The 57671-nt window shown below is 72.3% G+C and carries 48 protein-coding genes (2 of these 48 running past the window's edge); 15 read left to right on the forward strand and 33 right to left on the reverse strand.

Features of this window, described 5'->3' with window-relative positions; genetic code table 11:
- Positions 1–649, reverse strand: the 5' portion of a protein-coding gene (locus OG753_RS17840; protein ID WP_327262757.1) for a stage II sporulation protein M. Its footprint begins 359 nt before the window's first position; 649 of the gene's 1008 nt are visible here — the first part of the coding sequence; it begins with the start codon at positions 647–649; its stop codon lies off the left edge, out of view.
- 112 nt (positions 650–761) lie between these two features.
- Here OG753_RS17840 and OG753_RS17845 point away from each other — a divergent pair, with 112 nt between their 5' ends.
- A complete protein-coding gene (locus OG753_RS17845) occupies positions 762–1706 on the forward strand; it encodes an RDD family protein (protein WP_405789149.1) in 945 nt (314 codons plus the stop codon).
- A 4-nt stretch (positions 1707–1710) separates the two neighbouring features.
- Here OG753_RS17845 and OG753_RS17850 read toward each other — a convergent pair whose 3' ends face one another.
- Positions 1711–2331 carry a hypothetical protein gene (locus OG753_RS17850; RefSeq protein ID WP_405789151.1) on the reverse strand — a complete coding sequence of 207 codons (621 nt, stop codon included), beginning with the start codon at positions 2329–2331 and terminating at the stop codon, positions 1711–1713.
- Between the two features lie 121 nt (positions 2332–2452).
- On the reverse strand, positions 2453–3889 hold the full coding sequence (gene ahcY / locus OG753_RS17855; RefSeq protein ID WP_327262760.1) for an adenosylhomocysteinase: 1437 nt from the start codon (positions 3887–3889) through the stop codon (positions 2453–2455).
- Between the two features lie 388 nt (positions 3890–4277).
- Here ahcY and lepB point away from each other — a divergent pair, with 388 nt between their 5' ends.
- Positions 4278–4967, forward strand: coding sequence for a signal peptidase I (gene lepB / locus OG753_RS17860; RefSeq protein ID WP_327262761.1), 690 nt, complete (start codon positions 4278–4280; stop codon positions 4965–4967).
- A gap of 71 nt (positions 4968–5038) precedes the next feature.
- On the opposite strand, the gene OG753_RS17865 is transcribed toward lepB, so the two are convergent.
- From OG753_RS17865 to OG753_RS17890, 6 genes are all read right to left on the reverse strand, one after another.
- Positions 5039–5962, reverse strand: a complete 924-nt coding sequence (locus tag OG753_RS17865) for a cation diffusion facilitator family transporter (RefSeq protein WP_327262762.1) — start codon at positions 5960–5962, stop codon at positions 5039–5041.
- A gap of 72 nt (positions 5963–6034) precedes the next feature.
- Positions 6035–7192: a mannose-6-phosphate isomerase, class I gene (manA, locus tag OG753_RS17870; protein ID WP_405789154.1), complete on the reverse strand. Its 1158-nt coding sequence runs from the start codon at positions 7190–7192 to the stop codon at positions 6035–6037.
- A 37-nt stretch (positions 7193–7229) separates the two neighbouring features.
- Complete coding sequence (locus OG753_RS17875) at positions 7230–8363, reverse strand: SIS domain-containing protein (RefSeq protein WP_327262764.1); 1134 nt, start codon at positions 8361–8363, stop codon at positions 7230–7232.
- Positions 8364–8446: 83 nt separating this feature from the next.
- On the reverse strand, positions 8447–8632 hold the full coding sequence (locus OG753_RS17880; protein WP_030015246.1) for a Trm112 family protein: 186 nt from the start codon (positions 8630–8632) through the stop codon (positions 8447–8449).
- A gap of 215 nt (positions 8633–8847) precedes the next feature.
- A complete protein-coding gene (locus OG753_RS17885) occupies positions 8848–10218 on the reverse strand; it encodes a phosphomannomutase/phosphoglucomutase (protein ID WP_405789156.1) in 1371 nt (456 codons plus the stop codon).
- 79 nt (positions 10219–10297) lie between these two features.
- The gene (locus tag OG753_RS17890; RefSeq protein ID WP_327262765.1) at positions 10298–10672 is read right to left on the reverse strand and encodes a DUF3499 domain-containing protein; all 375 of its coding nucleotides are present in this window, start codon (positions 10670–10672) and stop codon (positions 10298–10300) included.
- Between the two features lie 90 nt (positions 10673–10762).
- Here OG753_RS17890 and OG753_RS17895 point away from each other — a divergent pair, with 90 nt between their 5' ends.
- Complete coding sequence (locus tag OG753_RS17895; RefSeq protein ID WP_383195702.1) at positions 10763–11242, forward strand: metallopeptidase family protein; 480 nt, start codon at positions 10763–10765, stop codon at positions 11240–11242.
- A 48-nt stretch (positions 11243–11290) separates the two neighbouring features.
- Here OG753_RS17895 and OG753_RS17900 read toward each other — a convergent pair whose 3' ends face one another.
- The 3 genes from OG753_RS17900 to OG753_RS17910 all read right to left on the reverse strand — a co-directional run bounded on the left by OG753_RS17900 (position 11291) and on the right by OG753_RS17910 (position 16926).
- Positions 11291–12766: a DUF5719 family protein gene (locus OG753_RS17900; RefSeq protein WP_327262766.1), complete on the reverse strand. Its 1476-nt coding sequence runs from the start codon at positions 12764–12766 to the stop codon at positions 11291–11293.
- Positions 12763–16419: a glycosyltransferase family 2 protein gene (locus OG753_RS17905; RefSeq protein WP_405789158.1), complete on the reverse strand. Its 3657-nt coding sequence runs from the start codon at positions 16417–16419 to the stop codon at positions 12763–12765. Before OG753_RS17905 ends, OG753_RS17900 begins: the two co-directional genes overlap by 4 nt.
- Before the next feature lie 243 nt (positions 16420–16662).
- Entirely contained in the window at positions 16663–16926 is a 264-nt protein-coding gene (locus OG753_RS17910; protein WP_003983763.1) for a WhiB family transcriptional regulator, read from the reverse strand.
- A gap of 629 nt (positions 16927–17555) precedes the next feature.
- Here OG753_RS17910 and OG753_RS17915 point away from each other — a divergent pair.
- From OG753_RS17915 to OG753_RS17925, 3 genes are read left to right on the forward strand one after another with little or no spacing between them, the layout of a single operon-like run.
- A complete protein-coding gene (locus OG753_RS17915; RefSeq protein ID WP_327262768.1) occupies positions 17556–18086 on the forward strand; it encodes a cysteine dioxygenase family protein in 531 nt (176 codons plus the stop codon).
- Between the two features lie 29 nt (positions 18087–18115).
- The gene (gene cofD / locus OG753_RS17920; protein WP_327262769.1) at positions 18116–19075 is read left to right on the forward strand and encodes a 2-phospho-L-lactate transferase; all 960 of its coding nucleotides are present in this window, start codon (positions 18116–18118) and stop codon (positions 19073–19075) included.
- Positions 19072–20370, forward strand: a complete 1299-nt coding sequence (locus tag OG753_RS17925; RefSeq protein WP_405789161.1) for a coenzyme F420-0:L-glutamate ligase — start codon at positions 19072–19074, stop codon at positions 20368–20370. Before cofD ends, OG753_RS17925 begins: the two co-directional genes overlap by 4 nt.
- Before the next feature lie 299 nt (positions 20371–20669).
- On the opposite strand, the gene OG753_RS17930 is transcribed toward OG753_RS17925, so the two are convergent.
- Both OG753_RS17930 and OG753_RS17935 read right to left on the reverse strand, forming a co-directional pair.
- Positions 20670–21683: a DNA-3-methyladenine glycosylase 2 family protein gene (locus OG753_RS17930; protein ID WP_327262771.1), complete on the reverse strand. Its 1014-nt coding sequence runs from the start codon at positions 21681–21683 to the stop codon at positions 20670–20672.
- 185 nt (positions 21684–21868) lie between these two features.
- Positions 21869–23257: a peptidoglycan recognition protein gene (locus OG753_RS17935; RefSeq protein ID WP_405789163.1), complete on the reverse strand. Its 1389-nt coding sequence runs from the start codon at positions 23255–23257 to the stop codon at positions 21869–21871.
- 139 nt (positions 23258–23396) lie between these two features.
- On the opposite strand from OG753_RS17935, the gene OG753_RS17940 reads away from it, so the two are divergent.
- The 4 genes from OG753_RS17940 (at position 23397) to OG753_RS17955 (ending at position 29304) form a co-directional block, all read left to right on the forward strand.
- A complete protein-coding gene (locus tag OG753_RS17940; protein ID WP_405789165.1) occupies positions 23397–24146 on the forward strand; it encodes a TIGR03089 family protein in 750 nt (249 codons plus the stop codon).
- 184 nt (positions 24147–24330) lie between these two features.
- A complete protein-coding gene (locus tag OG753_RS17945) occupies positions 24331–25593 on the forward strand; it encodes an LCP family protein (RefSeq protein WP_405789167.1) in 1263 nt (420 codons plus the stop codon).
- A gap of 221 nt (positions 25594–25814) precedes the next feature.
- The gene (locus tag OG753_RS17950) at positions 25815–27551 is read left to right on the forward strand and encodes an LCP family protein (protein WP_327262775.1); all 1737 of its coding nucleotides are present in this window, start codon (positions 25815–25817) and stop codon (positions 27549–27551) included.
- Between the two features lie 73 nt (positions 27552–27624).
- Positions 27625–29304 carry an LCP family protein gene (locus OG753_RS17955; RefSeq protein WP_405792705.1) on the forward strand — a complete coding sequence of 560 codons (1680 nt, stop codon included), beginning with the start codon at positions 27625–27627 and terminating at the stop codon, positions 29302–29304.
- 76 nt (positions 29305–29380) lie between these two features.
- On the opposite strand, the gene OG753_RS17960 is transcribed toward OG753_RS17955, so the two are convergent.
- Positions 29381–30406 (reverse strand): glycosyltransferase family 2 protein, encoded by a 1026-nt coding sequence (locus OG753_RS17960; RefSeq protein ID WP_327262777.1) that lies wholly within the window; start codon positions 30404–30406, stop codon positions 29381–29383.
- A 175-nt stretch (positions 30407–30581) separates the two neighbouring features.
- Here OG753_RS17960 and OG753_RS17965 point away from each other — a divergent pair, with 175 nt between their 5' ends.
- On the forward strand, positions 30582–32096 hold the full coding sequence (locus OG753_RS17965; RefSeq protein ID WP_405789170.1) for an LCP family protein: 1515 nt from the start codon (positions 30582–30584) through the stop codon (positions 32094–32096).
- 6 nt (positions 32097–32102) lie between these two features.
- On the opposite strand, the gene OG753_RS17970 is transcribed toward OG753_RS17965, so the two are convergent.
- Positions 32103–32639: an acyl-CoA thioesterase gene (locus tag OG753_RS17970; protein ID WP_327262779.1), complete on the reverse strand. Its 537-nt coding sequence runs from the start codon at positions 32637–32639 to the stop codon at positions 32103–32105.
- Between the two features lie 106 nt (positions 32640–32745).
- Here OG753_RS17970 and OG753_RS17975 point away from each other — a divergent pair, with 106 nt between their 5' ends.
- A complete protein-coding gene (locus tag OG753_RS17975; RefSeq protein ID WP_327262780.1) occupies positions 32746–34065 on the forward strand; it encodes an LCP family protein in 1320 nt (439 codons plus the stop codon).
- Positions 34066–34149: 84 nt separating this feature from the next.
- Here the strand turns inward: OG753_RS17975 and OG753_RS17980 are convergent, their stop codons facing one another.
- The 3 genes from OG753_RS17980 to OG753_RS17990 form a co-directional block, all read right to left on the reverse strand.
- Positions 34150–35232, reverse strand: a complete 1083-nt coding sequence (locus OG753_RS17980) for a sugar phosphate nucleotidyltransferase (RefSeq protein ID WP_405789172.1) — start codon at positions 35230–35232, stop codon at positions 34150–34152.
- 162 nt (positions 35233–35394) lie between these two features.
- A complete protein-coding gene (locus OG753_RS17985; RefSeq protein ID WP_327262782.1) occupies positions 35395–36039 on the reverse strand; it encodes a hypothetical protein in 645 nt (214 codons plus the stop codon).
- Between the two features lie 122 nt (positions 36040–36161).
- Positions 36162–37334: an acyl-CoA dehydrogenase family protein gene (locus OG753_RS17990; RefSeq protein ID WP_266392091.1), complete on the reverse strand. Its 1173-nt coding sequence runs from the start codon at positions 37332–37334 to the stop codon at positions 36162–36164.
- 194 nt (positions 37335–37528) lie between these two features.
- Between OG753_RS17990 and OG753_RS17995 the strand changes: the two genes are divergently transcribed.
- Complete coding sequence (locus OG753_RS17995) at positions 37529–38872, forward strand: UDP-glucose/GDP-mannose dehydrogenase family protein (protein ID WP_327262783.1); 1344 nt, start codon at positions 37529–37531, stop codon at positions 38870–38872.
- A 100-nt stretch (positions 38873–38972) separates the two neighbouring features.
- On the opposite strand, the gene OG753_RS18000 is transcribed toward OG753_RS17995, so the two are convergent.
- The 4 genes from OG753_RS18000 to OG753_RS18015 all read right to left on the reverse strand — a co-directional run bounded on the left by OG753_RS18000 (position 38973) and on the right by OG753_RS18015 (position 43037).
- Positions 38973–40043, reverse strand: coding sequence for a membrane dipeptidase (locus OG753_RS18000; protein ID WP_327262784.1), 1071 nt, complete (start codon positions 40041–40043; stop codon positions 38973–38975).
- Between the two features lie 143 nt (positions 40044–40186).
- Positions 40187–41368, reverse strand: coding sequence for a dipeptidase (locus OG753_RS18005; RefSeq protein WP_327262785.1), 1182 nt, complete (start codon positions 41366–41368; stop codon positions 40187–40189).
- On the reverse strand, positions 41365–41901 hold the full coding sequence (purE, locus tag OG753_RS18010; RefSeq protein WP_327262786.1) for a 5-(carboxyamino)imidazole ribonucleotide mutase: 537 nt from the start codon (positions 41899–41901) through the stop codon (positions 41365–41367). Before purE ends, OG753_RS18005 begins: the two co-directional genes overlap by 4 nt.
- Complete coding sequence (locus OG753_RS18015) at positions 41898–43037, reverse strand: 5-(carboxyamino)imidazole ribonucleotide synthase (protein WP_327262787.1); 1140 nt, start codon at positions 43035–43037, stop codon at positions 41898–41900. Before OG753_RS18015 ends, purE begins: the two co-directional genes overlap by 4 nt.
- Positions 43038–43223: 186 nt before the next feature.
- On the opposite strand from OG753_RS18015, the gene OG753_RS18020 reads away from it, so the two are divergent.
- Positions 43224–43760: a GtrA family protein gene (locus OG753_RS18020; protein ID WP_327262788.1), complete on the forward strand. Its 537-nt coding sequence runs from the start codon at positions 43224–43226 to the stop codon at positions 43758–43760.
- Positions 43761–43776: 16 nt separating this feature from the next.
- On the opposite strand, the gene OG753_RS18025 is transcribed toward OG753_RS18020, so the two are convergent.
- Together OG753_RS18025 and OG753_RS18030 are read right to left on the reverse strand one after the other, a co-directional pair.
- Positions 43777–45042, reverse strand: coding sequence for an ATP-binding protein (locus OG753_RS18025; protein WP_405789173.1), 1266 nt, complete (start codon positions 45040–45042; stop codon positions 43777–43779).
- Between the two features lie 95 nt (positions 45043–45137).
- Complete coding sequence (locus OG753_RS18030) at positions 45138–45815, reverse strand: response regulator transcription factor (RefSeq protein ID WP_030659823.1); 678 nt, start codon at positions 45813–45815, stop codon at positions 45138–45140.
- Positions 45816–46312: 497 nt separating this feature from the next.
- Here OG753_RS18030 and OG753_RS18035 point away from each other — a divergent pair, with 497 nt between their 5' ends.
- Complete coding sequence (locus tag OG753_RS18035; protein WP_327262790.1) at positions 46313–47833, forward strand: oligopeptide:H+ symporter; 1521 nt, start codon at positions 46313–46315, stop codon at positions 47831–47833.
- 82 nt (positions 47834–47915) lie between these two features.
- Here the strand turns inward: OG753_RS18035 and OG753_RS18040 are convergent, their stop codons facing one another.
- The 8 genes from OG753_RS18040 to hutU all read right to left on the reverse strand — a co-directional run.
- Positions 47916–49229: a hypothetical protein gene (locus OG753_RS18040; RefSeq protein ID WP_405789174.1), complete on the reverse strand. Its 1314-nt coding sequence runs from the start codon at positions 49227–49229 to the stop codon at positions 47916–47918.
- Positions 49226–50326 (reverse strand): neocarzinostatin apoprotein domain-containing protein, encoded by a 1101-nt coding sequence (locus OG753_RS18045; protein WP_327262792.1) that lies wholly within the window; start codon positions 50324–50326, stop codon positions 49226–49228. The genes OG753_RS18040 and OG753_RS18045 overlap by 4 nt, the downstream gene beginning before the upstream one ends.
- A complete protein-coding gene (locus tag OG753_RS18050) occupies positions 50323–51366 on the reverse strand; it encodes a hypothetical protein (protein WP_405789176.1) in 1044 nt (347 codons plus the stop codon). Before OG753_RS18050 ends, OG753_RS18045 begins: the two co-directional genes overlap by 4 nt.
- A gap of 16 nt (positions 51367–51382) precedes the next feature.
- A complete protein-coding gene (locus tag OG753_RS18055; protein WP_405789177.1) occupies positions 51383–52084 on the reverse strand; it encodes an LPXTG cell wall anchor domain-containing protein in 702 nt (233 codons plus the stop codon).
- Between the two features lie 113 nt (positions 52085–52197).
- On the reverse strand, positions 52198–53376 hold the full coding sequence (hutI, locus tag OG753_RS18060; RefSeq protein WP_327262795.1) for an imidazolonepropionase: 1179 nt from the start codon (positions 53374–53376) through the stop codon (positions 52198–52200).
- A 192-nt stretch (positions 53377–53568) separates the two neighbouring features.
- Positions 53569–54909, reverse strand: a complete 1341-nt coding sequence (locus OG753_RS18065) for a formimidoylglutamate deiminase (RefSeq protein ID WP_405789178.1) — start codon at positions 54907–54909, stop codon at positions 53569–53571.
- Positions 54900–56090, reverse strand: coding sequence for an allantoate amidohydrolase (locus tag OG753_RS18070; RefSeq protein WP_327266800.1), 1191 nt, complete (start codon positions 56088–56090; stop codon positions 54900–54902). Before OG753_RS18070 ends, OG753_RS18065 begins: the two co-directional genes overlap by 10 nt.
- Before the next feature lie 11 nt (positions 56091–56101).
- On the reverse strand, positions 56102–57671 hold the 3' portion of the coding sequence (hutU, locus tag OG753_RS18075) for a urocanate hydratase (protein WP_327262797.1). It continues 95 nt past the right edge of the window; the window shows 1570 of its 1665 coding nt (coding positions 96–1665); its start codon lies off the right edge, out of view; its stop codon occupies positions 56102–56104.

Raw genomic sequence — 57671 nt, forward strand, 5'->3', positions numbered from 1 at the left:
GGATCAGGCCGAGGAAGACGTCGAGGCGGCCGGCGGAGGCCATCAGGCCGAGGCCCACTCCGAGGTTGGCCATGTTCAGGAAGAGGATCCAGAGCACCGGTATCCCCAGGAACGCGCCCATGACCAGGCAGATCGCGGCCGCCTGGGCGTTGTTCGTCCACACCTGTGCGGCGAAGGAGCCCGCGGGGTGGCTGGAGTAGTACGTCTCGTACTGGCCGCCGGGCTGCGTGAGCGCCTTCAGGTCGTCGGGGGCGGCGATGGCGCCCTGGACTTCCGGGTGCGTGGCGATCCACCAGCCGATGAGCACGCCGAGCGCCGTCGAGAGCAGGGCCGTCGGTATCCACCAGCGGCGGCTGCGGTAGACCGCGGCCGGGAAGCCCACCGTGAAGAAGAGGGCGACGTCGCGCCAGCCGGACCGGCGGGTGCCCGTCACCGTGGCGCGGGCGCGGGCGATCAGCTGGGTCAGCCGACCGGTGAGCATCGGGTCCGGGGCGCTGGACTGGATCTGGGAGAGGTGGGTGGAGGTGCGCTGGTAGAGCGCGACGAGTTCGTCGGCCTCCTCGCCCGTGAGCTTGCGCCCGCGGCCCAGGAGCTGCTCCAGACGGTCCCACTCCGCTCGGTGTGCGGTCACGAAGACATCGAGATCCATCCGGTTGCCGCTCCCCTGTCCCAGGTCCCCTGGCCACTGCCTATTCCTAGTGTGGTCAGCTTGGCAGACTGGATGCCGTTGGGGCGGGGCAGGTCACATGAGAGGTGCTGTGGTGAGCGATCTGGTGACGGGGGACGCTGTCGTCCTGGGATTGAGGCCCGCGCGACTGCCGAGCCGCGGGCTGGCGATCCTCCTGGACATGGCCGTGTACGTCACTGGATACGTGATCATCTCCATCGGGCTGACCATGGCGACCGCCTCGCTGGACGAGGCCGCCCAGGCCGCCGTGGGGGTGGCGGGCTTCCTGCTGTTCCTGGTGGGCATGCCGATCGCGGTGGAGACGCTCTCCCACGGACGTTCGCTCGGCAAGCTCGCCTGCGGGCTGCGGGTCGTGCGGGACGACGGCGGGCCGATCAGGTTCCGGCACGCTCTGGTGCGCGGGGCCCTGGGGTTCGTGGAGCTGCTGCTGACCTTCGGGTCGGTGGCGTGCATCGCCTCGCTGGCTTCGGAGCGGGGCCGGCGGCTCGGGGACCTGTTCGCGGGCACGCTCGTGGTCCGGGAGCGGGTGCCGGGGGCGCGGGTGATGCCGGTGCCCCCGCCGCCGCCGTGGCTGGCCGGGCGGTTCACCGGGCTGGACCTGTCGGCGGTGCCGGACGGGCTGTGGCTGGCGATTCGGCAGTACCTGACGCGGATGGACCAGCTGGATCCGCAAGTGGGTGCCGCGATGGCGGGCCGGCTCGCGGACGATCTGGTGGCGCGTACGGGGGCGCCGCCGCCGGCGGGGGTTCCGGCCGCCGCGTTCCTGATGGCCGTGGTGCACGAACGGCAGTCGCGTGACGCCGCCCGGGCCTTCCGGCCGGTCGCCGCTGCCGGGCCCGGTCCCGCACCCTTTTCCGCGCCCTTTGCCGCGCCCGGTTCGGGGTTCGCTCCCGCGCCGATGCCGACGACGATGCCCGTCGCCGCACCGGGGCCTGTCGTGGCGCAGCCGGTTGCCCGGGTGGCACCCGAGGCGCCCGTGGAGGCTCCGCGCGCCGGCGGGTTCGCGCCGCCCGCCTGAGGGATCACTGCTCCTCGAAGGCCGAGGGCGGCGTCTCCAGGTGTTCGAGTTCGATCCCGGGGGCCGAGAGGACCACGTCTCCGGCGATGTGGATGGTGTGGACCTCGCCGGTGTCCAGCGCGCTGACCCGGTACTCGTCCACCAGGAGCGGGCCGCTGTCCGTGGGGTGTTCCTCGCGGGCCAGCAGGGCCCAGGCCTGGTCGACCGTACGGGGCGCCAGGACCGGGTCGGTGAGGGCGAGGAGCCGGACGCGGGTGGCCGGGGCGCCCGGGGTCAGGCGCAGCAGGCGGGTCGTGGCCACGAGGAAGGCCGGGGAGGTGCCGGTGAAGCCGGGGGCTGCGATGTTGCCCTCGGTGGCCTCGGTGCCGGTGGGGTCGGTACGGACCCAGGTGACGCCGTCGATGGCGGCGCCCCGCACCTGCCAGCTCGCGGCGTTGACCTCCAGCCGGATGGGGCGGCCCAGTTCGTCGATCGCCAGGTCGACGGAGCCTCGGTGGTCGCCGCCCGGGCCGGTGAGCTGGGAGACGTAGCGCCAGCCCGAGGGCCCGGGGGCGCAGTGGAAGTGCTCCTCGCCGAGCGGTGTGTGGTCGTGCGGGTCGTGGAGCGAGTAGCGGCCGCGGGGCATGGTGCGCACTCTTCTTGGGGGTCGGGGGACGTGTCGGGGATACGGGGCAGGCCCCCGGCACGGGTGCCGGGGGCCTGCTTCACGTGCTGCTGCCGCTGATCAGAGGCTGATCAGGGGTTGATCAGTAGCGGTAGTGGTCCGGCTTGTACGGGCCCTCGACCTGGACGCCGATGTAGGCGGCCTGCTCCGGGCGGAGCGTGGTGAGGCGGACGCCCAGGGCGTCCAGGTGCAGACGCGCGACCTTCTCGTCCAGGTGCTTGGGGAGCACGTAGACCTCGGTCGGGTACTCCTCCGGCTTGGTGAAGAGCTCGATCTGGGCCAGGGTCTGGTCCGCGAAGGAGTTCGACATCACGAACGACGGGTGACCGGTCGCGTTGCCCAGGTTCAGCAGACGGCCCTCGGACAGCACGATCAGGACCTTGCCGTCGGGGAACTTCCAGGTGTGGACCTGCGGCTTGACCTCGTCCTTGACGATGCCCTCGATCTTCGCGAGACCGGCCATGTCGATCTCGTTGTCGAAGTGGCCGATGTTGCCCACGATCGCCTGGTGCTTCATCTTGGCCATGTCCGCGGCCATGATGATGTCCTTGTTGCCCGTGGTCGTGATGAAGATGTCGGCCGTCTCCACGACATCGTCGAGGGTGGCGACCTGGTATCCGTCCATCGCGGCCTGCAGCGCGCAGATCGGGTCGATCTCCGTGACGATGACACGCGCACCCTGACCGCGCAGGGACTCCGCGCAGCCCTTGCCGACGTCGCCGTAACCGAAGACGACCGCCACCTTGCCGCCGATGAGGACGTCGGTGGCACGGTTGATGCCGTCGATCAGCGAGTGCCGGCAACCGTACTTGTTGTCGAACTTCGACTTCGTCACGGCGTCGTTCACATTGATCGCCGGGAACAGCAGGCTGCCCTCGGACATCATCTCGTACAGACGGTGCACACCGGTGGTGGTCTCCTCGGTCACACCGCGGATCTCGGACGCGAGCTGCGTCCACTTCTGCGGGGACTCGCCGAGGGTGCGGTTGAGCAGGGTGAGGATGTACGCGTACTCCTCGGAGTCCGCCGTCGACGGGTCCGGGGCCGCGCCGGCCTTCTCGAACTCGACGCCCTTGTGAACGAGGAGGGTGGCGTCACCACCGTCGTCGAGGATCATGTTCGGGCCACCGGTGGGGGTGTTCGGCCAGGTCAGCGCCTGCTCCGTGCACCACCAGTACTCCTCCAGCGTCTCGCCCTTCCAGGCGAAGACGGGTACGCCCTGCGGGTTCTCCGGGGTGCCGTTCGGGCCCACCGCGATGGCGGCGGCCGCGTGGTCCTGGGTGGAGAAGATGTTGCAGGAGGCCCAGCGGACGTCGGCGCCGAGGGCGACGAGGGTCTCGATGAGCACGGCCGTCTGCACGGTCATGTGCAGCGAGCCGGTGATCCGGGCACCGGCCAGCGGCTGCGCCTGGGCGTACTCGGCACGGATCGACATCAGGCCCGGCATCTCGTGCTCGGCCAGGGTGATCTCCTTGCGGCCGAACGCGGCAAGGGACAGGTCTGCGACCTTGAAGTCCATGGGTGCTGCTCCTCATGGTTCGAGAGGTGGGTACGGCTGGGCCGTGCGCCGTCCTGGGGACGGGACACCGAGCACAGTCCGTCGGGGGTCCTCTCTCCCCTCGGCCGGTCGCAAGGACCGCCCGACCCGCCATCAGCAGCGACGTCTGACACTGAGCACGAATCTACACCGATCGGTGGAGTGAGCCCCAGTCAGACGAGGAAGAAGCTGTCAGGTTATGTCAGGTCCTCCCGTCGGCAGGCTCCGGTCCCTGAGGGCTTCTGGCGCACCTCTCGGGTGCGCATGGGTGCCGTCGGCCGCGTCGGTTCTCGGGCGACCCTGCTGGTCAGGGGCCCGGAGGGGTTCCGTACGCTGCCCCGCGCACACGCACGAATCGAAGGGGTGGCTGATGGAACGCAGGCCTGGGCGGAGACTGGGGATCTGGGCGGTGGTGCTGCTCGTCTTCGGGACGGTCGTGCTGGTGGGCACCAGCGTCTACGGAGCCGTCGCGGCGCCGGCGCGGGGCTTCGACATGAGGGTCGCGAGCTCCGACTCGATGCTCCCCACGCTCACGCGGGGCAAGCGGGTGTGGTTCGAGGCCGGTCCGGTCCCGGACGTCCGGCGCGGTGACGTCGTACTGATCACGCTGCCGTGGATCCCCGACGGACCCGCTCTGGAGCGGGTGGTGGCGGTCGGCGGGGACCGGATCTCCTACACGCCGGGCGAGCCGACGCTCCGGCTGGGCGGCGAGCCGCTGGACGAGCCGTACATCAAGGACCGCACGGTGCCGGCGGCGATCGGGTTCGACGTCACCGTTCCCGAGGGTCGTGTCTTCCTCATGGGTGACAACCGGAACAACTCCTTCGACTCCTCCTTCAACATCGACGGGGAGAGCAGGGGAACGGCCCCGGTCTCGGCCGTGCTGGGCAGGAGGATCGAGACGCCCGTCGCGTTCCTGGCGGCCGGAGCCCTCGCGCTGTGCGGGGTCCCGGCCTTCCTCGCCGGTGCGGGGTTCGGGATCGCGGCTCTGGTGGCTCGGCGGAGGAAGCCCGTGCCCGCCGGGCCCGTTTGGGGTGCCGTGCGCGTCGACGAGCCGTAAAGGCCGACGCATGCCGAAGGCCCCCGCGGGCTGCTGCCCGCGGGGGCCTTCGCATGTGTGTGGCCGCCCGGTTACTTGGCAGCCTCGGGGCGGTAGATGTCCGGCTCCAGGTAGATCACCCGGGCGATCGGGACCGCCTCGCGGATGCGGGCCTCGGCGGCGTTGATCGCGTCGGCCACCTCGGTCGCGGTGTCGTTGCCCTCGACCGCGATCTTGGCGGCGACGAGCAGCTCCTCGGGGCCCAGGTGCAGGGTGCGCATGTGGATCACGCGGGTGACGACGTCCCCGTCGACCACTGCGGCCTTGATCTTCTCCACGTCCTCGATCCCGGCGGCCTCACCGAGCAGCAGGGACTTGGTCTCCGCGGCCAGCACGATCGCGATGGCGATGAGCAGGACGCCGATGCACAGGGTGCCGATGCCGTCCCAGATCCCGTCGCCGGTCAGCAGGGCGAGGCCGACACCGCCGAGGGCCAGCACCAGGCCGACGAGCGCGCCGAGGTCCTCCAGGAGGACGACGGGCAGCTCGGGGGCCTTGGCCCGGCGGACGAACTGGGTCCAGGTCTGCTTGCCCCGGATCTCGTTCGACTCCTTGATCGCGGTGCGGAAGGAGAAGGACTCCGCGATGATCGCGAAGACGAGGACGCCGACCGGCCAGTACCAGTTCGTGATCTCGTGCGGGTCGTGGATCTTCTCGTAGCCCTCGTAGATGGCGAACATGCCACCGACGGTGAAGAGCACGATGGAGACGAGGAAGGCGTAGATGTAGCGCTCGCGCCCGTACCCGAAGGGGTGCTGCGGCGTCGCCTCGCGCTGGGCCTTCTTCCCGCCGAGGAGGAGCAGCCCCTGGTTCCCGGAGTCGGCCAGCGAGTGGACGCTTTCCGCGAGCATCGACGAGGAGCCGCTGAAGAGGAATGCCACGAATTTGGCTACAGCGATGGCGAGATTGGCGGCGAGTGCCGCCACGATCGCCTTGGTACCGCCCGACGCGCTCATGGGTGCAGGGTGTCCTTCCTAGCCACTGACTACCGGCCGCACATTGTTGCAGCCGGCGGGAGGGACGCTGCGTCAGACCACCACGGTGGCGCGGAAGACCGTCCCGGTTCCTGACAGTTCGACCTTTTCGCCCGCCGGTACGAAGACCGATTCGCCAGGAGTCAGGGGCAGTTCGCCCGCCTGCGGGGAACCCGCCGTGCAGAGCAGGATCTGCGGGGCCCCGTGCGGGAGCACCCGGGGGGCGCCGCCGGGCGCGAGGAGGAAGCGGGAGAGCCGGAATTCGTCGATGGGGGTCTCGTAGACCTCCTCGCCGTCGCCCTCCGGGCGCAGCAGGGTCGGGTCGCCGGGCTCGAACTTCGCGACCTTCAGCAGCTCGGGCACGTCCACGTGCTTCGGGGTGAGTCCGGCACGCAGCACGTTGTCCGAGTTGGCCAGCAACTCGACGCCGAGGCCGTCGATGTAGGCGTGCGGGACGCCGGCGCCGAGGAACATCGCCTCGCCGGGCTGGAGGCGGACGTGGTTGAGCAGCATGGCCGCGATGACTCCCGGGTCGCCCGGGAAGTGGTGGACCAGGGTCGCGTACGGGATGTAGGTGCCGCCGAGGCGCGTGACGGCCGCGGCGACCTCGCTCACGGTGTGGGCCATCTCGGCGCGGTCGGCGGTCAGAACGGCCGTCAGCATCTCGCGCAGGGCCGCCTCTTCGGGGTGCGCGCGCAGCAGGTCGACGTACGGCTTGAGGCTGTCCACCTGCAGGCCTTCGAGGAGGTCCGCGGCCTCCAGCGGCGGGCGGAAGCCGCACAGCCCGTCGAACGGGGTGAGCGCGCAGATCATTTCGGGCTTGTGGTTGGCGTCCTTGTAGTTGCGGTGGTCCGCGTCGATCGGGACCCCGCGGCGCTCCTCGTCCTCGAAGCCCGCCCTGGCCTGGTCCAGGTCGGGGTGGACCTGGAGGGAGAGCGGCGCGCCGGCGGCGAGGATCTTGAACAGGAAGGGCAGCCGGGGGCCGAACCTGGCGACGGTGGCAGCGCCCAGCTCGCCTTCGGGGTCGGCGGCGATGACCTCCGAGAGCGCCCTCTCGCCCGTTCCGCGGTCGAGGCGGGAGGGTGCGCCGGGGTGGGCTCCCATCCACATCTCGGCCTGGGGCTCACCGGTGGGTGCGACACCGAGGAGCGTGGGGATGGCCGTGGTGGATCCCCAGGCATAGGGGCGGATCGTGTTCGTCAGGCGGTCCATCGTCGTCTTCCTGGATAGAGCTGGGTACGTCTGTGACTCAGCTGTGTCCCCCGGAAGCCAACGCCAGGTAGGCGGTGGCGAAATCCGTGACGGCGAGGAGCTCGGCGAGCTGCTCCAGCTCGACGCCCTCCTCCGGTTCGAGCTCGCTGACGGCCGTGTCGTGGCTGTGGGCGAGCTCGCGGGCGGCGGGGGCGGCGGTCAGACCGCCGGCCGGACGGTCACGCAGCAGAACGATGCGGGCGCGAAGTGCCTGGGGCTCTTCGACCCGGTCACGGAAGAAGTCGTCGGGGTCGGCTCCGGCGGCGAAGGCCCCGGCGAGCAGGATGCCGTGGGCGGGCAGTGCCTCGGGAAGCACGGCGGCCAGTGCGGGGCGACCGGCGAGCTCGGCGAGGGTGGCGGCGAACCGGCGGCCCGCGGGGGCGGCGCCGGTGCCCTCGCTCCAGATGAGCGGGAGGGAGTCGGCCAGCTCGGCGGCGAGGGTCTTGGCCGGGTTGGAGTAGGTGGCGATGGCCGGCCCGCAGCGTTCGGCCGTCCGGTCGAGCCGGTCGGCGACGAGCTGGAGGGTGTCCGGGGCCGCGGTGATCAGGCCGACCCTGTCGAGGAGCAGCAGCAGGGGCGTCAGCAGGGCCCACAGGGCGCCGGGGCCGGCCGCGGCGGACTCGTCGTACTCCTGGTACGGGGCCTTGGCCATCGGTACGAGGAGCCCGTGCGCGCCGTCCACGGCCTCGCTCAGCGGTGAGCGTTCGGGGGCGACGGCGACGACGGTGCAGCCGCGCCGGTAGGCCTGCTCGGAGAGGACCGCGAGTCCGGGCTCGGTGCCGTCGGTGGTGGCGAGGAGCAGCAGGTCCACGGGGCCGGCCCAGCCGGGCAGGGCCCAGCGCAGTGCGCCGGACGCGTGGGCGACGCCGGTGGGCTCCAGCCGGATGACGGGCGCGGAGGCCCCGGCGAGGGCGCCGAGCAGGTCGGCGACGCCGGTGGCGGCGGTGCCGGGTCCGGCGATCAGGACGGAGCGCGGGCGGCCGTCGGGGCGCAGCTCGGCGAGGCCGGCATCGGTCGCGTGCCGGGCGGCGGTACGGACTCTGGCTCCGGCCTCGGCCGCACCGCGGAGCAGGCCCCGGCGGTCGATGCGGGCGAGATCGTCCGGTGCGTCGAGGAGCGACTCGTCGAGCATGGCGGCCTCCGGCGGTGTTGACGGATCCAGGGTGGCGGAATCGGTCTCAGCGTCTGCGTGCGCGGTGCGGGCGCGGCTGGGGGTCAGGCGGGGCGGCGGGCCTCGTCCACGAGGAGCACGGGGATGCCGTCGCGGACCGGGTACGCGAGGCCGCAGTCCTGGCCGGTGCAGATCAGCTCGGGGGCCGTCTCGTCGGCCGACTTGTCCTCGAGGGGCGAGTGGCAGGCGGGGCAGGCGAGGATCTGCAGGAGGCCGGCTTCGAGCGGCATGGGGCGGTTCCCTTCGGGCATGTGGGTGGGGCGAGGTCAGCGTACCGCCGAGTCACCGCCGGTGCGGTGTCGTGGGGGGCCCGGTGGGGCCGAGCCCCCGGGGAAGCCGGCTGCGCCGGGAACCCGGGCTCCGCCCGGAGCCGCGCCTCGATCGCCGGCGGGGCTGGAGTGGGCGGAGCCCGGGCCCTCGGGCCGGGCTCCGGGGCTGGATCGGGTCAGGCGCGGATGAGGGTGAGGACCTCGTCGCGGACCTTGGCCAGGGTGGCCTCGTCCCGCGCCTCCACGTTCAGCCGCAGCAGGGGCTCGGTGTTGGAGGCACGGACGTTGAACCACCAGTCCCCGCCCGTCACCGTCAGGCCGTCGAGCTCGTCGAGGGTGACACCTTCGATATCTCCGTAGGCGTCCTTCACCGCGGCCAGCCGGGCCTTCTGGTCGCCGACCGTCGAGTTGATCTCACCCGAACCCGCATACCGGTCGTAGGAAGCCACCAGCTCCGACAGCGGACCGTCCTGACCACCCAGCGCCGCCAGCACGTGCAACGCGGCCAGCATGCCCGTGTCCGCGTTCCAGAAATCCTTGAAGTAGTAGTGCGCCGAGTGCTCACCACCGAAGATCGCACCCGTCCTCGCCATCTCCTCCTTGATGAAGGAATGACCCACCCGCGTACGCACCGGCGTGCCGCCGTTCTCCCGCACCACCTCCGGCACCGACCAGGAGGTGATCAGGTTGTGGATGACCGTCCCCGAGCCGCCGTTGCGGGCCAGCTCACGCGCCGCGACCAGCGCAGTGATCGCCGACGGAGACACCCCCACACCCCGCTCGTCCACGATGAAACAGCGGTCCGCGTCACCGTCGAACGCGATCCCCAGATCGGCGCCCTCCGCCAGCACACGGGCCTGGAGATCCACAATGTTCTTCGGATCCAGCGGATTCGCCTCGTGGTTCGGGAACGTCCCGTCCAGCTCGAAGTACATCGGCACCACATCCAGCGGCAGCCCCTCGAACACCGTCGGCACCGTGTGACCGCCCATGCCGTTGCCCGCGTCCACCACCACCTTCAGCGGCCGGACCGACGCCAGGTCCACCAGACCCTTCAGATGCGCGGCATACCCGGGAAGGGAATCCAGCTCCGTCACCGCGCCCGGGGCCGTGCCCTCGGCAACCACCGGAGCACCGTCCTGCGACCACTTCTCCACCAGCGACCGGATCTGCGACAGACCCGTGTCCTGACCCACCGGAGCAGCACCCGCACGACACAGCTTGATGCCGTTGTACTGCGCCGGATTGTGCGAAGCCGTGAACATCGCACCCGGCAGACCCAGCGAACCCGACGCGTAATACAGCTGATCCGTCGAACACAGCCCGATCAACGTCACATCCACACCACGCGCCGCCGCACCCCGCGCAAAAGCAGCCGACAGACCCGGCGACGACGGACGCATGTCATGACCGATCACGATCGCCACAGCACCCGTGACCTCCACGAACGCCCCACCGAACAACTCGGCCAGCGACTCGTCCCACTCGTCCGGCACAACGCCACGCACGTCATACGCCTTGACGATGTTCGAAAGATCTGCGGCCACTGCCTGCCCTCCTGAAGGTCCTGTGCGGTTCAGCAAAACCTACCCTGAACCGGGAGCGGCTCTTCAGGCCGTCGGAGCGTCAGGAATCGGGCGATCTCAGGACGCGCAGGTGTCCGCGGCGGGTCTCACCGGTGGACGGGCCACCCTTGCCGGGGCTGCCGGGCTCGGCGGTGCGCCCCGGGGGACGGGCTGCTTCGCGCACGGCGTTGGCGAGGGCTTCGAGGTCGTCGCCACTGGGGCGGGACGGCCCGGAGCCGTCGGACAGGCGCACGACGTCCCAGCCCCGTGGGGCGGTCAGGCGCTCCGAGTGCTCGGCGCACAGGTCGTAGCAGTGGGGTTCGGCGTAGGTGGCGAGCGGGCCGAGAACTGCGGTCGAATCGGCGTAGACGTACGTCAGTGTCGCGACGGCAGGGCGGCCGCACGCAGTGCGCGAACAGCGACGTACAAGGCTCACGACGTTGGACGGTACCGCACTCTTGACCGGGCCGCGACGACTCCACCGCCGCGCACTCCCCCGTGTCGTGCTCGGAGCTACCCTGCGGGGGTGACCGACAGCCCTCTTCCTCCCTGCCCTGCAGAGCCGCCCGCCGGGGCCCGGACCGAGCCGCGCCCGCGTCGGCGGGACCGCCACGGGCGCGGGATGCGCGGTCCGGTGGCGCCCCCTCAGGTGCCGCTGGCGGCAAGCCGGTCCGAGCTGTTCGGGGATCTCGTACGGGATTCCGTGGAGCGGCTGGAGCGGCGCTGGCCGCAGCTGGCCGAGGTGGAGTTCCTGATCGGGGACGTCCCCGGCCCGCCGGGCGGTGCGGACGGCGGCTGGAACGACGAGGCGGTGCCGCTGGGCGCGGTGTCGGAGTCGCGCGAGGGGCGGCCCGCCCGGATCGTGGTCTTCCGGCGGCCGGTGGAGATCCGTACCAAGACGCGGGACGAGAAGGCAATGCTGGTCCACGAGATCGTGGTCGAGCAGGTGGCGGATCTGCTGGGGCTCTCGCCGGAGACGGTGGACCCCCGGTACGGCCAGGACTGACCTGCCGCGTACCGGGGCGCCCGTCATCCCGTCAACGGGTCCGTCAGGTCACCGGGTCAGGACCGAGAGGTCCTGGGCGGCCCTGGGGACCGAGACCGTGGAGTGGTCGTCCGAGAATCCCTGGACGGTGAACATCGCGATGCCGTCGTCCGGCAGGGACAGGGTGCGGGCCGCGTGGACCGGGCCGCCCGAGAGGGTTTCGACGGTGAGGGCGTAGGCGCCCTTGCCGCCCGCCGGGGCCAGGGTCAGCGTCTGCGTGGTGCCCGCCTTGACGGTGACCTCCTTGGAGGCCGGCTCGCCGCCCCCGGTGCCCGGTGAGGCCGTCACCTTGACCTTCGCGTCGGCGCCCGGGGCCGTCAGGGCCAGCAGGGTCGTGTTCTCCTCGGGCCGGTTGTCGGCCACGGTCGCCCGTGTCCCGACCGGCGCGGTGGCGGTGATGAAGCCGAGCTCCTGCTTGGCCCCGCTGCCGCGGACCACCCGTACCGCCGCGACGACCGGGGCGGACTTCTTGGGGTCGGCCGGGGTCAGGACCAGCGAACCGGGCTCGCCGCGGGTCAGGTCCTTCAGGTCCATGACCGCCGTCATACCGGCCTTGACGTGCAGCTGCTCGTTGCCCGCCGGGCTGATCGAGCCGCCCGGTCCGGCGAGGCGCACCTTCAGGTCCGCGTCCTCCTCGCCCGGTGCGAGGACGACCAGGCGTACGGAGGCGGCGTCCGCCGGGATGCCCGGCAGTACCAGTGAGCCCGCCGGATCGGCGGAGGCCGGCAGCCAGTCGGCGCCCACGCCCTCCTCGCCGACCTGCACCGATGCGCCCACCCGGCCGGCGCGCGTGGTCACGTGGGCGGTGGCGTCCGCGAGCTGGGCACCGGGGACGAGGGAGGACAGCAGGACGGTCTTGGTCGACTTGGGGTCGACCCGGATGCTCTCGCTGGCGCCGGCGTCGGGCTTGGCCGGTCCGTCCGGGCCGAAGAGCTTGATGTCGACGATGGCCGCGGCGTCGTCGGGGTTGGTGAGGTGGACGTAGTCCTCGCGGCCCTTGGCCGTGCTGACCGCGGGGAACCAGAAGTCGGTGCCGGGCGCGGTGCAGCCGACACCGAGCACGCCGCGGGCCCGGCCGACGGAGACCTTGGTGGTCAGCTGCGTGGTCCAGCCGGGGGCGAGGACGCCGTCGGCGCTGCCGGTGAGGGCGGGTGCGTCGGCGCCGCTGGCGGTGGCCCCGACGGGCTTGCCGGGCTCCTTGGGCTCCAGCACCGGCTTGGCGTCCTTGGTCGCGCCGAGCAGCCGGGCCGAGCCCTTGCCCGCGGGGGCGCCGGGGGTGAAGGACGTGTACGTGGTCTCGGCGATGTCCGAGGAGCTGGGCCCCGGGCAGACCAACAGGGACCGTTCCACGGGCATCCGGGCGGCGGCCGGCCTGCCGTCGGAGGGCTTGCCGTCGGCGGCGGGTGCGGTGAGGGCGGCGACGCCGGTGAGGGCGGCCAGGGCCGCGGTCACCGCCGCCAGCGTCAGGGGTGCGCGCTGCTTCACTGCTGGGGGCTCCCGTCCGGACGCGGGTCGTGCGGTGCGTGGGGGTGGTGGGGGTCGTACGGCTGGTAGGGCTCGTACGGGTAGGGGTACTGCTGCTGGTCCGGGTCCTGGACCGGCTGCTGCGGGTACGGGGCCGCGTAGCCCTGCTGGCCCTGCTGGCCCTGCTGGCCCTGCTGGTCGTACTGGCCCTGCTGGTCGTACTGCGGGTACGGGTCGTACGCGGGCTGCTGCTGGTCGTACGCGTAGCCGCTCTGGTCGCCGTACGCCTGGTACGCGTAGGTGTCCTCGCCGTACACCGGCTGCGCGGGGATCTGCGCGTACGGGTCGGCGACCGCGGCCGTCTCCACCGGTACGGGGGCCGGCTCGGCCTCGGCGCGCAGGCGGCGGGCGCGGCGGCCCTCGCCGGCCTCGCCCGGGCCGGGCTGGGACGGGAGCAGCGCCTCGTCCTCCGGCAGGTCGTCGTCGAGCTGCGCCCGGCGGCCGGGCAGGGCCATCACCAGGAGGACCAGGGCGAGGAGGCCCTGGGTCCAGTACCAGGCGGTCTGCAGCAGGGAGTCCTCGTGGACGAGGTCGAGGCGGCCGCCGTCGGCGGGCAGTTCGAAGCCCTGGGCCCAGCCGTCCAGGGTCTTCGGCTTGAGGGGCTTGCCGTCGAGGGTGGCCCGCCAGCCGGCGTCGGCCCGGTCGGCGATGCGCAGGACGCGGTCCGCGTCACCGGCGGGGATCTTGCTGTGGGCCTCGACGGGTCCGGCGGCGACGGGGATCGGTGCCTCGCCCTGCTTGCCGGAGACGATGACGGCGCGGGGCAGCCAGGGCTCGACGCCCCACAGGGCGGTGCCGTCCTGCTGGTGGCGACGGCTCAGGCCCGGGGTGGCGTCGAGGACGCGGCGGATCTCGTCGGGGCCGCCGGGGCGGAACATGACGAAGCGGATGGCGTAGGCGCTGAGCTGGCTGGACTGGTCGGCGCCGGAGCCGGCGACGAGGTTGGAGACGACCTTGTCGAGGCGGGCGTCGCCGCCGGTGCGGGCGGTGATCTCCGCGTCGCCGATGCGGCCGCCGGAGCCGCGGACGAGGCTGTAGGAGACGCTGGCGGGCGGGTCCAGGTCGAGGATCAGGGTGCGGGTCTGATTGTCGTCACCGCCCGCGTCGGCGACGAAGGCGGGGACCTGTACCGGGTCGCGGCGCTGCAGCGGGCCGTCGGCGCCCGCGAGCATCCAGGTGGCGGCGGCGAACAGCGGGCCGACGGCGGCGGTCAGGGCGATGAGGGCGGCCAGCGGCTGGCGCCAGCCGAAGCTGCGGGCGGCGACGCGTTCCCTGGCTCCGTCGGCGCCGAGCGCGGCGGCCGCGAGCAGGGCGAGTCCGTACACGAGGGTGGCGGGGCCGGCCCAGCCGGTGCGGTTGACGAGGACGGCCAGGAGCAGCCCGGCGAGGGCGGCGGCCCAGGCGGTGCGGACGGCGAAGGCGCGGTCGGTGCGCAGCAGGGCGGCCAGGGCGGCGAGGACGATGCCGATGAGCAGCAGTCCGGCGCCGGTGCCGGGGCCGCCGGGGCTGATGGCAAGCAGGCCGAGGGCGTCGGCGGAGCCGGCTCCGTAGGGCAGTCCGGCCTCGTCCAGCAGGCGGCCGGGGTGCGTGAGCAGGCCCAGCGACCAGGGGGCGAGCACGATCAGCGGGACGGCGAGGGCGGCGAGCAGCCGCAGGCCGTACGCCTTCCAGTGCGCGCGGCGCAGGACCAGCGCGGCGGTCCCGAGGACGGCGGCGAGCGGCCACACGACGGGGGTGAAGGCTGTGGTGAGGGTGAGCAGCAGCGTGTACGTCCACACCGCGCGCCGGCCGCCCCGCCGGTCGGCGGCTTCCGCGCCGTCGCCGAGGTCGAAGGCTGCGACGGCTGCGCGGGCCATGAGGGGGAGCACGACGGCGAGGACGGCGGTGCCGAGGCGGCCGCCGGCGAGGGCTCCGGTCACGGCGGGGAGGAAGGCGTAGGCGATGGCCGCCCAGGCGCGCAGCAGCCGGGATTCGACGAGCGGCCGGGAGGCGAAGTAGGCGGTGAGGCCGGCGAGCGGGACGGATCCGACGAGCAGCAGGGTCAGTGCGGCCTGGGTGGAGCCGAACAGCAGGGTGGCGACGGTGCCGAGGACGGCCAGGTAGGGCGGGGCGGAGGCGGTGGAGCCGGTGCCGACGGCGTGCCAGCCGTCGGTGTAGGCGCCCCAGAGTTCGGAGCCGCTGCCGGGGGCGGGCAGCAGGGCGCCGCCCATGAGGGAGCCGCCGCCGATCAGGGTGCGGCAGGCCGCGAGGGAGACGGCCAGGAGGAGGCCGAAGAGGAGGGGCGCGGGGTTGCGGGCGAGCCGCTTGAGGCGGGCGAAGCGCTCGGCCTCGGGAAGGTAGTCGCCGTCCTCGCCGGGGGCGTTCAGGATGCTGCCGCCGCCGTGGCGGCCGGCGGGGGCGGCGTCGGTGTCGCGGTCGCCGCCGAAGTAGCCGGCGAGCTGTTCCGCGTTGGCCCGCAGGGAGGCTCCCGGCGGGGGGAAGAGCGGGCGCAGTTCGGCGGCGGGGACGGCGGGGCGTCTGCGGGCCTTGCGGGCGGCGAGGAGCCGGCCGGGGCGGAGCAGGGTGGCGAGGAGTCCGGTGAGCTCGTCGACGGCCTGGCCGGGGGCCTTGCCGATGAGGTAGGCGAGGGTGCGCAGCACGGTGCCGAGCAGGACGCGCAGCAGGACGTAGGGCAGGGCGCGGCCGGAGCTGTTGGCGAGGATCGTGTAGACGGCGCCGGCCTTGTCGACGCGGTGCGGGCTGGCCGTGGTGCGTCCGGCGCAGTCGACGGTGCGGCGTTCGCGGGCGGAGGCCTCGGCGTGCCGCAGGACGGCGTCGGGGGCGACGAGGACGGTGTGGCCGGCGCTCTGGGCGCGCCAGCACAGGTCGACGTCGTCGCGCATCAGGGGCAGGCGCCGGTCGAAGCCGCCGAGGTCCTCGTAGACGTCGCGGCGGACCAGCATGCCGGCGGTGGAGACGGACAGGACGGTACGGACCTGGTCGTGCTGGCCCTGGTCCTGTTCGCGGCGGTCGAGGCCGGTCCAGCGGCGGCCGCTGCGGGCGAGGGTGACGCCGGCTTCGAGGAGCTGCTTCTTGTCGTACCAGCCGCGCAGCTTGGGGCCGATGACGGCGGCGTCGGGGTTCTCCTCGGCGACGCGGAGCAGCTCGGTGAGGGCGTCGGGTTCGGGGGCGCTGTCGTCGTGCAGCAGCCAGAGCCACTGGACGGGTTCGCCGTGGGGCAGGTCGGGGAGGTCGTACGTGTCGTCGCGCCAGGTGCGGCTGACGGGGTCCCAGCCGCTGGGGCGCTTGAGGTACGGGAGGTCCTCGGGGGTCAAGGTGCCTGCGGTGCGGGCGGCTTCGTCGACGGCGGTGCCGAATCCGGTGCGGCGGGCGAGGTGCAGGACGCTTTCGTCGCCGAGGGCCTCGGTGAGGAGGCGCGCGGATTCGTCGGCGCTGCCGGTGTCGGCGGCGATGTGGTTCTGCGCGGGGCGTTCCTGGCCGAGGAGGCCGGCGAGTGTCCGGGGCAGCCAGCGGGCGCCGTCGTGGGCGACGAGGACCGCGGTGACGACGTGCCGGGGAAACTCGGGTGTGGCGGGTGCCTGGTGGGAGCCCGCCGACTGGCTGTGCAGGGACATCGCTGTACGGCCCTCCGGCCTGGGGGTCCCCCGGACGGAGTCTGGGGGAGGGTCCGGGGGTGGTGTGCCCTCGGAGGCTGCTGGACAGCGCCCCACCCTAACGGCTGTCAAGACAGCGGTCCGCCTCCTGCGGGGAAGGTGCAGGAGGCGGACCGTTTGCCGTGCCGTGTGTCGTACTCGTTGTCCCGTTCGGTATGTCGTGCGATGTGCGGTAGGTGCCTGCCCGGTGGTGCGTCGGCCGTTTCAGACCGCTGCCTTTTTCAGGCGGCGGCGCTCGCGCTCGGACAGACCGCCCCAGATGCCGAATCGCTCGTCGTTGGCGAGGGCGTACTCAAGGCATTCGGAGCGGACTTCGCAGGCGAGGCAGACCTTCTTGGCCTCGCGGGTGGAGCCGCCCTTCTCGGGAAAGAAGGACTCGGGGTCGGTCTGGGCGCACAGAGCGCGCTCCTGCCACCCGAGCTCTTCGTCCGCCTCCTCGACCAGCAGTTCCTGAAACAGCTCGGTCATGTGCGCCCCTCGCTCTGTCTGTGCGTCCCCGTGACGATGCCGTCACTGATTGCTACGTAACGACACGAGTGAAATTACAAGTGCGTGGCTCCGGGGCAGTCAAGCCGAGATCTGCTATTGGGCCCCTTATTCACTCTGCGGAACCAAGCCTATGCAGAAAGTGTTCAAATCGCCAAAAATCGTGACACATGCCACCGGCACCACGAGATGCCGTCTTTACCCGTAATCCACGTGCCACCTCCGGGCGGGGTTGCGGTCCGGCCGGAGAAGCGGCGCAGATCACATTCAGGTCACGGATGTCCGGTTCTGGTTTGAGCCTCGACACAGCGCCACATCCCCTGCCCCGCAGTGCACAAACCTTTCTCCGCGCACGGTAACCGGATGAGGTGAAACTTTTACACCAAACCGGACATTGGGTTGACAGTCAGGCCCCCGAGCCGTTCTCCTTGTTCGCATGTCAGCGCCCGCAGTCGCCACCCGGACCCCCATTCGTGGGTTCCTGTGCGCTGCCCAGGTTCGCTGTTGCTGTTGCAGCTGTTGATGCCCGCGGAGCCCCGGCTCCTTCGAGCTCCGGCCCGCCCCTGCAGCAACCGCCAGCACGACTGACATCCGTCGAGGTACCCCCCACGATGAACAGCACGCACAGCGCCACCTCCGCCGCTCCCGCCACCGTCGAGAGCGACCTCCAGATCGCCGGCGACATCCTCGCCGTCCAGCACCTCCTCCAGCCCGCCCGCGAACATCCGGCCACCGTCGCCGAGTTCGTCGGGCTCGCCCGCTCCATCGCCGAGGACCGCGCCGCCTGGGAGCACCTCGTCCAGTACGACGCCACCACCCGCTGGTACCACCGGCTGCGCACCGGCCCCGGCTACGAGGTCTGGCTGCTCAGCTGGGTCCCCGGCCAGGGCAGCGGCCCGCACGACCACGGCGCCTCCTCCGGCGTCATGACCGTGCTGCAGGGCGAGCTCACCGAGCACACCGCCCGCGGCGGGCTCACCCACCGTCCCGGCACCCAGCGCGTCCTCGCCCCCGGCCACGCACACGAGGTCGTCAACGACACCCTCGACGGAGCGGTCAGCCTGCACGTGTACTTCCCCGGCCTGACCGAAATGCCCATGCACAGCTGCTCCCCGGCCGAAACGGCTTCCGTACCCGCCTGACCGGCAGCCTGCCCTGACAGACTGTCCGCATGCGCATTGTTGTTCTGGCCGGCGGTATAGGCGGCGCCCGGTTCCTGTCCGGACTCAAGTCGGCCGTGCCCGACGCGGACATCACGGTCATCGGCAACACCGGTGACGACATTCACCTCTTCGGACTCAAGGTCTGCCCCGACCTGGACACGGTGATGTACACCCTCGGCGGTGGCATCAACGAGGACCAGGGCTGGGGCCGCAGCGACGAGTCCTTCACCGTCAAGGAGGAACTCGCGGCGTACGGGGTCGGACCCACCTGGTTCGGCCTCGGCGACCGCGACTTCGCCACCCACATCGTGCGGACCCAGATGCTCGGCGCCGGATACCCGCTGAGCGCCGTCACCGAGGCCCTGTGCGACCGCTGGCAGCCCGGCGTACGGCTGCTGCCCATGTCCGACGACCGGGTCGAGACCCACGTCGCGATCACCGAGGCCGGCACCGGCGAACGCCGCGTCATCCACTTCCAGGAGTACTGGGTCCGGCTGCGCGCCTCGGTGGACGCGGAGGCCGTCGTACCCGTGGGCGCCGAGCAGGCCAAGCCCGCCCCCGGCGTGCTGGAGGCCATCGCAGCCGCCGACGTGATCATCTTCCCGCCGTCCAACCCCGTGGTCTCGGTCGGCACGATCCTCGCCGTCCCCGGCATCCGGGACGCCGTGGCCTCCGCCGGGGCGCCCGTCGTGGGCCTCTCCCCCATCGTCGGGGGCGCGCCCGTGCGCGGGATGGCCGACAAGGTGCTCGCCGCGGTGGGCGTCGAGTCCACGGCCGCCGCCGTGGCCCTGCACTACGGGACCGGGCTGCTCGACGGCTGGCTCGTGGACACCTCGGACGCGGACGCCGTCGCGGAGGTGGAGGCCGCCGGGATCACCTGCCGCGCGGTGCCGCTGATGATGACCGACCTGGAGGCCACCGCGGAGATGGCCCGGGCCGCACTGGAGCTGGCGGAGGCCTCCCGGTGACGCAGGTGCCCTCGTACGAGGTGCGGGCGCTCGACGGGATACCGGAGGTCGGGCCGGGCGACGACCTGGCGAAGCTGATCACGACGGCCGCCCCCGACCTGCGCGACGGGGACGTCCTGCTGGTCACCTCGAAGATCGTCTCCAAGGCCGAGGGCCGGATCGTCGAGGCGGACTCGCGCGAGGCCGCGATAGACGCCGAGACCGTACGGGTGGTCGCGCGCCGGGGTCCGCTGCGGATCGTCGAGAACCGGCAGGGCCTGGTCATGGCCGCGGCCGGCGTGGACGCCTCCAACACCGCCCCCGGCACGGTGCTGCTGCTGCCCGAGGACCCGGACGCCTCGGCCGCCGCGATCCGCGCCGGGGTGCGCGACGCCCTGTCCGTGGACGTGGGCGTGGTCGTCACGGACACCTTCGGCCGACCGTGGCGCACCGGGCTGACGGACGTGGCGATCGGCTCGGCCGGCGTACGGGTCCTGGACGACCTGCGCGGCGGCACGGACGGGCACGGCAATCCGCTGAGCGCGACGGTGGTGGCGACCGCGGACGAGCTGGCCGCCGCCGGTGACCTGGTCAAGGGAAAGGCCGCCGGCCTGCCGGTGGCCGTCGTCCGCGGGCTGGCCCACGTCCTGGGCGAGGGATCCTCCGCCCGGGACCTGGTGCGCTCCCCGGTCGACGACATGTTCCGGCTGGGGACCTCGGAGGCGGTACGGGAAGCCGTGACGCAGCGCCGTACCGTACGGGCCTTCACGGCGGAGCCGGTGGACCCGGGCGCGGTGCGGCGGGCGGTGGCGGCGGCCGTGACGGCCCCGGCCCCGCACCACACGACGCCGTGGCGGTTCGTGCTGCTGGAGTCCGAGGCCTCCCGGGTCCGGCTGCTGGACGCGATGCGGGACGCGTGGATCGCGGACCTGCGGGCGGACGGCAAGTCCGAGGAGTCCGTCGCGAAGCGGGTCAGGCGCGGGGACGTGCTGCGGGCCGCCCCGTACCTGGTGGTGCCGTGTCTGGTGACGGACGGAGCGCACCACTACGGGCACGCCCGGCGGGACACGGCGGAGCGGGAGATGTTCGTGGTCGCGATGGGCGCGGGCGTGCAGAACCTGCTGGTCGCGCTGGCCGGGGAGCGGCTCGGGTCGGCGTGGGTGTCCTCGACGATGTTCTGCCGGGACGTGGTGCGGGAGGTGCTGGAGCTGCCGCAGGACTGGGACCCGATGGGAACGGTGGCGGTCGGCCACCCGGCGGCGGCCCCGCCGGACCGGCCGGGGCGCTCGGCGGCGGACTTCATCGAGGTGCGGTGACGCCTGCGGCGAGCCCGTGCGACCGGCGGGCCGTCCCTGCCCTGCCGGGCGAGCCCGTGTGACCGAGGGCGACGCGCGAGGCGCGGCGCCGTCCGCCGCGGGCCCGCCCTGATCGGCGAGGACCCGACAGGACCTAAGGCCGTCTCTTTCGGATCTTGTCGGCCGAGCCCGCGTTGTCCGGTGCCGTGCATCGCAAGGCGGAGGAGCTCCCCGCGTACTGGACGTACTCGGGAGCCCCGACAACACAGCGAGGTGCGGTGCCGGGCAACGCGGGCCCGACAAGATCCGAAAGAGACGGCCTAGAGGCGGCCGATGTCGCCGCGCGGCATGCGGGGCGCGCGGCGGGGCGGGGTGCGGCCCGCGAGCAGGATGAGGCGGGCCGCGCGGTGGCGCTGGCCGGCGTACGGGGCGAGGAGCTCCAGCATGGCGGCGTCGTCGGCGTCGCGGTCGCCCGCGAGGGCGTAGCCGATGATGCCCGGCAGGTGGAGGTCGCCGGTGGTGACCGCGTCGGGGTCGCCGTTGCTGCGCTGGAGGGTCTCGGCGGAGGTCCACGGGCCGATGCCCGGGACGGCCTCCAGCCTGCGCACGGCGTCGGGCAGGTCCATCGCGGCGGCCTCCTCCAGGCGGTCCGCCACCCGGGCCGCCCGCACGACGGTGGCGGAGCGCTTGGCGTCGACCCCGGCCTTGTGCCAGTCCCAGGACGGGATCATGGCCCAGGTGCGTGCCTCGGGCAGGACGTACAGCTCGGGGCCGGGGCCCGGCGCGGGCTCGCCGTACTGCCGGACGAGGCGGCGCCAGGCGCGGTAGGCCTCGTCGGCGGTGACCTTCTGTTCCAGGACCGTGGGGATCAGGGATTCCAGGACCAGGCCGGTGCGGGTGAGGCGCAGGCCGGGACGGCGGCGGTGGCTGGCGTGCACCAGACGGTGGCGGGGCACGAAGGCGGCGGGGTCGTCGCCCGCGCCGAGGAGCGCCGGCAGCTGTTCGAGGAACCAGCCGGCGCCGGGGCCCCAGGCCTCGGCGGTGATCTCGTGGCCGGTCCCGACGACGCGCAGGGTGGCGGCGAGGCCCTCGGGGCTGCGGCCGGTACGCCAGACGGAGCCGTCGGGGGTGGTGCGGAAGGTCGGGTCGCCGGGGCCGCGGCGCAGCGGGCCGAGGACCAGCCCGAGGTCGACGGGGCCGTCGGGGGTCCAGCGGCGTTCCTTGGCCCCGGTGGCGGCCCCTGGGACGGCGCCGGTGGCGGCGCGGACGGCGGGTACGTCGGTCCGGCCGCCGCGGACGGCGGCGCGGGTGAGGGGATCGAAGCGGCCGGCCATGCCCCGAGCGTAGCGCTGCCCGGCCGAGTCCCCGGAGCCCTGGATGTTCCCGCCCCGCCTGCGTTCGAGGCGCAGGGGTCCGGGGGGCGGGGGCCGGGAGCCGGGGGGCGGGGGCCCGGGAGCCGGGGGGCGGCACCCCCGGCAACGGCGCCGCGCCCGCCGACCCCCGCCGACCCCGCCGAAGGCTACGGCCGGCCCTGGAGCTTGGCCGAGGCCGTACGGGTCGTGCCCAGCTTGCCGTAGAGCTTCGTGCCGGGGCACTGGGTGGCGAAGCCGTCCCGGTGGCCGGAGATGACGTTCATCGACACGAGCTTCCCCTTGGGGAAGCGGTTCCCTCCGCCCGATGTCAGGGTCGTCTTCGCGCGCGGGTCCCGGCCGAAGAGGCCGAGCTTCCAGGCCGTGAGGCGGGCGACCGCGTCGACCGCCACCGCCGGCGGGGCGCTGGAGGTGAAGGTGCCCAGTACGGCGACGCCCATGCTGTTGGTGTTGAAGCCCATGGTGTGCGCGCCGAGGACCGCCTTGGAGACTCCGCCCGCGCGGCCCTCGTAGACCGTGCCGCACTTGTCCACGGCGAAGTTGTAGCCGAAGTCCCGCCAGCCGCTGCTGATCACGTGGTAGCGGTACAGGCTGCGCAGGACCGCGGGGGCGTCCTTGCAGGCGTAGTTGTTGCCGGAGGCGCTGTGGTGGACGAAGGCCGCCTTGACCGTGCTCGTGTAGACGAAGCCCGACTCGCGCAGGCCCTCGTCGGCGCCCCAGCCCTTGCGGGTGACGATCCGCGGGCGCGGGCCGATGAACGGGGCGGCGGCCGCGGTCAGCCCGCCGTCGCTCGCGAAGATCGCGTCGGCGGTGGAGTCGGCCTTGTCGAGGGCGGTGATCTCGTTCGCGCCGAGCGAGGCGTGCGGGAGGTTCGCGGACGAGGACTCCGCCATCTCCATCGTCATGGCGGGCACCGCGACCTCGCCCTTGCCGTCGCCCTCGGGGCCGGTGTTCTTGCCGTCGGAGCCCGCGGCGGGGGTTTCCTCGCCCGGATCGACCAGCTCGATCCGCATGCCGGTGGGCAGCCGGGAGGGGGCGCGTGTGGTGGGGGCGCCGGGTTCCGCCTGGACGCGGATCTCCACGCCGTCGGACTCGCCCACCCACAGCGGGGCGGTGGCGCCGCGGATCCGGCGGGAGCCGCGTTCCGCCGCGTCGGGGTCGGCGGCGTGCTCGCCGTTGTGGGTCTCGACGTCCTGCCAGTCCGACCAGGTGGCGGTCAGGGTGGAGCGTGTCCGTACCTGGACCCGGCCGTGCAGTTCGGTGGTGGCGTCGTCCCAGACCACGCCGACCAGGGAGAACGTCTTGACCTCGCGTGCGGTCAGGCCCTGCGTCTCCGGGCGGGCCGGGGAGGCGCTCATTCCGGGTACTCCGGGCGTGCGCGTCGCCGCGGGTCCCAGGGGGACGAGCGGCAGCGATTGGGTGGACCCGGCGGGGGCTACGGGGGCGGTCTCGGCCAGGGCGGGAGTGGGGAGCGCGAGGGGCAGGGCCAGTACGGCGGCCGTCGCGACGCCGATCGAAGAAGCAAGGAATCCACGCATGAAAAGGATGGTGAGCACGCTCACCGCCCGGCGCCATCCGAGATCTGACGCTCCGTCCGACCCGCCCGGCGTACCCCTCCCCCGTACGGAGGAGCCGGTGGCCCCCGTACGGGGGACGGGCCCGCGTACGCTGGGCCGGGTGAACGCCACTGACCGCACCCCTGCCGACCTGCTGCGATCCGCGCTCGCCGCCGATCCGGGCCGCCCGCTCGTCACCTTCTACGACGACGCCACCGGCGAGCGCGTCGAATTGTCCGTCGCGACCTTCGCCAATTGGGTGGCCAAGACCGCCAATCTGCTCCAGGGGGATCTGGGGGCCGAGCCCGGGGACCGGCTCGCGCTGATGCTGCCGGCGCACTGGCAGAGCGCGGTCTGGCTGCTCGCCTGTGCCTCGGTCGGGGTCGTCGCCGAGGTCGGCGGCGATCCGGCCGGTGCGGATCTCGTCGTCAGCGGGCCGGACACCCTGGAGGAGGCCCTGGCGTGCGGCGGTGAGCGGGTGGCGCTCGCGCTGCGGCCGCTGGGCGGCCGGTTCCCGCAGCCGCCGGCCGGGTTCGCCGACTACGCGGTGGAGGTGCCGGGGCAGGGCGACCGCTTCGCGCCCTTCGTGCCGGTGGATCCCGAGGGCCCGGCGCTGGTCGTCGACGGCGAGGAACTCACGCAGGCGGAGCTTGTGGTCCGCGCCCGCGAGGACGCGGCGAAGCTGGGCCTCGGCGAGGGCTCCCGGGTGCTGACCGGACGGGGCTACGACACCTGGGACGGCCTCTCGGCAGGGCTCTACGCGGCGCTGGCCGCGGGCGGGTCCGTGGTGCTGTGCCGGAACCTGGACCGGCTCCCGGCGGACGGGCTGGAGCGGCGCAGCGAGAGCGAGCGCATCACCCACACCGTCTGATCGCCGTCCGGAAGCCCGTCGCCCACACTGGTGAAGAGCAGGTACGGGCGATTTGTCACCCGCATGGCCCTAGACAAGCCCCTGCCCCCGGGCTGCTCCGGCAGCCCGGGGGCAGCATCGGCAGTGGCCGTGCTCACCCGTACGGCCGACGGCCCAAGTCGTAGCGGCGAGGGGACGGACGCCAGTGAGGGACAGCGCAGGCATACCGGACGACGCCGAAGCGGCCGGGGGCGCGGGGCGCCCCCAGCGCAGCCGCGGGCGCCGGCGCCGGCTGCTGCGCTGGACCGGCCTCGGGGCCGCCTTCCTGGTCCTGGCGGGCACGGCCACCGGCTGGTGGCTCTACAACAAGCTCGACGGGAACATCACCGAGGACACCTCGGCCGCGGCCGAGCTGAGGCGGTACGAGCGGGAACGCCCGGCGCACCTGGCCACCGGGTCCCAGAACATCCTGCTGATCGGCTCCGACTCCCGCTCCGGCAGGAACAACGCCGGGTACGGCCGGGACAAGGGCACCCAGCGCTCGGACACCACGATCCTGCTGCACCTGCCGCAGGACCGCAGGAGCGCGACCGCGGTGTCGATACCCCGGGACCTGATGACGGACATCCCCACCTGCCGCAAGACGGACGGGAGCCGCACCGGCGAGCAGTTCGCGCAGTTCAACTGGGCCTTCCAGTGGGGCGGGGCCGCCTGCACGATCCGTACCGTCGAGAAGCTCACGGGGATCCGGATCGACCACCACATGGTGATCGACTTCGGCGGGTTCAAGAAGATGGTCGACGCCATCGGCGGGGTGGAGGTCTGCCTCAAGGAGCCGGTGAACGACTCCGAGGCCAAGCTGCGGCTGGCCGCCGGGCGCCAGACCCTGCGGGGCGAGCAGGCGCTGGGCTACGTCCGCGCCCGCCACAGCCTGGGCAACGGCAGTGACACCGAACGGATGGACCGGCAGCAGCAGTTCCTCGGTTCGCTCGTCAAGAAGGTGCAGAGCAACGGGGTGCTGCTCAATCCGGCCCGGCTGTACCCGCTGCTGGACGCGGCGACCTCCTCGGTGACCACGGACCCGGGGCTGGCCTCGCTGCGCGGCCTGTACGAACTCGTACGGGGCATGCGGGACATACCAACCGATCAGGTTAAGTTCCTGACGGTACCCCGCAAACCCTATGCACCGAACCCGAACAGGGACGAGCTGGTCGAACCCGATGCTGAACAGCTGTTCCAGCAGCTGCGGATGGACAAGCCGGTCACGGTCGCCCCGCCGGAGCCCACCCCGGCCGCGGACGCGGCCGAGGCCCCCGGGACGGGCACGGAAGCCGGCGCGGACGCCGGTGCGGACGCCGGTGCGGACGCCGGTGCGGACGCAGAGCTCACGGACGAGGGAACCATCACACCCCCGGCTCCCGTCCCCACTTTCACCGGAACCACTGCAGGGAACGCCGACTGCCGGTAAAGCAATCCCAAAAGCCGGTGACCGAACCGAGTGGGATGGGTGTTTCGCCCCGTTATAAGGGGAGTGGAATTTGTCACCAGCATGGTTTGCCGCCGAACAGGGCGGATAGGGTGAGCGATCCGGTGCCCGGCCGGACCAGAGGCGGGCACCAGCAGCCGGATCGTTGACCGTGCGCCCGGGGGAGGCGCGTCGCGAGGCACCGACGGAGGATTCGAGCAACCGTGGATGCGCAAAGCCGTGGGCGGGCCGAGGAGATCGACCCCGCAGACCAGTGGGTACTCAACCCCCGCACCGGCAACTACGAACTGCGACTGGCCGACTCCGCCGCGCAAGCGCGGCCCAAGGTCACCGCACCCCGCAGATCGCCGTCTGCTCCCTCCGCCCCCACCGCCCCCTCACCGGGCGTACCGAAGCCGCGCCGCGGCGACGCCCCGCCCGGGGGCCGGCGCGGCGGCCGCTCCCGCAAGGGCGGGGGCGGCGGAGGACGTCGCAAGAAGGCGCTGATCATCACCGGCGGAACCCTGGCGTTCCTGCTGGTGGGCGGCTCCGTGGCGGCGTACCTCTACTACGACCACCTGAACGGCAACCTCAACGTCACCGACGTGGCGGGCGCGGGCACCGGCGGCTTCAAGAAGGACCAGGCCATCAACATCCTGGTCATCGGTACCGACAAGCGCACCGGCGCCGGCAACGAGGCCTACGGGGACAAGGACAGCGTCGGCCACGCCGACACCACGATCCTGTTCCACGTCTCGAAGGACCGGACGAACGCGACCGCGCTGTCCATCCCGCGTGACCTGATCACCAACATCCCGGCCTGCCCGACGAAGCAGCCGGACGGCTCGACGAAGACGATCGCGCCCTCCAAGGGCACGCGCTTCAACACCAGCCTGGGCCAGGAGGGCCGCGACGCGGGCTGCACCATGCGCACCGTCAAGGAGCTCACCGGCGTCGAGGTCGACCACTTCATGATGGCCGACTTCAACGCCGTCAAGACGCTGAGCACGGCGGTCGGCGGAGTACCGGTGTGCCTGGACAAGGCCGTGAACGACGAGGGCGGTTCGCAGCTCAAACTGGACGCCGGCGAACACCGTCTGTCGGGCGAACAGGCCCTCGCCTTCGTCCGCACCCGGCACGGCTTCGGCAACAACAGCGACCTCGACCGGATCCGGATCCAGCAGCAGTTCCTGGGCTCGATGATGCGTGAGATGAAGTCGAAGGAGACGCTGACCAGCCCCAAGAAGTTCCTCTCCCTCGCCGAGGCCGCCACCAAGTCGCTGAGCGTGGACTCGGGGATCGGGTCCATCGGCAAACTCACCGATCTTGCCGGTGAGTTGAAGAACATCGACATGAAGAACATCACCTTCACCACCCTGCCGGTGGACGACAACCCGGCCGAACCGGTGGGCAAGAAGGCGACCGTCGTCGTCAACAAGGGCCTGGCCGATCCGCTGTTGCAGATGATCCGGGGGGACGTCTCGCTCACGGAGGTCGAGAAGAAGGAGCAGGCCGCCAAGGAGGCGGCCGACGCGGACGCGAAGGCCAAGCAGGACGCGCTGCTCCAGGGCAACCGCGCGGCCGCGGGCGACGTACGGGTGACCGTCTACAACGGCGGCGGGCCCCAGGGCGCCGCCTCCACCACGCTGAACTGGCTGCAGGGCAGCAAGGGCGTGTCCAAGGCGGGCCAGGGCGGCAACGCGCCCGCGAAGGTCGGCGCCACGCAGCTGGAGTACGCGCCCAACCAGGCCGACCAGGCCCGGGCGCTGGCGGACATCATGGGTCTGCCGGCCACCGCACTGAAGATGGGGACGGCGGATGCGTCGGCGAAGACCCCGATGAAGCTGACCCTGGGCCCGGACTTCACGCAGCCGGGGGCCGCGCTGTCGGCCCCGGTGCCGCAGCAGCTGCCCGAGGACGTGCAGCGGTCGCAGGCCGACAAGGCGACCTGCGCCAAGTAACGGGACCCGGCCGGGACACCGGCACACTGTTGACCAAGAAGGATCTTGAGGGGGACGCGTGAGGCAGAGCAGCGTGCGAGGGGAGGGGGCGAACGCCCGGGGCGCCGGGGAAATATCCGACGGCGAGCCGGGCGAGTCCGGCACGGTGCCCCCACCGCGGGGCGGCTCCAGAACGGGCCGCAGGACGGCCGGCAGCCGTCCCAACCGACGGGGCCGACGGCGCGTGCTGCGCTGGACGGCCTCTGTGCTGTCCTTCCTGATACTCGGTACGGCGGCGGCCGGTTACCTGTACTACCGCCACCTGAACGGCAACATCCAGACGGACGCGCTGAACCTCGGCGAGACCAAACTGGGCGGCTCCAAGCCCAACGCCTTCGGGCAGACGCCGCTGAACATCCTCCTGATCGGCTCGGACGCGCGCGACGACGCGGCGAACCAGGCCCTCGGCGGCGGCAGGGACACCTTCGACGGCCCGCCGCTCGCGGACGTGCAGATGCTGCTGCACCTGTCCGCGGACCGCAGCAACATGTCGGTGGTGTCGATGCCGCGCGACACGATGCTGATGATGCCCAAGTGCACCGAGCCGAACGGCAAGGTGCACCCCGCCAGCAAGGGCCTCGTGCAGACCAACGAGTCCCTGCAGCGCGGCGGCCCGGGCTGTACGGTCGCCGCCTGGCAGGAGCTGACCAAGATCCCCATCGATCACTTCATGATGATCGACTTCAAGGGCGTGGTCTCGATGGCGGACGCCATCGGCGGCGTCCCGGTCTGCGTCGAGGAGAACGTCCACTCCCGCACCCGTGACGGCAAGGGCTCCGGCCTGAAGCTGCCGAAGGGCACGAGCGTCATCCAGGGCGAGACGGCCCTGCAGTGGCTGCGCACCCGCTACGGCTTCGAGGACGGCACCGACATCGGCCGCACGCACGCTCAGCACCAGTACATGACGTCGATGGCCCGCGAGTTCCGCAAGAACGCCAAGCTCACCAACCCGGTGAAGCTCAACAGCCTGGCGCAGGCGGCCATCGACGCCATGGTCGTGGACACCGGCCTGAACAAGATCGACAAGCTGTACGACCTGAGCACCGAGCTCAAGAAGGTCCCCCCGGGCCGGATCACCATGACCACCATGCCCTGGGTCTACAGCACCAAGCCCGGCCTGGACGGCCGGGTCGAGCCCATGGCGACGGAGGCCGAGGCCGTCTTCCGGATGGTCCGCGAGGACATCGCGCTCGACGGCAAGGGCAACGGGACCCCGGAGAGCGGCGCCTCTCCCTCGCCGGGCGCCTCCGCGACCCCGACCGCCCCGGTGACGGCGCCCACCACGGCCCCGGCCGCCGCTCCCGCGAAGATCTCGGTCTCCGTCCGCAACGCCACGAGCGGCAAGGACGGCACCGAGACCAGGGTCCGCAACCGGGCCGGCGACGTGGCCGCGCTGCTGGTCGGCAAGGGCTTCACCAAGGCTTTGGCCGACACCCAGACCGGGGCCGAGGACACCACGGTGATCCGCTACGCCACGGACGCGCAGGCGGCCGACGCGGGGGCCCTGGCCACCGCGCTGGACCTGCCCTCCGCTTCGGTGCAGAAGTCGGACCAGGTCCCCGGGATCACCCTGTTCGTCGGCAAGGACTGGCGCAGCGGCAACGCGCCGACCCCGCCGCCGCCCGCCCCGACCGTGGCCCCGACCTCGGCCCACGCGCTCAACGGCGACAACGAGGGTGCCTGCATGGCGATCCAGCCGGGCTTCACCTGGTAGAGCGCGCGCGGAAGGGGCCCGGCGCGGCGGCTGTGACGGTACACAGCCTGCCCGCGCCGGGCCCCTTCCGTATGTCTCAGACCTGCGAGGAGTCCCGGTGCACGGCCGGACGGCGGCTCGCGATGACCTTGTCCGCCAAGGCCTTCGGGCTGGTCAGGAAGCCGAAGCCCCAGCTCAGGTGCATGGTCGCCAGGGCGACCGGGATCTGCGCCCGGGCCTTGATCCCGAGCCCCTTGCCCGCCGGTACGGAGCCCGCGGTGATCGCCGCGAGGTAGCCGGCCGGGACGGCGAAGCCCAGGGGGGTGACCGCCACGCCCACGACCACGCCGGCGGCGATCGCGCAGACCAGGGTCGGCGGGGCCAGGTAGCGCAGGTTGATGGAGCCCGAGTGGTAGCGGGCCACCACGTGGCGCCAGCGCCCGTAGTCCTTGTACTGCTTGGCCAGGGCCCGAACGGAGCGGCGCGGACGGTACTGGACCATCAGCTCCGGCGAGAACCAGATCAGGCCGCCGGCCTCGCGGATGCGGAAGTTCAGCTCCCAGTCCTGGGCCCGGATGAACTCCTCGTTGTAGCCGCCCTGCTGTTCCAGGGCCTCGCGGCGGAAGACACCGAGGTAGACGGTCTCGGCCGGGCCGGCCTGGCCGCCGGTGTGGAAGGGCGCGTTGCCGACGCCGATCCTCGAGGTCATCGCGGCGGCGACGGCCTCTTCCCAGGCGTTCTCGCCCTCGGCGTGCATGATACCGCCGACGTTCTGCGCGCCCGTCTCCTCCAGGAGGCGGACCGCGGTGGCGATGTAGTTCGGGGAGAGCATGCCGTGGCCGTCGACGCGCACCACGATCGGGTGGCGCGAGGCCTTGATGGCGGCGTTGAGCGCCGCCGGGGTCCGGCCCGTGGGATTCGGGACGGTGTGGACTCGGGGATCCTCGGCGACGAGTTCTGCGGCGATCTCGTCGGTGCGGTCCGTGGACGGCCCGAGCGCGATCACCACCTCCATCTCGCCCGCGTACTCCTGTTCGAGGATGTGGCGGACGGAATCGCGGAGGTAGTGCTCCTCATTGAGCACCGGCATGATCACCGAGACTGCGGGCTGCTGGGCGGGCATGTCGTCCTTCAAGGTCGGGTATCGGTGTCACGTTACCGCGTACGGGGGAACCGGGTGCGCGCCGAGCGACCGGTACGGACAGCGGCTGATCGTATGGGCCTACTGTCTGTTGCATCAGCTGAAGCCGGCCAGTGCCCCGACTGGTCTCCCTGCTGCCCCCGCGGAGGTGTCCACCGTGCCCCAGCCGCACCGTCCCGCCCGTCCCGCCGGGCCGCCCCGGCCGCAGCGCGCCCGGCGCGGCGCGGGCGGCCGCGCCCGGCACCGGGACGGACGACCCCGGTGGGGGGTACGGATCGCGGCCGGCCTGTCGTTGGCGGTGCTCGGCTCCGGGGCCGTCGGACACGCCGTGATGACCGGACTGGACACCGGGATCGAGCGGGTGGACCCGTTCAAGGACATGAAGAACCGCCCTCAGGCCGGACACGGCCTCAATTTCCTGCTGGTGGGCACCGACGGACGGGAGAAGATCTCCCCGGAGGAGAAGCGCGAGTACCGCCTGGGCGGAGCGCCCTGCCACTGCACGGACACGATCATGCTCGTGCACCTGTCGGCGGACAAGGAGCGGGCCAGCGTGATCAGCCTGCCCCGCGACTCCTACGCCGAGGTGCCCGCCCACCGGGACCTGGTCTCCGGGAAGACGCACAAGGCCCATCCCGTACGGCTGAACGCGGCGTACGCCGAGGGCGGGCCCAACCTGACCGTGCGGACCGTGGAGAACATGACCCGGGTGAAGATCGACCACTACCTGGAGGTCGACTTCACCAGCTTCATGAAGACGGTCGATGCGATGGGCGGCGTGGAGATCTGCACGGCCAAGACCATGCGCGACCGCAACACCGGCCTCGACCTGCTGCCCGGCAGCCACCGCCTCAGCGGCGGACAGGCCCTGCAGTACGTGCGCTCGCGCCATGTCGACGGGGCCTCCGACCTCGGCCGGATGCAGCGTCAGCAGCGGTTCATCGCCGCCCTGATCAAGCAGGCGACCGGGGGTGGCGTACTGCTGAACCCGGTGAAGTTCAAGGAGGTCAGCGCCACCCTCCTCGGCTCGGTCCGGGCCGACAAGGACTTCGGCTCGGAGCAGATGCTGGCCCTCGGACAGGCGATGCGCGACTTCACCCCGTCCTCCTCGGAATTCGCCTCGGTGCCCATCGGCAGCCCCTCCTTCCCCGTCAAGGGCATCGGATCCACCGTGAAGTGGGACGAGCCGAAGGCGGCCAAGCTGTTCGAGGCGCTGCGCGAGGACCGGCCGCTGGCCCCGGCCCGGCCCGGGCGCACCGGTGGCGGCCCGCCCGCGGCGGTGCCGGTGGACGTGCCCCCGCGCCAGGTCCGGGTCCAGGTGGAGAACGGCACCCGGATCGACGGGCTGGGCGGGCGGGTCGACGCCGCCCTGCGCGCCACCGGCTTCGACACCACACGGGCCCCGGGCAACGGCGCCAGCCGTGAGGTCAGGCGCACGGTGGTCACGTACGACCCGCGCTGGGACCGCTCCGCGCGTTCGGTGGCGACGGCGCTGCCGGGCAGCGAGCTGCGGGCGGTCGCCGGCCAGGGCCGGACGGTGGTGGTGATCGCGGGCGCCGACTACCGCAAGGTGGTGCCGGTGCGCGCGGAGGACCCCTACCAGGGCGCCTTCGGGGTGGTCACCGGCGACCAGGTGGTCTGCGGGAACCGAGGGGCCGCGGAGGCCCCCTGAGCGACGTCAGTCGTCGAAGCCCTGGGCCGCACGCTCCTCGCGCAGCGCCATGATCGCCTGGCGGCGGGCGAGCCGGTGGGTGCGGCGGATCTGCGCCTCCTGGTAGCGCCGCTCGTCGCGCTCCGTCTCCGGGAGGACCGGCGGGACCTGGCGGGGCTTGCCCTCGGCGTCCACCGCCGCGAAGACGAGGTAGGCGCTGCCGACCTGGGTGGCGGGGGTGGACTCGTTCCACCGCTCCGCGAGGACGCGTACGCCGATCTCCATGGAGGAGCGGCCGGTCCAGTTGCACTGGGCCTTCACGTGGACGAGGTCGCCCACGCGCACGGGCGCGAGGAAGGCCATTTCGTCCATGGAGGCGGTGACCGCCGGGCCGCCGGAGTGGCGGCCGGCCACGGCGCCCGCCGCGTCGTCCACCAGCTTCATGATCACGCCACCGTGCACCGTACCGAGGAGGTTGGTGTCGTTGGCGGTCATGATGTGGCTCAGGGTCGTCCGGGAGGCTGCCGTCGGCTTCCCGGGCAGCTCGCCCGGTATCTGTGTCATACGGACACCTTAGTTGGCCCCTGGAGGCATCAGCTCTGCAACAGCAGCGGAACGGAATGCGGACCGGGCTGTCGGACGACGCCGGTGGCCAGGCATCCTAGGGCGCATGAATGACTGGCCAGAAGGTCGTGACGACGCGTACGGACGCGGCAGCGCGCAGCCGCAGCCCGACGGTGTGCAGCGGATGCGGCACATCCAGCGGCAGCCGCAGCCGCAGCAGCCGGCGCGGCCCCCGCAGCCCCCGCGCCCGCAGCGGCCGGCGGGCCCGCCGCCCACCCGCGGCGTACCCCCGCAGCAGGGGGGCAGCCACGACACGTACGGCGGTTACGACAGCGGCTACAACACCGGCCAGGTCTACGGGAACCCCGCGGGCGGCCCTCCCGGCGGGCCGGGAGGGCCCGGCGGGCCGTCCGGACCCGGCCGCCCCGGGCGGGCGCCCGGTCCCGCCCCGGACTGGCGCAGGCGGATCAAGGTCGGCTCGATCGTGCTGGTCTCGGCGCTGCTGGTGACCTCGGTCTCCACCTACTTCTGGGCCGACTCCAAGGTGCGCCGCGAGGTGGACCTCTCCAAGGTCATCGAGCGCCCGAAGGAGGGCGACTGCACGACGTACCTGATCGTGGGCTCCGACAGCCGCGAGGGCATGTCCGCCGAGGAGAAGAAGAAGCTGCACACGGGTTCGGCCGAGGGCAAGCGGACCGACTCGATGATGATCCTGGCGAAGTGCTCCAGCGGGAACACCATGATCTCGCTGCCCCGCGACTCGGACGTGGAGATCCCCTCCTTCGTGGGCTCTCAGTCCGGCAAGACCTTCCCCGCGCAGGGGCGCCGGGTCAAGCTCAACGCGGCATACGCGGAGGACGGCCCCGAGCTGCTGGTGCGGACGGTGGAGCACAACACGGGCCTGCGCATCGACCACTACGCGGAGATCGGCTTCGCCGGCTTCGCGAACATCGTGGACGCGCTGGGCGGTGTGGAGCTGAACATCGAGGAGGGCTTCAAGGACGAGAAGTCGGGCGCCGACTTCAAGGCCGGCAAGCAGACCCTCAACGGCGAGCAGTCGTTGGCCTTCGTACGGACCCGGTACGCCTTCGCCGAGTCCGACCTGCAGCGGACGAAGAACCAGCAGAAGTTCCTGTCGGCGCTGGCCAGTCAGGCCGCGACGCCTTCGACGATCCTCAACCCGTTCGCGCTCTACCCGATGCTGGGCGCGGGCCTGGACACGCTCATCGTGGACAAGGACATGGGCCTGTACGACATGGGCCAGATGTTCTTCGCGATGAAGGGGGTCAACGGCGGTGACGGGGTGTCGATGAACATGCCGATCTCCGGCCAGCGCGGCGGCAACCTCGTCTGGGACAAGGCGAAGGTGCAGCAGCTGGTGAAGCAGATCCAGAACGACGAGAAGGTCACCGTCCGCGGCAACTGACGGCGGCGGGGCGGTGATGACGGCGGCCCGGCGGGCCGCCGTCCCGTCGGTCCGCCCCGTCCTGCGCGCTCCCCGCTCCCCGGATCAGGCGTCCGGGGAGAACCGGATGGCGGCGGCGGGCAGCTGCGCCTCGCACCACACGCGGGCGCCGGTGCGCAGTTCGTTGTCGGCCCCCACGGCGGCGCCGTCGCCGACGACGGTGCCCTCCAGGACGGTCCGCGCGCCGATGGAGGCGCCGGCACCGATCAGGCTGGCGTTCACCTGGGCGTCCGGGCCGATGACGGCGTCGTCGAGGACGATCGAGCCCTGCACGACCGCTCCGGCCTCGATGCGGGCTCGGGCGCCGACGACGGTGCCCCCGGAGAGCTTGGCCCCGGCCGCCACCTGGGCGCCCGGCAGGACCAGGGCCTCGCCGCGGCGTCCGGGGAGGGCCGGGGAGGAGACCACGCCGCGTACGAGGTCGGCGGAGGCCTGGATGATCGACTCGGGCTTGCCGAGGTCCATCCAGTAGGTGTTCTCGGTGACGCCGTGCAGTCTGGCACCGGCGGCGAGCAGGCCGGGGAAGGTCTCGCGCTCGACGGAGACCGGGCGGCCGGCCGGGATGGAGTCGATCACGCTGCGGCGGAAGACGTAGCAGCCGGCGTTGATCTGGTCGGTGATGATTTCTTCGGGGGTCTGCGGCTTCTCGGTGAAGGCCAGCACCCGCCCCTCGGCGTCGGTGGGGACCAGACCGAAGGCGCGCGGGTCCTCGACCCGGACCAGGTGCAGGGAGACGTCGGCGTCGGCCGCCTTGTGGGACTCGACCAGGCCGGCGATGTCCAGGCCGGTGAGGATGTCGCCGTTGAAGACGAGGACGGCGGAGTCCGGGCCGCCGGTCAGGCGCGCTCCGGCGTTGCGGATGGCGCCGCCGGTCCCGAGGGGCTCGTCCTCGACCACGTACTCGAGGCTGAGGCCGAAGTCGGATCCGTCACCGAAGTACGGCTCGAAGACCTCGGCGAGGTAGCAGGTGGCCATCACGATGTGGGTGACACCGGCGGCGGCGGCCCTGGCTATCTGGTGGGCGAGGAACGGGACACCGGCCGTGGGGACCATCGGCTTGGGCGTGTTCACCGTCACGGGGCGCAGGCGCGTCCCTTGTCCGCCGACCAGCAGGATCGCTTCCGTCATTGCGTTCTCCCCAACCGAATTCCGGCGTACGAAGGTCCAAATTTAGCCCATCCGGGGGCGTCCCAAGGCCGGAGCCGGATGGGGGTGACCGGGTGCGCTCCCCGGGGGGCGCGACACCCGGTGTGTCATGAAATGACCGGTGCCGAATGGCCCGTTCGACCGTCAGGCGGTGAACGGATTGGCGTGGCCGGGCAGTTGCTGTCCGGGCTGCAGGAAGCGCTGCCTGCCGGCCGCGTCCCGGACCGGGACGAACCCGGCGTCGGTCAGCCGCTGGGCGATCCGCTGCCGGCGGACCGCGCCCAGCTTGAAGGCGCCTCCCAGGAACGCGGCGAGGGCCGCGCCGCCGGCGAGCGCGCCGACCGGCATGCCGACGAGGAGCAGGACGAGGACCAGGGCTCCGCAGGATCCCCAGGCGATCGTCTTCTGCCGCTTGTCCGCGGCCTGGGCCATGACGTCGAGCGTGATCCGGTCCTTCATCAGTGCCACGGATTCCTGCACCTCGGGGAGCGGCTTGAGCGTCCCGGGCCGCATTCCCGGCACGGTCCCGCCGTTGCCCGCCTGCGGGTGGGCGGCGATCGTCGCCGCTTCACGGGCGCGCGCCCCGGGGCTCGGATCCCGGTACATCCGCACCAGGACGAGCGAGTTGTTGTGCCCCGTCCGGTGCGCCCGGTCGTACGCGTAGCCGTACTGCTCCGCGATGTGGGCCAGGGCGGTCACCCGGTTGACCGTCGGCTCCGGGCCGATCTCGACGACGTCCTGGCGGGCGATCTGCCCGAGCAGCGCCGATATCTGGCGTTCCGTGAACATGCTTGTTACCGCCCCACCTGCGCGCCTACGGCTGACAGCCGCACAGCCTAGCCCTCCGCCCCTGCGCGAACTCCCCCGGCGGGCTGCCGGGGGAGTTCACGTCACTGCAGGTCAGGTCGGGGTTACGGCAGGTTGCGGGCCATGACGATCCGCTGGACCTGGTTGGTGCCCTCGTAGATCTGGGTGATCTTGGCGTCGCGCATCATGCGCTCCACCGGGTAGTCACGGGTGTAGCCGTAACCGCCGAGGAGCTGGACGGCGTCCGTGGTGACCTCCATGGCCACGTCGGAGGCGAAGCACTTGGCCGCGGCGCCGAAGAACGTGAGGTCCTCGTGGGCCCCGCCGGCGGAGACGCGCTCGGAGCGGGCGGCGGCCGAGTAGGTCAGCTGGCGGGCGGCCTCGATCTTCATGGCCATGTCCGCGAGCATGAACTGCACGCCCTGGAAGTCGCCGATCGGCTTGCCGAACTGCTTGCGCTCCTGGACGTAGCCCTTGGCGTAGTCCAGGGCGCCCTGGGCGATGCCGAGCGCCTGGGCCGCGATGGTGATGCGGGTGTGGTCCAGGGTCTTCATCGCGGTGGCGAAACCGGTGCCCTCTGCGCCGATCATGCGGTCGGCGGGGATCCGGACGTTGTCGAGGTAGACCTCGCGCGTCGGGGAGCCCTTGATGCCGAGCTTCTTCTCCGGGGCGCCGAAGGAGACGCCCTCGTCGGACTTCTCGACGACGAAGGCGCTGATGCCCTTGGAGCGCTTCTCGGGGTCGGTGACGGCCATCACCGTGTAGTACTCGGAGACGCCCGCGTTGGTGATCCAGCGCTTGACGCCGTTGAGCACCCAGAAGTCCCCGTCGCGCACGGCGCGGGTCTTCATGCCTGCGGCGTCGGAGCCCGCGTCCGGCTCGGAGAGCGCGTACGAGAACATCGCGTCGCCCTTGGCCAGGGGGCCCAGGTACTTGGCCTTGAGCTCCTCGGAACCGGAGAGGATCACCGGGAGGGAGCCGAGCTTGTTCACGGCCGGGATGAGGGAGGAGGAGGCGCAGACGCGGGCCACCTCTTCGATCACGATCACGGTGGCGAGGGCGTCGGCGCCCGCACCGCCGTAGGTCTCGGGCACGTGCACGGCGTGCAGGTCGCTGGAGACCAGGGCGTCCAGGGCCTCCTGCGGGAAGCGGGACTCCTCGTCGACCGCGGCCGCGAACGGCAGGATCTTCGCCTCGGCGAGCGAGCGGACCGACTCGCGGAGCATGTCGTGCTCCTCGGCCGGGCGGTACAGGTCGAAGTCGGCAGAACCCGCCAAGATCTCTCACTCCCCAGGGTGATGCGTGATGCTAACTACCGTTAAGTAACCCAAGCTTAGTGGTCCGGTCACGGATGGCGATATGGACGGCCCACGTGAGTTGCGTGACAGCGGGGCACTCCTGGGGAACGTCCCCGCTGGTGGGCCCGACTATGCTCAGTGGCCGCAAACGGCCCCGCACCTCTGGAGCACCCATGGCCCCCCTCAGGATCACTGTGATCGGCACCGGCTACCTCGGCGCGACCCACGCCGCGGCGATGGCGGAGCTGGGCTTCGAGGTGCTCGGTCTGGACGTGGTGCCGGAGAAGATCGAGATGCTGGCCTCCGGCCGCGTCCCCATGTACGAGCCCGGGCTGGAGGAACTGCTGGCCCAGCACGTGGCCGGGCTGCCGGGCTCGACCGGACGGCTGCGGTTCACCACCTCCTGGGAGGAGGTCGGCGCCTTCGGCGACGTCCACTTCGTCTGCGTGAACACTCCGCAGAAGCACGGCGAGTACGCCTGCGACATGTCCTACGTCGACTCCGCGATGGCCTCCCTGGCCCCGCACCTGACCCGGCCGGTGCTGGTCGTCGGCAAGTCCACGGTGCCGGTGGGTTCGGCGCAGCGGCTGGCGGAGAAGCTCACGGAGCTGTCCCCGGCGGGCACGGACGTGGAGCTGGCCTGGAACCCTGAGTTCCTGCGCGAGGGCTTCGCCGTGCAGGACACCCTGCACCCCGACCGGATCGTGATCGGCGTCCAGGGCGAGCGCGGCGAGAAGCTGCTGCGCGAGGTGTACGAGACGCCGATGTCCGAGGGCACCCCGCTGGTGGTCACCGACTTCCCGACGGCCGAGCTGGTCAAGACCGCCGCGAACTCCTTCCTCGCCACCAAGATCTCCTTCATCAACGCCATGGCGGAGGTGTGCGAGGCCGCCGGCGGTGACGTGGTCAAGCTGGCCGAGGCCATCGGCTACGACGAGCGGATCGGCGCGAAGTTCCTGCGCGCCGGGATCGGCTTCGGCGGCGGCTGCCTGCCCAAGGACATCCGGGCCTTCATGGCGCGCGCCGGTGAGCTGGGCGCCGACCAGGCGCTCACCTTCCTGCGCGAGGTCGACTCCATCAACATGCGGCGTCGCGGGCACATGGTCGAGCTGGCCCGGGAGGCCGTGGGCGGTTCGTTCCTCGGCAAGCGGGTCGCCGTGCTCGGGGCCACCTTCAAGCCGGACTCGGACGACGTCCGCGACTCCCCCGCGCTGAACGTGGCCGGGCAGATCCACCTCCAGGGCGGTCAGGTCACCGTCTACGACCCCAAGGGCATGGACAACGCCCGCCGCGTCTTCCCGACCCTCGGCTACGCGGACTCCGCGCTGGCGGCGGCCCGGGGCGCGGAGGTCGTCCTCCACCTCACCGAGTGGCGCGAGTTCCGCGACCTCGACCCGGCGGAGCTCGCCGGTGTGGTCACCGACCGGCTCGTGCTGGACGGCCGCAACGCGCTGGACCCCGAGCGGTGGCGTGCGGCGGGCTGGACCTACCGGGCGATGGGCCGCCCGCGGGCGTAGCCCTCGGGCCGGGCGGGGGTGCGGATCCCTGGTGCCGGTGCGGCGCCGTTGCGGGGGCGCTGCCCCCGGACCCCCGCACCTCATTCGCCGGCGGGGCCGGCTAGCGGCGGTGGCCGGCGGCGCGGGCGGTGAATTCCGCGTCGCGCACCACACGCTGGGCGTTGCCCCAGGTCAGCAGGGCCACCTCGGACTCCGGCCAGCCACGCTCCAGCAGCTCCGCGATCAGCCGCGGGTAGCCCGAAGGGTCGGTCAGGCCCGTCGGGCGGGGGTGGCCCGGTCCGGTGCCGAAGGCGGCGCCGAGTCCGACGCCGTGCGGGCCCGCGATCGCCCGTACGTGGTCCAGGTGGTCCGCCACCGCGTGCAGGGAGTCCCCGGTGCGCGCCGTGTCGAAGGTGACCATCGCGAGGCCGTTCGCCTCCCGCAGCTCGGCCAGGACCTCGTCGGTCGCGTTGCCCGGATGCGGGTTCAGCGAGGCCGCCGCCGTGTTCGAGATGATCACCGGGGCCTTGGAGGCCCCCGCGACCTGGCGGGCGACCGCCGGCGGGCAGCCCGTGAGGTCCAGCAGGATCGCCAGCCGGTTCGCCTCTCGGACCACCTCGTGGCCGAAGGCCGTCAGCTCCTCCAGGGCCCAGGGCGCCCCGGCGGGCGCGAGGGTCCGTACGCCCAGCGCGTGGAAGGCGCGCAGCGCCCCCAGGGAGTCGGTCAGCGTGCGGCCGGGCACGGGGCCCAGGAACGAGGCGATCCGGCCCCGGTTGCGGGCGTCGGCCATGTCGGCGGCGCTGAGCGCCAGGCACAGGCCGTCGGGGTAGCGGCGCATCAGGGTCAGCGCCGTGTCGATCTGGTCCAGCGTGTCGGAGAGCACCTGTTCACCGGCGGCGTCCTCGCGTGCCCGGCCGCCCGGCGGCACGAGCAGGGACCAGAACTGGGCCCCCACTCCCCCGGCGCGCAGCCGCGGGATGTCGGTGTCCACACCCGTGTCGGGGGTGTCGATGTCGTGGTACGGGCTCTGGTGCAGGGTCCAGACGAGGGTGTTGCACCCGTCGGCCACGGGATGGACGGCCAGCAGCGCGGCGGCCCGGTCGAGGGCGCCCGCCGCCACCGCCACCGCGGGTACGGGGAGGTCTTCGGCTCCGATGCCCACGGAGTGGGGTTCATCCTGCAGGTCGGCCATGGCGTTCGCTCCGGTCTCGGCGGCAGCAGGGAGAGGTGCTGCCACCGTGACACGGGGGAGGCCCGGGACGCCCGGCGGACGCAGCGTTCGAGTGAGACCGCAGGTCACACCCTGTCACCGCATCCGCCGGACCGGCGCGTCCGCTACCGGATCACCGCGTTCGACGGGCCCCGGGACGCCCCGAGATCGCGGGCCACCGACTCCGCGTCGCGCAGCACCCGTACCGCGTTGGACCAGGTCAGCTTGGCCAGATCGGCCCGGGACCAGCCGCGCACGAGCAGCTCGGCGACGAGGTTCGGGTAGCCCGCCACGTCGTCCAGCCCGGACGGGGTGAAGGCCGTGCCGTCGTAGTCCCCGCCGATGCCGATGTGGTCGATGCCCGCCACCTCGCGCATGTGGTCCAGGTGGTCCGCCACCGTGGCGGCCGTGGCCACCGGGCGCGGGCGCTCCGCCTCGAAGGCGCGGTGCAGGGCCATCGCCTCGGGGGTGGTGTCGAGGTGGTGGAATCCGTGCGCCCGCAGGTTCTCGTCCGCGGCCAGGGTCCATTCGACCGCCGCCGGGAGGATGAACTTCGGGACGAAGGTGGCCATCGCCACGCCGCCGTTGCCCGGCAGCAGGGCCAGCACGTCGTCGGGGATGTTGCGCGGGTGGTCGCAGACCGCCCGCGCCGAGGAGTGCGAAAAGACCACGGGCGCGGCCGAGACGGCGATCGCGTCCCGCATCGTCGTCGCGGCGACGTGCGAGAGGTCCACCAGCATGCCGACGCGGTTCATCTCGCGGACGACCTCGCGGCCGAAGTCGGTCAGACCGCCGTGCCGGGGCTCGTCGGTCGCCGAGTCCGCCCAGTCGATCGTGTCGTTGTGCGTGAGCGTCATGTACCGCACGCCCAGCTGGTGCAGGGCGCGCAGGGTGGCGAGCGAGTTGTTGATGGAGTGGCCGCCCTCGGCGCCCATCAGCGAGGCGATCCGCCCGTCGGCGCGGGCCGCCTCCATGTCGTCCGCCGTCAGCGCCCGCACGAGGTCGCCCGGATAGCGGTCGATCAGCTGGGTGACGACGTCGATCTGCTCCAGGGTGGCGCTGACCGCCTCGTCGCCCGCGTAGTCGGAGCGCACGTAGACGGACCAGAACTGCGCCCCCACGCCCCCGGCGCGCAGCCGGGGGATGTCGGTGTGCAGGTGCGCGGACTGGTCGCCCGCGATGTCGCGTTGCGCCAGGTCGTAGCGCACCTGCTCGCGCAGCGCCCAGGGCAGGTCGTTGTGGCCGTCCACGACGGGGTGCTCGGCCAGCAGCTCGCGCGCCTCGTCCAGACGCTGCGCGGCGCTCACTTCCCGAACCCGAAGGACTCCGCGTTCGCGACCTTCGTACGCAGCCGCTTGCCCTTCTCGGTGGCCTGGTCGTTCAGCTCCTGCTGGAAGTCGCGCATCCGGGCCTGCAGCTCGGTGTCGTGCGCGGCCAGCATCCGTACGGCCAGCAGGCCCGCGTTGCGCGCCCCGGCGATGGAGACGGTGGCGACGGGAACGCCGGCGGGCATCTGGACGATCGACATCAGCGAGTCCATGCCGTCGAGGTACTTCAGCGGCACCGGCACGCCGATGACCGGCAGCGGGGTGACCGAGGCGAGCATGCCGGGCAGGTGGGCGGCCCCGCCCGCGCCCGCGATGATCGCCTTCAGCCCGCGGTCTGCGGCGCGCTCCCCGTACGCGACCATCTCGCGCGGCATCCGGTGCGCGGACACGACGTCGACCTCGTAGGGGATCTCGAACTCGTCCAGGGCCTGGGCGGCCGCCTCCATGACGGGCCAGTCCGAGTCGGAGCCCATGACGATGCCGATGACGGGCCCTGCGGTGGAGGTGCTCATTCGGTGATCGTTCCTCTGAGATAGCCGGCTGCGTGACGTGCGCGCTCCAGCACATCGTCCAGATCGTCGCCGTAGGTGTTGACGTGGCCGACCTTGCGGCCGTGTTTCACGTCCTTGCCGTACATATGGATCTTCAGCTGGGGGTCGTGGGCCATGCAGTGCAGGTACGCCGCGTACATGTCGGGGTAGTCCCCGCCCAGCACGTTCGCCATGACCGTCCACCGGGCGCGGGGGCGCGGGTCGCCGAGCGGGAGGTCCAGGACCGCGCGCACGTGGTTGGCGAACTGTGAGGTGACGGCGCCGTCCTGGGTCCAGTGGCCGCTGTTGTGCGGGCGCATCGCCAGCTCGTTGACCAGGATCCGGCCGTCGATGGTCTCGAACAGTTCCACGGCCAGGTGGCCGGTCACGCCGAGTTCCTTGGCGATGCGCAGGGCGAGGGCCTGGGCCTCGCCCGCGAGGGCCTCCGAGAGGTTCGGGGCCGGGGCGATCACCGTGTCGCAGACGCCGTCCACCTGGACGGACTCCACGACGGGATAGGCGACCGCCTGTCCGTGCGGGGAGCGGACGATGTTGGCCGCGAGCTCGCGGACGAACTCGACCTTCTCCTCCGCGAGGACCGGGACGCCCGCCTTGAAGGGGGCGTGCGCGTCCTCGGGGGTGCGGACGAACCACACCCCCTTGCCGTCGTAGCCGCCCCGCACGGTCTTGAGGATGACGGGGAACCCGCCCACCTCGGCCGCGAAGGCGCTCACGTCGTCCGGATCGCTCACGATCCGGTGGCGGGGGCTGGGCGCGCCGATCTCGTCGAGCTTGGCACGCATCACCCCCTTGTCCTGGGCGTGTACCAAAGCGTCGGGCCCCGGGCGGACGGGGATGCCGTCCGCTTCCAGGGCCCGCAGGTGCTCCATGGGTACATGCTCGTGGTCGAAGGTGATCACGTCACAACCGCGCGCGAAGGCTCGCAACGTCTCCAGGTCGCGATAGTCGCCGATGACGACATCGCTCACGACCTGGGCCGCCGAGTCCTGCGGGGTGTCACTGAGGAGCTTGAATCTGATGCCGAGGGGGATACCCGCCTCGTGGGTCATGCGGGCGAGCTGACCGCCGCCGACCATGCCGACTACCGGGAACGTCACTCCTCCAGGGTATCCGCCGGTATTCCGCCATCCGGACGGGCCCTGGCCCGATCTGTCCGTGTGCCGTGCGTCGCACGGTGCCGGAAGGCACAGACGCGGCACAGGGGGGACACTTAGCATGAGTGGGTTGACGGAGAACACCGGACGCCCCGTAAGCGGGCGGTGACCGACAGGACTGACCTACTGATGAGCACCCCGGGCGGATCTGTCCTCGAACGTGTACGCGGCCTCGTGCGAGAGGTCGCCAAGTTCGGGGCGGTCGGCGGTCTGGGGGTCCTGGTCAACCTGGGTGTCTTCAACCTGATCCGCAACACGACCGACCTGCAGGTGGTCCGCGCGAGCGTGATAGCCACCGTCGTCGCCATCGCCACGAACTACATCGGCTTCCGCTACTTCGCCTACCGGGACCGCGCCAAGAGCGGCCGGACCCGCGAGCTGACCCTGTTCGCCGTGTTCAGCGGCATCGGCCTGGTCATCGAGAGCGGTGTGCTCTACGCCGCCACCTACGGCTTCGGCTGGGACGGCCCGGTCGCGAGCAACGTCTTCAAGTTCATCGGCATCGGGACCGCCACCGTGTTCCGCTTCTGGTCGTACCGGACCTGGGTCTTCAAGGCCCTGCCCGCACCGGCCGAGCCGACGGAACCGATGCCGGATCCGGCGCCCGTGCCGAAGCCGGAGCGCAGGCCGGAGCCGCTGCCCGAGCCGGAGCCCGCGAACAACTAGCTCCCGCTCCCCCGCTCTAGCGGACCGTGCTCTGCGGTTCGGTGGGTTCCGGCGCCGTGCGGCTGAGGAACAGCGCGAACACCGGCGGCTGCGTCTGCAGCAGCTCCAGTCGGCCGCCGTCCGCCTCCGCGAGGTCCCGGGCCACCGCGAGGCCGATGCCGGTGGAGTTGCGGCCGCTGATCGCCCGCTCGAAGATCCGGTTGCCGAGGTCCGGCGGGACCCCGGGCCCCTCGTCCGTGACCTCCAGCACCGCCTGGTTGCCGATCACCCGGGTGCGCAGCGCGACCGTGCCGCCGCCGTGCATCAGGGCGTTCTCGACCAGGGTGGCCAGTACCTGCGAGACCGCGCCCGGGGTGCCGACGGCGCGTACGCCCTGCTTGCCCGAGCGGACGATGGCCCGTCCGGCGCTGCGGTAGGCCGGGCGCCACTCCTCCTCCTGCTGCTTGACGACCTCGTCCAGGTCGAAGGGGACCGCCGAGCCGGTCCGGGGGTCGCGCGAGTTCGTGAGCAGCCGCTGGACGACGTCCGTGAGCCGTTCCACCTGGGTCAGGGCGATCGTCGCCTCCTCCCGTACGGTCTCCAGGTCGTCGGTCACCGTGATCTCCTCCAGCCGCATGGAGAGCGCGGTGAGGGGGGTGCGCAGCTGGTGGGAGGCGTCCGCGGCGAGCCGCCGTTCGGCCGTCAGCATCCGGCCGATCCGCTCGGCGCTGGAGTCCAGTACGTCCGCGACCCGGTCCAGCTCGGGGACCCCGTACCGCTTGTGCCGGGGCCGCGGGTCGCCCGACCCGAGCCGTTCCGCCGTCTCGGCGAGGTCGGTGAGCGGGGAGGCCAGCCGGTTGGCCTGCCGTACGGCGAGGAGTACGGCCGCCACGACGGCCAGCAGCGCGACCGCGCCGACCACGGCGAGGGTCCGCCCGACCTCGCGGGTGACGGTGGAGCGGGACTCCTCGACGACCACGACCTCGCCCGACTCCCCGCGGGCGGTGCCGCGGATGACGCTCTCGGGGATGGGGGTGCCCACCTCGACGGCCGGCCGGCCGGGGACGGTGATCCGCGCGTAGTGACCGGAGTCCAGCTGTTCGCCGAGGGCCACGGGGTCGATCGGCTTCTTCTCCAGGACGTTCGCCTCGACGATGCCCACGAGCCGCAGCGCCTCGGACTCGATGCGGTCCTGGGCGCTGCTGGTGATGGTGCGGGTCTCCACGATGACGAGGGAGACCCCGAAGACGGCGATCACGACGAGCACCACGGCGAGCGTGGAAGAGATGAGGCGGCGGCGCATGCCCTAGAGCATGCCCCAGCCGGTGCCCTCGAAGTGCCCCCGGAGCGGCCCCGAAGTGTCCTCGGACCGGCTTCGGACCGGCTTCGGGGTGGCGGTCAGCTCTTCTCGAAGCGGAAACCGACGCCGCGCACGGTGGCGATGTAGCGGGGGTTGGCGGCGTCGTCGCCCAGCTTCTTGCGCAGCCAGGAGATGTGCATGTCGAGGGTCTTGGTGGAGGACCACCAGGTCGTGTCCCAGACCTCGCGCATGAGCTGGTCGCGCGTGACGACCCGGCCGGCGTCGCGGACCAGGACCCGCAGGAGGTCGAACTCCTTGGCCGTCAGCTGGAGCTCCTCCTCGCCCATCCAGGCACGGTGCGACTCGACGTCGATCCGCACGCCGTGGGTGGCGGGGGGCTGGGCGGCCTCGTTGGCACCGCGCCGGAGCAGGGCCCGGACCCGGGCGAGCAGCTCGGCCAGGCGGAAGGGCTTGGTCACGTAGTCGTCGGCGCCGGCGTCCAGGCCGACGACCGTGTCGACCTCGTCCGCCCGGGCGGTGAGGACCAGGATCGGGAAGCCGTGGCCCTCGGCGCGCAGCCGGCGGGCGACCTCCAGGCCGTCCATGCCCGGCAGGCCCAGGTCGAGGACGACGAGGTCGACGCCGCCCTGCAGTCCCGCGTCCAGCGCGGTGGGGCCGTCCTCCCGCACCTCTACCTCGTACCCCTCCCGGCGCAGGGCGCGGGCCAGGGGTTCCGAGATGGATGCGTCGTCCTCGGCGAGCAGTACACGCGTCATGTGGGTGATGGTAGTCCGCGGCGGCTGAAACCAGGGGCCCACTGGAAGACCCCTTCCTATCTGGGCTTATGAAGCACTGACCGCCTTCGAATATGGTCGAACGGTTCCCGGCGCGCCTTGTGATCCATCTCTCAAGTCCTTTCAAATGCCGCAGTGTCGTGTCGTATGGTGGCGAGACGCCTGATGCAATACCTCAGGGACCTTTGTGCCGAAAAGCAGTGCAAAGGTCTCTCTTTCTGTCCTGAACCGGACGGACGGTCTTATCAAGGACCGCCCCGGCCGGCCTTGACGACAGTGAATGACCTGTTGGCCGGGCCCTCCGCGTGATGATGCGCGGGAGGGCGTGGATCCCGGTGACGGATGTCCTGCCGCCCCCACCCCCGTGGGGCGGGCCCCGAGGCGTGGGGTGGGAGATCCGTCCGCCGGTGCCGGCCACCCCCCACCGGGCGCGGATGAGCTCACGAAGCCGAAGCGTCCCGAGCAAGCAAGGATCGACCATGGCTTCCAGCCTGACGACGGCCTCACCGAGCCCCGCTCACGAGAAGACCGTCCTCGGCCACCCGATCGGCCTGGCCACGCTGTTCATGACCGAGATGTGGGAGCGCTTCTCCTACTACGGCATGCGTGCGCTTCTCGTTCTGTACCTGGTCTCCGGCGGTGTCGACGCCGCGACCGGCAGCCAGGGTGGTGGCCTCGGCTTCACCGCCGCGACGGCCACGGCGATCTACTCCGTCTACGTGGCCATGGTCTACCTCATGGCCATGCCCGGCGGCTGGTTCGGAGACCGCGTCTGGGGTGCCCGCAAGACGGTCACCATCGCCGGTGTCGTGATCATGGCGGGCCACGTGGCGCTCGCCATGCCCGGCCAGATGTCGTTCTTCATCGGTCTGCTGCTGGTCGCGGTCGGCTCCGGCCTGCTGAAGGCCAACATCTCCACGATGGTCGGCCACCTGTACCGCGGCGTGGACGACCCGCGCCGTGACAGCGGCTTCACGATCTTCTACATCGGCATCAACGTGGGTGCCCTCCTCGCGCCGATCGGCATCGGCATGGTCGGCGAGCTCGTGAACTGGCACCTCGGCTTCGCGCTCGCCGCCGTCGGCATGGGTATCGGCCTCGTGGTCTACCTGCTCGCCGGCCGCACCCTGAGCCCGCAGAGCAGCATCGTCCCGAACCCGCTGTCCGCGCCCGAGCGCAAGGCCGTGATCGTCAAGGCCCTCGCCGTACTGGCCGTCATCGCCGTCTTCTACGGCGCCGTGGTCGCGGCGGACATGTTCACCATCAAGTGGGCGCTGTACCCGATCACCATCGCCGGTCTGCTCATCCCGGTCGCCGTCCTCGTCCGCATCAAGCGGGACAAGGACCTGTCCACCGTCGAGCAGACCCGGATGAGCGCCTACATCTGGTTCTTCGTGGCCGCCGCCGTCTTCTGGATGATCTACGACCAGGGCGGTTCGACGCTCTCGCTCTTCGGTGACAAGAACTCCGAGCGCAGCCTGTTCGGCTGGGAAGTCCCGACCACCATCTTCCAGTCGCTGAACCCGCTCTTCGTGGTGGCCCTGGCCCCGGTCTTCGCCGCCGCGTGGGTGGCCCTGGCCCGCCGCAACCGCGAGCCCAGCACCATCGTGAAGTTCTCGGTGGCCCTGATCATCGTCGGCGCCTCGTTCTTCGTCTTCGCGCTGCCGCTGAACCAGACCGCCGGCAACGACACCAAGGTCACCATGTGGTGGCTGGTGCTCATCTTCCTGATGCACACCCTCGCCGAGCTGTGCCTGTCGCCGGTCGGCCTGTCGGTCACCACGAAGATGGCGCCGCAGAAGTACGGCTCCCAGATGATGGGCGTCTGGTTCCTGGCCGTCACCGCCGGTGACTGCATCACCGGTCTGATGGGTCTGGCCGACGTGCAGCTGAACGGCGTCGGGGTCATCCTCTTCCAGGCGTTCGCCGCCGTGCTCGCCGGCCTCGCGATCTTCATGTACCGCAAGAAGGTCAACCAGCTGATGGACGGCATGGGCTGACCCGTCGGCTCCCCGTCCCACGGAACGGCCCGGCACACCGGAAGGTGTGCCGGGCCGTTCGTCGTACGCGGGTGCTACCGGGTCAGCGGGTGCCGCGCAGGCGGCGCCACGGGGTGAAGGTGAACACCGCCCCGCCGAGCAGGATCACCGTGCCGGCGACCAGGGCCAGCGCCTTGATGCCGCCCTCGTCCTCCGCTCCGGTGTCGGCGAGGCCGCCGCCCGAGGTGGTGCTGCCGCTGGCGGACGAGGAGGAGCCGGAGCCGCCCGGCTGGGCGGTGGTGTCCAGTTCCAGCGAGACGCCGCTGCTCGTCGCCTTGCAGGGGACGTTGATCGGGGTGGATCCGGGGGCCATCGTGACGTCGATGGTCAGCTGGTCCGGGCTCAGCGTCACCTTGCCGCTCTTCCCGGGCTTGTAGGTGCCGGTCATGTCGCTGAGGCTGACCGGGGCCTTGTCCGGGATCGGCTCCGCGTTGGCCGGGCCGGAGACCTTGACCGTGCCGCTGTCCGCGCCGCCGAGCTTCACGTCCATCGAGGGCTTGAGGGCTCCCGCGGGCAGGGCCATGGGCGCCGCCATCGCACCCTTGGCCGTCTTGACCGTCAGGTCGTAGCTGCCGCCGTTCTTCTTCGCGTTGATCGTCACCGGGGTCTTGATGCCCCCCGGGACGACGGGCCCGCAGTCGAAGGCCACCTCGACGGCCTTGCCCGGGAAGTCGGTCTGGCCGCCTCCGCCGCCGGAGGCCGAGCCGCCGGTGGTGGTCGTGGAGCCCCCGGTCGTGGTCGAGCCGCCCGTGGTCGTACCGCCGGTCGTCGTACCGCCCGTGGTCGTACCGCCGGTCGTCGTACCGCCCGTGGAGCCGGCCGACACGTCGATGGTGGCCCCGACGCCCACCGTGCCGGTCGGCGCGCACTTGGTGACGAACGTGCCGAAGGAGAAGGTGACGGCCACGTCGTACTTGCCGGGGGTCAGCGTGATCTTCCCGGCCTTGGTGAGCTTCAGCTTGCCCTTCATCACGGACATCTGCATGGGCGCCTTCTTCGGGATCGGCGGGTTCTTCTTCTCCCCGACGACCTTCAGCTCACCGCCCCCGCCGCCCACGGTGATCCAGCCGGTGGGCTGGACCGCGTCCTGCGGGATGTCCATCAGGTCGGTGTTGTTCGAGGCCGGCTTCACCGTCTCCCAGGACACGTCGACCTCGTCGCCGACCTTCGCCGACGCCGGAGCGGTGACCTTGGCGGTGGTCTCCCCCTCCACCGGGCTGCCGCCCCCGGCCGGGGGCACGCACTTGACGTTGAACTTGGTCTCCGCGGCCTGGGCGGGAGCAGCCCCCAGGGCGATACCGGCGCCGCCGAGCAGCAGCGCGATCACGGCCGCGCTCACCCTCCGTTGGGTCTTCACGAATGTCCCTTCGTCGTCGAACGGTTCTCAGACGGTGCGGACGCCTGTGGTGCTGTGCCCGGCGCGCTGTCCGGGGTGAACCACGGCAGGACCGCCGTGGTGGTCTGGGGGGACTGCTCCGGGCCGTCGGAGCCCGCGGCCGGCCCGGGCGGCCGCCGGGCCGGGATCCTCGGCAGCCGGGCCGTCACCGCGGAGGCCGCGTCGGGGAGCCGTACGCCCCGGTGGCGGCCGACGGCGGCCGTGGCGCGCGGCCGGACGCGGTCGACGACGGCCATGCCGGTACGGAAGACCGCGGCCGGGATCACCAGCAGGAGCAGGCCCCAGAAGAGCAGCACCCCGTACGGGCGGTCGACGCCCCAGGGCTGGGTGGCCACCACGGTCTCGCCGTACTTGAGGGAGATCGTGTAGTCGCCGTGGGCCCCCGCGGCGAGGCTCACGTCGAGGGCGATCTCCGCCTTGCCGCCGGGCGGGATGGTGCCCTTCCAGCGGGCCTCCTCCCACAGCGGGGCGAACACCCCGTGCGCGGTGCCGAGCTGGAAGACCGGGTCCTTGACGGGGACCGGACCGAGGTTGCCGACGGTGACCTTGAACTTCCGGGCGGGCGGGGCGCCGAACCAGGTCAGCACCCCGTCCTCGCCCTCCAGCCGGACCCCGGTGAGCATCGCGAGGCGGGCCGTGCCGGATTCGGCGGGCAGCTCGGCGACCGGGTGGTCGGTGATCTTCAGGGGGGTCGCGACGGTGGACTGGTCGCCGTTGACGGAGGTGACGTTGACGATGCAGGGGCAGGGCTTGGGCGGTGCCACCACGGGCAGCTGGGCGGTGAAGCGGCCGTCGGCGGCGACCGAGACGGCGGCGCCGTCGGCGTTGGCGCAGCTGTTGGTGCCGCCGATCATGTTCTGTCCGCAGACGAGCAGCATCACCAGCGTTTTCGCGGGCCAGCCGGTGCCGGTGACGGTGATCCCGGTGCCCTTGGCGGCCTCCTGGAGCGAGAGCGCCACGGCGGGCTTGCCCTCGGCGGAGGCGGCCGGGCCCGCGGGGAACAGGGCCAGGACGCACACCGCCAGCCCTGCGGCCAGCAGGGCTCCGACTCTTCTCACCTGGCGGCTCCCGTCAGTTCGTGGTGCGGTGCAGGGGTCGTCGGTCCGGCCGCGGGCGGCGCGTGCGGCGCCGGGCCCGGGCCGGGCCTGCGGCCTCGTACGAGGTACAGCGCGGCCGCGGTGGTCACGCCGAGGCCGAGCACCCCGGCCCCGGCCGGGCCGGCCGGGATCCCGGGGACGAACCAGCGCGATGCGGTGGCCACCGCACGGGCGCCGCCGGGGGCGGTCACGGTGAGGGTGATGCCGACCCGGTCGAGGGCCGGGGCGCCGGGCCAGGGCTCGGTGAGCTCCACCCGCTGGCCGGGGAGCAGTTCCACGGGCACGGTTCGGCCCCGCGGCGCGTCGGGCACATCGCCGAAGAGGGCTTCGGCGCGGATCCTGAGCTCGGGGACGAGGGCCACGTTGCCGCGGTTGACGAGGGTGTAGGCGATGACCGTGGCCGGACCCCGGCCGCGTACGGCTACGTCCTCGACCGTGAGGGCGGCCAGGGTCGGGCCGCCGACCCGCAGGTGGACCCGTACGCCGACCTCGTGGCCGCCCTCGGTGGCGATCACGGCGGCGGGGTGGTCGCCGGGCGGGGACGCGGGCGGCACGGTGAGCGTGAAGGGGACCACGGCGCGGGTGCGGGGCGGGACCTTCACGGTGGTGGAGGCCCCGAAGCTGATCCAGGAACCGGCCCCGCCGGTCGCCGGGGCGCCGGTGCCGCCGCTGGCCCCGGGGCCGGCGCCGGTCGCCGGGCGGACCGCGAGGGCGCCGTCGGCCGCGTTGTAGGCGTCGGCTCCGCGCAGGGTGATGGTCCGCTCCTGGTCGGTGGTGTTGGCCAGGGCGAGCCGGTCCTCCAGCACGGTGCCCGGGGCGCCCGCCAGGTAGAAGTACGGGCGGGCGCCGGAGGGCGGGGGGCTGCCGGCCGTTCCGGCGGCGGGCCGGGCGGTCCAGCCCGGCTCGTCGGCGGCCGCGGGGTGGGCGGGGCCCGCGGACAGCACTGCGGCGGCGAGCAGGAGCACGGCACCGGCGCGCCTCAGGGTGTGGAGCACGTGCATGACCGGGGTGCTCCGTTCAGGACCGGGCCCGCTGGCCGCGCCGGGTCAGCCAGAGCACGCCCGCCGCGCCGGTGAGCAGCACGGTGCCGCCCAGGGTGCCGAGGGCGAGGGCGGAGTCGGTGGGCCCGGTCTGCGGGAGGGTGTCGCCGGTGCTGTTCCCGGCGCTGTTCCCGGTGGTGTCGCCGCCGGGCTGCGCGCCGCCCCCGCCGGGCGCCGTGACGTCCAGTTCCAGTGACGGTCCCGGACTGTTGCCGGGGGTGCAGGTCGTGGTGGTGCCCATCGCCTTGATGGTGAGCACGCCGGCGGTGAAGGTGACCTTGCCGCTCTTCCTGGGCGTGTAGGTGCCCGAGAGATCGGTGATCTTGATGGGGGTGTCCGGGGGGATGGCCTCGGGGTTGGGCGGGCCCGAGACCGGTACGGACGCCTTCTCGGCGCCGCCGACGAGGACGACGGCGCTGGGGCTCATCGCGCCCTTGCCCAGCTCGATGGGGCTGGAGGAGACGCCCTTCTGGAAGGACACCGTCAGCTTGTAGCCGTTCCCCTCCTTGACGGCCTTGATGTCGATGGGCGACACGGCCGACTTGTCCCCGATCGGGGTCTTGCAGTCGTAGGCCACGTCGACGACGGCGGCATGGGCCGCGGGGGCGGTGAACAGCACCGCCGAACCGGCCAGCGCGGAGGCCAGCGCGAGCGCGGTGGAACGTTTGCGGTCGGACACCTTCGTCTTCCCCTCGGGCCACAGATAACTGACGGGACATCAGATCGGTGGCTCAAGGTACGCCCGGGGTCTTACGGAGGGAAGACAAAGGACAACCCGGGATTGACTGTTCGTCAGCAGGCGCGGCGGCCCCGCTGCCAGACGGCGGAAACGAGCGGAACGCCCGGCCGGTAGGCGAGGTGGACGTGGCTCGGGGCGTCCAGGAGGGCCAGGTCCGCGCGGGCTCCCGGCGCCAGGAGGCCGATGTCGTCGCGGCGCAGGGCGCGGGCGCCGCCGGCGGTGGCCGACCAGAGGGCCTCGTCGGGGGTCATCCGCATGTCGCGGACGGCGAGGGCGATGCAGAACGGCATGGAGCTGGTGTAGGAGGAGCCCGGGTTGCAGTCCGTGGACAGGGCGACGGTGGCGCCCGCGTCGATCAGGCGGCGGGCGTCGGGCCACTGGGCGCGGGTGGAGAACTCGGCGCCGGGCAGCAGGGTGGCGACGGTGGTGCCGGCGGCCTGGGCGAGCGCGTCGACGTCGGCGTCGGTGAGGTGGGTGCAGTGGTCGGCCGAGGCCGCCTCCAGCTCGACGGCGAGCTGCACGCCGGGCCCGTACGAGAGCTGGTTGGCGTGGACGCGCGGGATCAGTCCGGCGGCGGCGCCGGCGGTGAGGATCGCGCGGGCCTGGTCGCCGTCGAAGGCGCCCTTCTCGCAGAAGACGTCCACCCAGCGGGCGTACGGGGCGCAGGCCGCCAGCATCTCGCCGGTGACGAGGTCGACGTAGCCGGCCGGGTCCTCGGCGAAGTCGGGGGAGACGATGTGCGCGCCGAGGTAGGTGACCTCCTCGGTGTGCGCGGCGGCGATCCGCAGGGCGCGGGCCTCGTCGGCGACGGTGAGGCCGTAGCCGGACTTGGTCTCGAAGGTGGTGGTGCCCTGGCGGCGGGCCTCGTCGAGGTGGCGCACCAGGTTGGCCTCCAGCTCCGCGTCGGTGGCGGCGCGGGTGGCGGCGACGGTGGTGCGGATGCCGCCGGCGGAGTAGGCGCGGCCCGACATCCGGGCGTTGAACTCCTGCGTGCGGTCGCCGGCGAACACGAGGTGGGAGTGGGAGTCGACGAAGCCGGGGATGACGGCCCGGCCGGCCGCGTCGAAGACCTCGTCGGCAGCGGGCGCCTTGGCGGCGGGGCCGACCCAGGCGATCTTGTCGGCCTCGATGAGGACCGTCGCGTCCTGGAGGAGGCCGAGGGGCGAGCCGTCGCCGACGGACGGGTCGTTGGTGACGAGGCTGCCGATGTTGGTGATGGCGGTGGTGGTCATGGGGGTTCCTCTCAGAGGGTTCGTTCCCCCACCCCGCCCTTTCGCCGTTTCCTGGGGCTCCGCCCCAGACCCCGCGCCTCAAACGCCGGCGGGGCTGATTTCAGCCCGTCCGGCGTTTGAGGACCGGGTCCGGGCAGAGCCCGGTTTCGGGAAGGGGCGGGGTGGGGGAAGGGCCCGCCGCAGGCGGCTCGGTCAGGAGCGCAGGGCTGCGATCGATTCGGCAAGGGCGGTCGGGACGTCCCCGACCAGGGTGTGGTGGCCGTCGCGGACGATGTGGCGGCCGCCGACCACCGTGTGGCGGACGTCCGACGCGGAGGCCGCGAAGACCGTCGTCTCGGCGCCCAGCCGCGGCAGGGGGCCCGCCGTGCGTACGGAGTCCAGCGCGATCGTGGTGAAGTCCGCGAGCGCGCCCGCCTCCAGGCGGCCCGCGTCGGCCAGGCCCAGCGCCGCATGGCCGTCGGCAGTGGCGGCGGTGAGGAGCGCGTTCGCCGTCCAGTGGCCCCGGGTGCGGCTGCGCAGGCGCTCGTTGAGCTCCATCGCACGGGCCTCTTCGAGCAGGTCGATCACGGCGTGGCTGTCGCTGCCCAGCGACAGCGGGCTGCCCGCGTGCTGGAGGCGGGTCGCCGGGCCGATGCCGTCCGCGAGGTCGCGTTCGGTGGTGGGGCACATGCAGGTGCCGGTGGTGGTCCCGCCGAGGAGGGCGATGTCCACATCCGTGAGGTGCGTGTTGTGGACGCCGGTGGTGCGCGGGCCGAGCACGCCGTGATCGGCCAGCAGCTGGGTCGGGGTGCGGCCGTGGGCGGCCAGGCAGGCGTCGTTCTCGGCGGTCTGCTCCGAGAGGTGGACGTGCAGGGGCGCCCGGCGCTCCTCGGCCCAGCGGGCGACGGTGGCCAGTTCGGCGGCGGGTACGGCGCGCACCGAGTGGATGGCGGCGCCGATCAGGGCGTGCTCGCGGGGCTTGAGCGCGCTCGCGCGCTCGGCCCAGGCCTCGGCTGTGCCGTCGGAGAAGCGCAGCTGGTGGGCGTTGGGGGCTTCTCCGAAGCCGGAGGACAGGTACGCGGTGTCCAGGAGGGTGATCCGGATGCCGGCCGCGGCGGCGGCCTCGATCAGGGCCTCGCCCATGGCGTTCGGGTCGGCGTAGGCGGTCCCGCCCGGGGCGTGGTGGACGTAGTGGAACTCGCCGACGTTGGTGATGCCGGCCAGCGCCATCTCGGCGTAGACGGCGCGGGCGAGCGCGAAGTAGCTGTCGGGGGTGAGGTTCTGGGCGACCTTGTACATGAGGTCGCGCCAGGTCCAGAAGGTGCCCGAGCCGACCTGGACGGTGCCCCGGAGGGCCCGGTGGAAGGCGTGGCTGTGCGCGTTGGCCAGCCCCGGGATCGTCAGGCCCCGCAGCACCTCGGCGCCCGGCGGCGGGGTCTCCACCCCGGTGCGCAGGGCGCCGATCCGCCCGTCCTCGGTGATCTCGAGGGCCACGCCCGGCTCGACGTGGGTGCCGAGCCAGGCGTGCTCCAGCCAGTACGTCGTCAACGACATGCCAGGCCTTCCAGTACGTCGGCGAGGGCGAGGACGCCTGCCACGCAGTCGTCCTCGGCGGCGAACTCCCGCGGGGAGTGGGAGACGCCGGTCGGGTTCCGTACGAACAGCATGGCGGTCGGGACGGCGGCGGAGAGGATTCCGGCGTCGTGTCCCGCTCCGGTCCCGAGAACGGGGACCGAACCGCCCAGGATCCGGTTCATCTCGTCGCGCAGGGCGTGCTCGAACTCGACGACCGGGGTGAAGGACTCCCGGACGATGCCGAGGTCGATGCCGTCCTGGTCCGCGCGCTCGCGGGCGGCCTTCTCGATGGCGGTGACGACCGTGTCGAGGGTGGCTTGGTCGGCGGCCCGGGAGTCGAGCCAGCCGCGCACGAGCGAGGGGATGGCGTTGACCCCGTTGGGCTCGACCGAGATCTTGCCGAAGGTGGCGACGGCCCCGGCGAGGGCCGCTTCCGTACGGGCGGCCAGCACGGTCGCCGCGTAGGTGAGCATCGGGTCGCGGCGGTCGACCAGCCGGGTGGTGCCGGCGTGGTTGGCCTCGCCGCGGAAGTCGAACCGCCAGCGGCCGTGCGGCCAGATCGCGGAGGCGATGCCGACCCGGTCCCCGGACAGGTCCAGGGCGCGGCCCTGTTCCACGTGCAGCTCGACGAAGGCTCCGATGCGGCCCAGGCGTTCGGGGTCGGCCCCGATGGCCTCGGGGTCGTAGCCGGCGGCCTCCATGGCCTGGGGCAGGGAGATGCCCTCGGCGTCGCGCAGCTCGTACGCCTTCTCCTTGGTCAGCTGTCCGGCGGCGAGCCGGGAGCCGACGCAGGCGAGCCCGAAGCGGGCACCTTCCTCGTCACCGAAGTTGGTGATGGCCAGCGGCCTGGAGAACTCCGCGCCCCTCCTGCGGAGTTCGTCCAGGGCCGCGAAGGAGGAGACCACCCCGAGGGGGCCGTCGAAGGCCCCACCGTCGGGGACGGAGTCCAGGTGCGAGCCGGTGACCACGGCGTCCCCCGCGAGGGGGTCGCCGAGCCAGGCCCACTGGTTGCCGTTGCGGTCGGTCTCGTACGTCAGCCCGCGCGCCTCGGCCTGCTCCTGGAACCAGGTCCGGCAGTCGGCGTCGGCCCCGCTCCAGGCATACCGGCGGTATCCGCCGGTGCCGGCGTCGCGGCCGATGGGCGCGAGCTCCGCCCACATCTCGTGGAAGGTCACGCGTCGTCGCCCTCACGCATGGGGACGCGGACGCCGCGCTCGTCGGCGACCGACTCGGCGATGTCGTAGCCGGCGTCGACGTGGCGGATGACACCCATGCCCGGGTCGTTGGTGAGCACGCGGCGGATCTTCTCGCCGGCGAGCGGGGTGCCGTCGGCGACGGTGACCTGGCCCGCGTGGATGGAGCGGCCCATGCCGACGCCGCCGCCGTGGTGGATGGAGACCCAGGAGGCGCCGGAGGCCACGTTGACCATGGCGTTGAGCAGCGGCCAGTCGGCGATCGCGTCGGAGCCGTCGAGCATGGCCTCGGTCTCGCGGTACGGGGAGGCCACCGAGCCGCAGTCGAGGTGGTCGCGGCCGATCACCAGGGGCGCGGCGAGGGTGCCGTCGGCCACCATCTCGTTGAAGCGCTCGCCGGCCTTGTCGCGCTCGCCGTAGCCGAGCCAGCAGATGCGCGCGGGCAGGCCCTGGAAGTGGACGCGCTCGCCGGCCATCTTGATCCAGCGGTGCAGGGACTCGTTCTCGGGGAAGAGCTCCAGCATGGCCTTGTCGGTCTTGTGGATGTCCGAGGCCTCGCCGGACAGCGCCGCCCAGCGGAAGGGGCCCTTGCCCTCGCAGAACAGCGGGCGGATGTAGGCGGGGACGAAGCCGGGGAAGGCGAAGGCGCGGTCGTAGCCGGCCAGCTGGGCCTCGCCGCGGATGGAGTTGCCGTAGTCGAAGACCTCGGCGCCGGCGTCCATGAAGCCGACCATGGCCTCGACGTGCTTGGCCATCGACTCGCGGGCGCGGGTGGTGAAGCCGGCCGGGTCCTTGGCGGCGTAGGCGGCCATGTCGTCGAAGTCGACGCCGACGGGCAGGTACGCGAGCGGGTCGTGGGCCGAGGTCTGGTCGGTCACGATGTCGATCGGGGCGCCCTCGGCGAGCATCTGCGGGAGCAGCTCGGCGGCGTTGCCGAGGAGGCCGATGGAGAGCGGCTTGCGGGCGTCGCGGGCCTCGACGGCCAGCTGGAGGGCGTGGCGCAGGTTGTCGGCCTTGACGTCCAGGTAGCGGTGCTCGATGCGGCGGTCGATGGCGCGCGGGTCGACGTCGATGCAGATCGCGACGCCGTCGTTCATCGTCACGGCCAGCGGCTGGGCGCCGCCCATGCCGCCGAGGCCGGCGGTGAGGGTGATGGTGCCGGCGAGGGTCCCGTTGAACTTCTTCGCGGCGACGGCGGCGAAGGTCTCGTAGGTGCCCTGGAGGATGCCCTGGGTGCCGATGTAGATCCAGGACCCGGCGGTCATCTGGCCGTACATGGTCAGGCCCAGGTGCTCCAGACGGCGGAACTCCTCCCAGTTGGCCCAGTCGCCGACCAGGTTGGAGTTGGCGAGCAGGACGCGCGGGGCCCACTCGTGCGTCTGCATCACGCCGACCGGGCGGCCGGACTGGACCAGCATCGTCTCGTCCTGCTTGAGGGTCTGCAGGGTGCGGACCATCGCGTCGTACGAGCGCCAGTCGCGGGCGGCCTTGCCGGTGCCGCCGTAGACGACGAGCTTGTCGGGGTGCTCGGCGACCTCGGGGTCGAGG

Source organism: Streptomyces sp. NBC_00029, assembly GCF_045160505.1.
Classification (GTDB): Bacteria; Actinomycetota; Actinomycetes; order Streptomycetales; family Streptomycetaceae; genus Streptomyces.

What these genes read in the sequence shown, in the direction of transcription:
- OG753_RS17850 (WP_405789151.1), bottom strand. Translation starts at nt 2,331, where the DNA reads ATGCCCCGCGGCCGCTACTCGCTCCACGACCCGCACGACCACACACCG.
- ahcY (WP_327262760.1), bottom strand. Translation starts at nt 3,889, where the DNA reads ATGGACTTCAAGGTCGCAGACCTGTCCCTTGCCGCGTTCGGCCGCAAG.
- lepB (WP_327262761.1), top strand. Translation starts at nt 4,278, where the DNA reads ATGGAACGCAGGCCTGGGCGGAGACTGGGGATCTGGGCGGTGGTGCTG.
- OG753_RS17865 (WP_327262762.1), bottom strand. Translation starts at nt 5,962, where the DNA reads ATGAGCGCGTCGGGCGGTACCAAGGCGATCGTGGCGGCACTCGCCGCC.
- manA (WP_405789154.1), bottom strand. Translation starts at nt 7,192, where the DNA reads ATGGACCGCCTGACGAACACGATCCGCCCCTATGCCTGGGGATCCACC.
- OG753_RS17875 (WP_327262764.1), bottom strand. Translation starts at nt 8,363, where the DNA reads ATGCTCGACGAGTCGCTCCTCGACGCACCGGACGATCTCGCCCGCATC.
- OG753_RS17880 (WP_030015246.1), bottom strand. Translation starts at nt 8,632, where the DNA reads ATGCCGCTCGAAGCCGGCCTCCTGCAGATCCTCGCCTGCCCCGCCTGC.
- OG753_RS17905 (WP_405789158.1), bottom strand. Translation starts at nt 16,419, where the DNA reads ATGTCCCTGCACAGCCAGTCGGCGGGCTCCCACCAGGCACCCGCCACA.
- OG753_RS17910 (WP_003983763.1), bottom strand. Translation starts at nt 16,926, where the DNA reads ATGACCGAGCTGTTTCAGGAACTGCTGGTCGAGGAGGCGGACGAAGAG.
- OG753_RS17915 (WP_327262768.1), top strand. Translation starts at nt 17,556, where the DNA reads ATGAACAGCACGCACAGCGCCACCTCCGCCGCTCCCGCCACCGTCGAG.
- cofD (WP_327262769.1), top strand. Translation starts at nt 18,116, where the DNA reads ATGCGCATTGTTGTTCTGGCCGGCGGTATAGGCGGCGCCCGGTTCCTG.
- OG753_RS17930 (WP_327262771.1), bottom strand. Translation starts at nt 21,683, where the DNA reads ATGGCCGGCCGCTTCGATCCCCTCACCCGCGCCGCCGTCCGCGGCGGC.
- OG753_RS17935 (WP_405789163.1), bottom strand. Translation starts at nt 23,257, where the DNA reads ATGCGTGGATTCCTTGCTTCTTCGATCGGCGTCGCGACGGCCGCCGTA.
- OG753_RS17960 (WP_327262777.1), bottom strand. Translation starts at nt 30,406, where the DNA reads ATGCCCGCCCAGCAGCCCGCAGTCTCGGTGATCATGCCGGTGCTCAAT.
- OG753_RS17970 (WP_327262779.1), bottom strand. Translation starts at nt 32,639, where the DNA reads ATGACACAGATACCGGGCGAGCTGCCCGGGAAGCCGACGGCAGCCTCC.
- OG753_RS17975 (WP_327262780.1), top strand. Translation starts at nt 32,746, where the DNA reads ATGAATGACTGGCCAGAAGGTCGTGACGACGCGTACGGACGCGGCAGC.
- OG753_RS17980 (WP_405789172.1), bottom strand. Translation starts at nt 35,232, where the DNA reads ATGACGGAAGCGATCCTGCTGGTCGGCGGACAAGGGACGCGCCTGCGC.
- OG753_RS17985 (WP_327262782.1), bottom strand. Translation starts at nt 36,039, where the DNA reads ATGTTCACGGAACGCCAGATATCGGCGCTGCTCGGGCAGATCGCCCGC.
- OG753_RS17995 (WP_327262783.1), top strand. Translation starts at nt 37,529, where the DNA reads ATGGCCCCCCTCAGGATCACTGTGATCGGCACCGGCTACCTCGGCGCG.
- OG753_RS18000 (WP_327262784.1), bottom strand. Translation starts at nt 40,043, where the DNA reads ATGGCCGACCTGCAGGATGAACCCCACTCCGTGGGCATCGGAGCCGAA.
- purE (WP_327262786.1), bottom strand. Translation starts at nt 41,901, where the DNA reads ATGAGCACCTCCACCGCAGGGCCCGTCATCGGCATCGTCATGGGCTCC.
- OG753_RS18020 (WP_327262788.1), top strand. Translation starts at nt 43,224, where the DNA reads ATGAGCACCCCGGGCGGATCTGTCCTCGAACGTGTACGCGGCCTCGTG.
- OG753_RS18025 (WP_405789173.1), bottom strand. Translation starts at nt 45,042, where the DNA reads ATGCGCCGCCGCCTCATCTCTTCCACGCTCGCCGTGGTGCTCGTCGTG.
- OG753_RS18030 (WP_030659823.1), bottom strand. Translation starts at nt 45,815, where the DNA reads ATGACGCGTGTACTGCTCGCCGAGGACGACGCATCCATCTCGGAACCC.
- OG753_RS18035 (WP_327262790.1), top strand. Translation starts at nt 46,313, where the DNA reads ATGGCTTCCAGCCTGACGACGGCCTCACCGAGCCCCGCTCACGAGAAG.
- OG753_RS18050 (WP_405789176.1), bottom strand. Translation starts at nt 51,366, where the DNA reads ATGCACGTGCTCCACACCCTGAGGCGCGCCGGTGCCGTGCTCCTGCTC.
- hutI (WP_327262795.1), bottom strand. Translation starts at nt 53,376, where the DNA reads ATGACCACCACCGCCATCACCAACATCGGCAGCCTCGTCACCAACGAC.
- OG753_RS18065 (WP_405789178.1), bottom strand. Translation starts at nt 54,909, where the DNA reads ATGTCGTTGACGACGTACTGGCTGGAGCACGCCTGGCTCGGCACCCAC.
- OG753_RS18070 (WP_327266800.1), bottom strand. Translation starts at nt 56,090, where the DNA reads ATGTGGGCGGAGCTCGCGCCCATCGGCCGCGACGCCGGCACCGGCGGA.